The 57,671-nt window shown below is 30.6% G+C and carries 53 protein-coding genes, 3 tRNA genes, 3 rRNA genes and 1 pseudogene (2 of these 60 running past the window's edge); 49 read left to right on the top strand and 11 right to left on the bottom strand.

All coding sequences use genetic code 11. From position 1 onward, the window contains the following. The 16 genes from FVE75_RS07890 to cbiB form a co-directional block, all read left to right on the top strand. Window positions 1-1,569 carry the 3' portion of a DUF2207 domain-containing protein gene (locus tag FVE75_RS07890; RefSeq protein WP_232052503.1) on the top strand. Its footprint begins 324 nt before the window's first position, so only the last 1,569 of its 1,893 coding nucleotides appear in the window; its start codon lies off the left edge, out of view; its stop codon occupies window positions 1,567-1,569. A 172-nt stretch (window positions 1,570-1,741) separates the two neighbouring features. After that, window positions 1,742-2,068, top strand: a complete 327-nt coding sequence (locus FVE75_RS11745; protein WP_269472153.1) for a DUF2207 domain-containing protein — start codon at window positions 1,742-1,744, stop codon at window positions 2,066-2,068. Continuing rightward, window positions 2,022-2,795, top strand: coding sequence for a DUF2207 family protein (locus FVE75_RS11740; protein ID WP_332069808.1), 774 nt, complete (start codon window positions 2,022-2,024; stop codon window positions 2,793-2,795). Before FVE75_RS11745 ends, FVE75_RS11740 begins: the two co-directional genes overlap by 47 nt. A 70-nt stretch (window positions 2,796-2,865) precedes the next feature. After that, entirely contained in the window at window positions 2,866-3,909 is a 1,044-nt protein-coding gene (locus tag FVE75_RS07880) for a DUF2207 family protein (protein ID WP_147005972.1), read from the top strand. A 103-nt stretch (window positions 3,910-4,012) separates the two neighbouring features. Beyond that, window positions 4,013-5,149 carry a cysteine desulfurase family protein gene (locus tag FVE75_RS07875; RefSeq protein WP_147005971.1) on the top strand — a complete coding sequence of 379 codons (1,137 nt, stop codon included), beginning with the start codon at window positions 4,013-4,015 and terminating at the stop codon, window positions 5,147-5,149. 87 nt (window positions 5,150-5,236) lie between these two features. Further along, window positions 5,237-6,028 (top strand): Cof-type HAD-IIB family hydrolase, encoded by a 792-nt coding sequence (locus FVE75_RS07870; RefSeq protein WP_147005970.1) that lies wholly within the window; start codon window positions 5,237-5,239, stop codon window positions 6,026-6,028. 143 nt (window positions 6,029-6,171) lie between these two features. Next, window positions 6,172-6,927, top strand: coding sequence for a hypothetical protein (locus tag FVE75_RS07865; protein WP_147005969.1), 756 nt, complete (start codon window positions 6,172-6,174; stop codon window positions 6,925-6,927). 45 nt (window positions 6,928-6,972) lie between these two features. Further along, entirely contained in the window at window positions 6,973-10,530 is a 3,558-nt protein-coding gene (dnaE, locus tag FVE75_RS07860; RefSeq protein WP_147005968.1) for a DNA polymerase III subunit alpha, read from the top strand. 24 nt (window positions 10,531-10,554) lie between these two features. Further along, on the top strand, window positions 10,555-11,325 hold the full coding sequence (locus tag FVE75_RS07855) for a hypothetical protein (protein WP_147005967.1): 771 nt from the start codon (window positions 10,555-10,557) through the stop codon (window positions 11,323-11,325). A gap of 93 nt (window positions 11,326-11,418) precedes the next feature. Next, the gene (gene rsmD, locus FVE75_RS07850) at window positions 11,419-11,973 is read left to right on the top strand and encodes a 16S rRNA (guanine(966)-N(2))-methyltransferase RsmD (RefSeq protein WP_147005966.1); all 555 of its coding nucleotides are present in this window, start codon (window positions 11,419-11,421) and stop codon (window positions 11,971-11,973) included. 31 nt (window positions 11,974-12,004) lie between these two features. Further along, the gene (gene xseB, locus FVE75_RS07845; protein ID WP_018451160.1) at window positions 12,005-12,226 is read left to right on the top strand and encodes an exodeoxyribonuclease VII small subunit; all 222 of its coding nucleotides are present in this window, start codon (window positions 12,005-12,007) and stop codon (window positions 12,224-12,226) included. 407 nt (window positions 12,227-12,633) lie between these two features. After that, window positions 12,634-13,524: a polyprenyl synthetase family protein gene (locus FVE75_RS07840; protein ID WP_147005965.1), complete on the top strand. Its 891-nt coding sequence runs from the start codon at window positions 12,634-12,636 to the stop codon at window positions 13,522-13,524. A 40-nt stretch (window positions 13,525-13,564) separates the two neighbouring features. After that, window positions 13,565-14,497, top strand: a complete 933-nt coding sequence (locus FVE75_RS07835) for a YeiH family protein (RefSeq protein WP_147005964.1) — start codon at window positions 13,565-13,567, stop codon at window positions 14,495-14,497. A gap of 35 nt (window positions 14,498-14,532) precedes the next feature. Beyond that, a complete protein-coding gene (locus FVE75_RS07830; RefSeq protein ID WP_147005963.1) occupies window positions 14,533-15,240 on the top strand; it encodes a hypothetical protein in 708 nt (235 codons plus the stop codon). Between the two features lie 22 nt (window positions 15,241-15,262). After that, window positions 15,263-16,042, top strand: a complete 780-nt coding sequence (locus tag FVE75_RS07825; protein WP_147005962.1) for a polyphenol oxidase family protein — start codon at window positions 15,263-15,265, stop codon at window positions 16,040-16,042. Between the two features lie 28 nt (window positions 16,043-16,070). After that, window positions 16,071-17,075 carry an adenosylcobinamide-phosphate synthase CbiB gene (gene cbiB / locus FVE75_RS07820; protein WP_147005961.1) on the top strand — a complete coding sequence of 335 codons (1,005 nt, stop codon included), beginning with the start codon at window positions 16,071-16,073 and terminating at the stop codon, window positions 17,073-17,075. A 5-nt stretch (window positions 17,076-17,080) separates the two neighbouring features. Here the strand turns inward: cbiB and FVE75_RS07815 are convergent, their stop codons facing one another. The 4 genes from FVE75_RS07815 to FVE75_RS11735 all read right to left on the bottom strand — a co-directional run bounded on the left by FVE75_RS07815 (window position 17,081) and on the right by FVE75_RS11735 (window position 19,253). Further along, on the bottom strand, window positions 17,081-17,476 hold the full coding sequence (locus FVE75_RS07815; protein WP_147006462.1) for a hypothetical protein: 396 nt from the start codon (window positions 17,474-17,476) through the stop codon (window positions 17,081-17,083). 24 nt (window positions 17,477-17,500) lie between these two features. Then, entirely contained in the window at window positions 17,501-17,866 is a 366-nt protein-coding gene (locus FVE75_RS07810; RefSeq protein ID WP_147005960.1) for an AtpZ/AtpI family protein, read from the bottom strand. Between the two features lie 57 nt (window positions 17,867-17,923). Then, window positions 17,924-18,664 (bottom strand): class I SAM-dependent DNA methyltransferase, encoded by a 741-nt coding sequence (locus FVE75_RS07805; RefSeq protein ID WP_147006461.1) that lies wholly within the window; start codon window positions 18,662-18,664, stop codon window positions 17,924-17,926. 454 nt (window positions 18,665-19,118) lie between these two features. After that, the gene (locus FVE75_RS11735) at window positions 19,119-19,253 is read right to left on the bottom strand and encodes a hypothetical protein (RefSeq protein WP_269472152.1); all 135 of its coding nucleotides are present in this window, start codon (window positions 19,251-19,253) and stop codon (window positions 19,119-19,121) included. A gap of 173 nt (window positions 19,254-19,426) precedes the next feature. On the opposite strand from FVE75_RS11735, the gene dnaX reads away from it, so the two are divergent. The 7 genes from dnaX (at window position 19,427) to glmM (ending at window position 28,369) form a co-directional block, all read left to right on the top strand. Further along, a complete protein-coding gene (dnaX, locus tag FVE75_RS07795; protein WP_147005959.1) occupies window positions 19,427-20,992 on the top strand; it encodes a DNA polymerase III subunit gamma/tau in 1,566 nt (521 codons plus the stop codon). A gap of 178 nt (window positions 20,993-21,170) precedes the next feature. After that, the gene (rplI, locus tag FVE75_RS07790; RefSeq protein WP_039901469.1) at window positions 21,171-21,623 is read left to right on the top strand and encodes a 50S ribosomal protein L9; all 453 of its coding nucleotides are present in this window, start codon (window positions 21,171-21,173) and stop codon (window positions 21,621-21,623) included. 106 nt (window positions 21,624-21,729) lie between these two features. Next, window positions 21,730-23,166 carry a replicative DNA helicase gene (dnaB, locus tag FVE75_RS07785; protein ID WP_147005958.1) on the top strand — a complete coding sequence of 479 codons (1,437 nt, stop codon included), beginning with the start codon at window positions 21,730-21,732 and terminating at the stop codon, window positions 23,164-23,166. Window positions 23,167-23,208: 42 nt separating this feature from the next. Further along, window positions 23,209-24,477 carry a peptidase U32 family protein gene (locus FVE75_RS07780; RefSeq protein WP_147005957.1) on the top strand — a complete coding sequence of 423 codons (1,269 nt, stop codon included), beginning with the start codon at window positions 23,209-23,211 and terminating at the stop codon, window positions 24,475-24,477. Window positions 24,478-24,715: 238 nt separating this feature from the next. Next, on the top strand, window positions 24,716-25,396 hold the full coding sequence (locus FVE75_RS07775) for a response regulator transcription factor (protein ID WP_021744742.1): 681 nt from the start codon (window positions 24,716-24,718) through the stop codon (window positions 25,394-25,396). A 10-nt stretch (window positions 25,397-25,406) separates the two neighbouring features. Then, window positions 25,407-27,008, top strand: a complete 1,602-nt coding sequence (locus FVE75_RS07770; RefSeq protein WP_147005956.1) for a sensor histidine kinase — start codon at window positions 25,407-25,409, stop codon at window positions 27,006-27,008. Further along, window positions 27,008-28,369 carry a phosphoglucosamine mutase gene (gene glmM / locus FVE75_RS07765; RefSeq protein WP_147005955.1) on the top strand — a complete coding sequence of 454 codons (1,362 nt, stop codon included), beginning with the start codon at window positions 27,008-27,010 and terminating at the stop codon, window positions 28,367-28,369. Before FVE75_RS07770 ends, glmM begins: the two co-directional genes overlap by 1 nt. Before the next feature lie 64 nt (window positions 28,370-28,433). Here the strand turns inward: glmM and FVE75_RS07760 are convergent, their stop codons facing one another. Together FVE75_RS07760 and FVE75_RS07755 are read right to left on the bottom strand one after the other, a co-directional pair. Continuing rightward, window positions 28,434-29,177, bottom strand: coding sequence for a gamma-glutamyl-gamma-aminobutyrate hydrolase family protein (locus FVE75_RS07760; RefSeq protein ID WP_147005954.1), 744 nt, complete (start codon window positions 29,175-29,177; stop codon window positions 28,434-28,436). A gap of 54 nt (window positions 29,178-29,231) precedes the next feature. Then, window positions 29,232-30,029 carry a nucleotidyltransferase domain-containing protein gene (locus FVE75_RS07755; RefSeq protein ID WP_147005953.1) on the bottom strand — a complete coding sequence of 266 codons (798 nt, stop codon included), beginning with the start codon at window positions 30,027-30,029 and terminating at the stop codon, window positions 29,232-29,234. 442 nt (window positions 30,030-30,471) lie between these two features. Between FVE75_RS07755 and FVE75_RS07750 the strand changes: the two genes are divergently transcribed. The 23 genes and pseudogenes from FVE75_RS07750 (at window position 30,472) to FVE75_RS07650 (ending at window position 51,075) form a co-directional block, all read left to right on the top strand. Beyond that, window positions 30,472-31,362: a LysR family transcriptional regulator gene (locus FVE75_RS07750; RefSeq protein WP_147005952.1), complete on the top strand. Its 891-nt coding sequence runs from the start codon at window positions 30,472-30,474 to the stop codon at window positions 31,360-31,362. A 52-nt stretch (window positions 31,363-31,414) separates the two neighbouring features. Next, window positions 31,415-31,999, top strand: a complete 585-nt coding sequence (gmhA, locus tag FVE75_RS07745; RefSeq protein WP_147005951.1) for a D-sedoheptulose 7-phosphate isomerase — start codon at window positions 31,415-31,417, stop codon at window positions 31,997-31,999. 35 nt (window positions 32,000-32,034) lie between these two features. Next, complete coding sequence (locus FVE75_RS07740; protein WP_147005950.1) at window positions 32,035-33,378, top strand: MATE family efflux transporter; 1,344 nt, start codon at window positions 32,035-32,037, stop codon at window positions 33,376-33,378. A gap of 143 nt (window positions 33,379-33,521) precedes the next feature. Continuing rightward, entirely contained in the window at window positions 33,522-33,857 is a 336-nt protein-coding gene (locus tag FVE75_RS07735) for an MliC family protein (protein WP_147005949.1), read from the top strand. Between the two features lie 169 nt (window positions 33,858-34,026). After that, window positions 34,027-34,437, top strand: coding sequence for a MarR family transcriptional regulator (locus FVE75_RS07730; RefSeq protein WP_147005948.1), 411 nt, complete (start codon window positions 34,027-34,029; stop codon window positions 34,435-34,437). A 344-nt stretch (window positions 34,438-34,781) separates the two neighbouring features. Continuing rightward, complete coding sequence (locus tag FVE75_RS07725; protein ID WP_147005947.1) at window positions 34,782-35,177, top strand: YbgA family protein; 396 nt, start codon at window positions 34,782-34,784, stop codon at window positions 35,175-35,177. Then, window positions 35,161-35,529, top strand: coding sequence for a TIGR02328 family protein (locus FVE75_RS07720; RefSeq protein WP_147005946.1), 369 nt, complete (start codon window positions 35,161-35,163; stop codon window positions 35,527-35,529). The genes FVE75_RS07725 and FVE75_RS07720 overlap by 17 nt, the downstream gene beginning before the upstream one ends. Before the next feature lie 276 nt (window positions 35,530-35,805). Beyond that, window positions 35,806-36,360, top strand: coding sequence for a peptidylprolyl isomerase (locus FVE75_RS07715; RefSeq protein WP_269472177.1), 555 nt, complete (start codon window positions 35,806-35,808; stop codon window positions 36,358-36,360). 17 nt (window positions 36,361-36,377) lie between these two features. Further along, a complete protein-coding gene (locus tag FVE75_RS07710) occupies window positions 36,378-37,580 on the top strand; it encodes an argininosuccinate synthase (protein ID WP_147005944.1) in 1,203 nt (400 codons plus the stop codon). Between the two features lie 435 nt (window positions 37,581-38,015). Next, a pseudogene (gene metF / locus FVE75_RS07705) lies at window positions 38,016-38,890 on the top strand (methylenetetrahydrofolate reductase [NAD(P)H]). A 316-nt stretch (window positions 38,891-39,206) separates the two neighbouring features. Then, window positions 39,207-40,355: a cysteine desulfurase family protein gene (locus FVE75_RS07700; RefSeq protein ID WP_147005943.1), complete on the top strand. Its 1,149-nt coding sequence runs from the start codon at window positions 39,207-39,209 to the stop codon at window positions 40,353-40,355. A gap of 33 nt (window positions 40,356-40,388) precedes the next feature. Next, window positions 40,389-41,579: a tRNA uracil 4-sulfurtransferase ThiI gene (gene thiI / locus FVE75_RS07695; RefSeq protein WP_147005942.1), complete on the top strand. Its 1,191-nt coding sequence runs from the start codon at window positions 40,389-40,391 to the stop codon at window positions 41,577-41,579. Between the two features lie 35 nt (window positions 41,580-41,614). Further along, window positions 41,615-43,171, top strand: coding sequence for a YihY/virulence factor BrkB family protein (locus FVE75_RS07690; protein ID WP_147005941.1), 1,557 nt, complete (start codon window positions 41,615-41,617; stop codon window positions 43,169-43,171). Window positions 43,172-43,209: 38 nt separating this feature from the next. Next, window positions 43,210-43,392 carry a hypothetical protein gene (locus FVE75_RS11535; RefSeq protein WP_232052502.1) on the top strand — a complete coding sequence of 61 codons (183 nt, stop codon included), beginning with the start codon at window positions 43,210-43,212 and terminating at the stop codon, window positions 43,390-43,392. A 119-nt stretch (window positions 43,393-43,511) separates the two neighbouring features. Next, window positions 43,512-44,651: a DNA recombination protein RmuC gene (locus tag FVE75_RS07685; RefSeq protein WP_232052501.1), complete on the top strand. Its 1,140-nt coding sequence runs from the start codon at window positions 43,512-43,514 to the stop codon at window positions 44,649-44,651. Between the two features lie 120 nt (window positions 44,652-44,771). Then, complete coding sequence (locus FVE75_RS11530) at window positions 44,772-45,158, top strand: adenylyltransferase/cytidyltransferase family protein (protein WP_232052500.1); 387 nt, start codon at window positions 44,772-44,774, stop codon at window positions 45,156-45,158. Between the two features lie 35 nt (window positions 45,159-45,193). Then, window positions 45,194-45,826 (top strand): multifunctional transcriptional regulator/nicotinamide-nucleotide adenylyltransferase/ribosylnicotinamide kinase NadR, encoded by a 633-nt coding sequence (gene nadR / locus FVE75_RS11525; RefSeq protein WP_232052499.1) that lies wholly within the window; start codon window positions 45,194-45,196, stop codon window positions 45,824-45,826. Between the two features lie 303 nt (window positions 45,827-46,129). Continuing rightward, a 16S ribosomal RNA gene (locus tag FVE75_RS07675) occupies window positions 46,130-47,633 on the top strand. 38 nt (window positions 47,634-47,671) lie between these two features. Continuing rightward, window positions 47,672-47,748, top strand: a tRNA-Ile gene (locus FVE75_RS07670). 10 nt (window positions 47,749-47,758) lie between these two features. After that, a tRNA-Ala gene (locus FVE75_RS07665) sits at window positions 47,759-47,834 on the top strand. A 76-nt stretch (window positions 47,835-47,910) separates the two neighbouring features. After that, window positions 47,911-50,808: ribosomal RNA gene (locus tag FVE75_RS07660) — 23S ribosomal RNA — on the top strand. A 62-nt stretch (window positions 50,809-50,870) separates the two neighbouring features. Beyond that, window positions 50,871-50,983 (top strand): 5S ribosomal RNA (rrf, locus tag FVE75_RS07655). The 16S, 23S and 5S rRNA genes sit together here with 3 tRNA genes alongside, the layout of an rRNA operon. 15 nt (window positions 50,984-50,998) lie before the next feature. Then, window positions 50,999-51,075 (top strand) — tRNA-Asn (locus FVE75_RS07650). 208 nt (window positions 51,076-51,283) lie between these two features. On the opposite strand, the gene FVE75_RS07645 is transcribed toward FVE75_RS07650, so the two are convergent. From FVE75_RS07645 to hisS, 5 genes are all read right to left on the bottom strand, one after another. Next, the gene (locus FVE75_RS07645) at window positions 51,284-51,460 is read right to left on the bottom strand and encodes a histidine phosphatase family protein (RefSeq protein ID WP_269472176.1); all 177 of its coding nucleotides are present in this window, start codon (window positions 51,458-51,460) and stop codon (window positions 51,284-51,286) included. A gap of 190 nt (window positions 51,461-51,650) precedes the next feature. Beyond that, window positions 51,651-51,866: a zinc-ribbon domain-containing protein gene (locus FVE75_RS11730; RefSeq protein WP_147005940.1), complete on the bottom strand. Its 216-nt coding sequence runs from the start codon at window positions 51,864-51,866 to the stop codon at window positions 51,651-51,653. 24 nt (window positions 51,867-51,890) lie between these two features. Beyond that, entirely contained in the window at window positions 51,891-53,672 is a 1,782-nt protein-coding gene (gene aspS, locus FVE75_RS07635) for an aspartate--tRNA ligase (RefSeq protein WP_147005939.1), read from the bottom strand. A 40-nt stretch (window positions 53,673-53,712) separates the two neighbouring features. Continuing rightward, window positions 53,713-54,411, bottom strand: coding sequence for a DUF554 domain-containing protein (locus FVE75_RS07630; RefSeq protein ID WP_147005938.1), 699 nt, complete (start codon window positions 54,409-54,411; stop codon window positions 53,713-53,715). Between the two features lie 8 nt (window positions 54,412-54,419). Continuing rightward, window positions 54,420-55,673: a histidine--tRNA ligase gene (hisS, locus tag FVE75_RS07625; protein WP_147005937.1), complete on the bottom strand. Its 1,254-nt coding sequence runs from the start codon at window positions 55,671-55,673 to the stop codon at window positions 54,420-54,422. Window positions 55,674-56,032: 359 nt separating this feature from the next. Between hisS and FVE75_RS07620 the strand changes: the two genes are divergently transcribed. The 3 genes from FVE75_RS07620 to FVE75_RS07610 form a co-directional block, all read left to right on the top strand. After that, entirely contained in the window at window positions 56,033-56,722 is a 690-nt protein-coding gene (locus FVE75_RS07620; RefSeq protein ID WP_147005936.1) for a response regulator transcription factor, read from the top strand. Between the two features lie 85 nt (window positions 56,723-56,807). Continuing rightward, complete coding sequence (locus FVE75_RS07615) at window positions 56,808-57,497, top strand: YoaK family protein (protein WP_147005935.1); 690 nt, start codon at window positions 56,808-56,810, stop codon at window positions 57,495-57,497. A gap of 20 nt (window positions 57,498-57,517) precedes the next feature. Further along, window positions 57,518-57,671, top strand: partial view of a Fic family protein gene (locus FVE75_RS07610; RefSeq protein WP_232052498.1) — the 5' portion only. The gene runs 881 nt beyond the window's last position; 154 of the gene's 1,035 nt are visible here — the first part of the coding sequence; its start codon is at window positions 57,518-57,520; the stop codon falls past the right edge of the window.

Here is a 57,671-nt window from a genome sequence, read left to right as displayed (position 1 = left end):
GAAGGAATAAGGTACAGAATAGGTTCCGAAACAGAACTTGTAAATTTGTATAAGACTGAGAGCGTATACGAGCTAAATTACGATATTTATAATGCTGTGTTTGAAAAAGATGGAATTTATCAAGTGTATTACAATGCTATTGGACAGTTTTGGAATGTTCCTATTGAACAGGCAAGTGTTATTATAAGATTTCCTGATGGGCAAAAAATTAAAAAAAATGAAATTGAAAAGTTGGAAGTTTATACTGGAAGTTATGGAGAAAAAGGTGAAAATTATGACATTTTAGAAAATGATGAGGAAATATACATTTCAATAAAAGAGCTGGAGGCCAAAAATGGGCTTACATTTATGCTAAATTTGAAAACGGATAAAATAAGTCCAACTTTAGTAGATAAGCTAAAAATTGTATATCTTTCCAATCCAGCAATAATAATTTTGCCATTTTTATTGTTATTTTTAACAATATATTCTATTGTAACGTGGAAGTTTTTTGGAAAAGATCCGCAAGGAAAATCTGTAATTCCAGAATTTAATTTGCCAAAAGACATTTCTCCAATGTTTGCGGCATATATAAATGGTGAAAGAGACACAGTGGAGATATTAAATGCAGGAATATTTACATTACTTACAAAAGGGTTTATAGTAGCAAATAGAGTTAATGGTGAAATTAAATATAACAAGGAATCCAAAACTGCGTATACACAGGAAACTGAGCTGGCGGAAGAGGAAAGGATGCTGCTTGATGCTCTTTCTTCAGAAAAGAATGATATTTTTGGTAGTGAAAAAAGAATTTATAATAAGGCAAATAGTATTATTGAAATTCTGAAGGATAAGTATCATAAAATAATTTATAAAAATAATGGAAGTTTTTTAGTTCCATTTTATTGTACAGCTCCTGTTTTTATGATTTTTATATTTTCACAGACAAATTTTGAGATTTTCAACACTTTTATAATATTGTATATACTTATAACATTAGGCTCATTTTTTCATAGAATTTGGATAACAGTTAGTAAAAAATTGTTAATAGGATTATTAATTATAGTGATTTTAGGTGTATCTTTTTATCAGGGAATTGAGATTTTTGTTTTTACAACATATTTTGTAATATTGTTTATTGTGTATGCAAAGTTAATTGGTAAATATACAAATGAAGGCTTAAGAAAAAAAGAATACCTGAAAGGTATGAAAATGTATATAAAAACAGCGGAAGAGAATCAGATAAGAAAATTTGACAATGTAAAGGAATTAATCGAATATTTTAATGGAATTTTACCTTTCGCAGTAGCACTTGGAGTAAAAAACGAGGCAATAAAATTAATGAAAAAAACAATAAAAATATACAACTTTGACATAAATGAATCTTATATAAATAGCCATACTCATATATACGCTTATAGTAACCACAGTTTTACGAATGCATTTTCAAGAAGTTACAGTAGTGGAAAATCGAAAATTATGAGTGAAAAATTTAGTTCATCTAAAAGTGGCTCAGGCGGAGGCGGCTTCTTTAGTGGGGGAGGCTTCTCTGGCGGAGGTTCTGGCGGAGGAGGTGGAGGAAGCTGGTAGAAATACTGGCTTTTTTTCTTGTTGTAAAGTATTGTTTTTTAGTTTATAATATTGTTATAAAATATTAATTTTTCAAATTTGTGTAGGAATAAAGATAAATTGAACAGAATATACAGAAAATGAAAGAGATGGAATATGAAAAGATGCAATTTGAATTTTAAGGAGATTGTTAATGGATAAATTTGGTATGCTTATAATTGAAGCAGTTTTAGTTATATTTGTTTCGGTGTATTCTATCTTAACTTGGTATTTTTTTGGAAGAGATCCAAAGAGAAAGGCTGTTGTTCCTGAATTTAATGTGCCAGATAATATTTCTGCAATGTTCATCGCATATATTAATGGGGAAAGAGATTCAATAAGAATATTAAAGATTGGAATATTGTCATTATTATCCAAAAATTATATTTCCGTTATTAAAGACAAAAAAGGTAAAATTAAAAAATTTATTTTGAATAATAAAAATAAAAAATTTAGAATTAAGAAAGACAAATTTATTTGAAGAAGAAAATGAATTACTGGATATTTTATCTGAGGGGGACTTATTTTTCAATAAACAGTTAATTTTAAAATATAAAAACCGTATTGTACATTTTTTAGAGAAAAAATATAATAAAACGATATATAAAAATAATTATTTTTGTTTTATTCCATTTATTTTAGGAACTGTGATTTTATTATTTTTTTTATTATTGAAATTAACAAAGGGAAATGTTGAAAATTCAGTTCGTACCACAATAGCAGGAATTGTATGGTTAAAACTTGTGTATGATATGTCAAGGGGAGTTTTGAAATTCTTATATATTACAGTTGTTATAGGTGGAATTATTGGGGTTATAATGTATGTTGATATTTATTCAGGCATAAGTTTATTTACTTTAGGGATAATATTTTTGATTTATGAAAAAGCGATAGGAAAGTACACGACTGCAGGAAGAAGAAAAATGGAATATATCGAAGGGATGAAAATGTATTTTAATACAACGGAAAGATACAGGATAGATAAATTTGAAACGCAAGAGGAAAAGTTTAATTATTTTAATTATTTGCTTCCTTATGCTGTTGCACTTAAAATAGAAGATGAAAGTTTTAAATTATTTATGGATTCTTTAAATTTTTTAAATATGATGGGAAGTTACAAAGAGGCAAAATATTTTGTCGATGAATATACAGTTTCGATATTTCCTAATAAATTGTTTAAAAATGTATTTGATTTTTTTAAAGTTTGACTTATTAAGATTAGATAAGTTTAGAGCTTGAGAAGGTTAAAGTATAAAAATGTATTAAAGGAGCTTATTAATGAATAAATCTTATGTAGTTATAATTGAAATTATTGTAGTTATACTTGTCGCAATATATTCTGTCTTAACTTGGTATTTTTTTGGAAGAGATCCGAAAAGAAAGGCAGTTGTTCCTGAATTTACAGAGTCAGATTATATTTCTGCAATGTTTGTGGCTTATATTAATGGCGAGAGGGATTCAAAGGAAATATTGAAAATTGGAATGTTGTCGTTAATACTGAAGGGATATATTTCCAAAGTTGATGAAGATGGTACTGGAAAGAGAAAATATGTTTTGAATCAGAAAAATAGATATAATTTTAAATTGAGGAAGGAAACTTTATTTCAAGAGGAAAATAATTTGCTGGATGTTCTTTCGGAAAATGATTTGTTTGCGAATAAACTAGGGATTATTGGATTTAAAAATCGCATTGTGCATTTTTTGGAAAAAAAATATAAAAGAATAATTTATAAAAATAATTATTTGCTTTTTGTCCCTGTAATATTTGGAATAGCGGTTTCTATAGTTTTTATATTATTAAAATTATTACAGGGGAATCTTGAAAGTGCTATTATTGGTACAATGTTTATATTTATATTGCTTGAGTATGTACACGGGATGTCTGAAGGAATTTTAAAGTTTTTATATGTAGCAGTTATATTGGGAATAATTGTTGCTGTAATGATGTATATGGAGATTTATTTGGGATTAAGCCTGTTTATTTTGGGAATAATATTTTTGGTTTATGAAAAGGCAATAGGAAAATATACAGTTTCAGGACAGCGAAAAATGGAGTATATTGAAGGTTTAAAAATGTATTTTGAAACTGCGGAGAAAAATAAGATAGATAAATTTGAAACAGAAGAAGAAAAACTTAATTATTTTAATAGAATATTTCCTTATATTATCGCATTTAAAGTGGAAGATGAAAAAATAGGAATTTTTAAGGATTCTTTGGATTTTTTAAATATAATGGGAAGTTATGCTGAAGCTCAATGTTATGTTAATGAGTATGTAGATAGGAAATTTCCGATTTTTAGAAAAAAATATATTTTTTGGTAAGATAAGTAGATGATTAGAAAAGTAAAATGTATTTTAGGATTAAAATAACAGAATTTTATAAATTATAAAATAATGAAATGAAAAAAGGAGAAGAAAGTTAAAAATGAAAATAGTGTATTTAGATAATGCTGCAACTACAAAAATGTCTGACAAAGTGATAGAAGAGATGACAAAATCGTTTAGCGAAAATTATGGAAATCCGTCTTCTGTGCATTCATTGGGACAACGTGCAAAAGCAGCTGTGGAAAGGGCAAGACATATTGTAGCGCAGAATTTAAAGGTTGAAACAACTGAAATTGTGTTTACATCTGGCGGAGCCGAAGGGAATAATCTTGCGATAAGGGGATTTTTGAAAGCGAATAAGAATAAAGGAAAACATATTATAACATCTAAGATTGAGCATTCTACGATTTTAAAAACCTTTGAGCAGCTGGAAAATGAAGGATATGAAGTTTCGTACATTGGCGTTGATGAAAATGGAGTTGTGAATATTGAGGAGTTAAAACAGGAATTGAGGGAAGATACGGCACTTGTTTCGATAATGTTTGTGAATAATGAAACTGGAGTTATTCAGCCAATTAAGGAAATTGGGGAAATTTTGGCAGAGAGAAATATATTTTTTCATACAGATGCAGTTCAGGCAATAGGAAAATTGAAAATTTTGCCAAAAGATTTGAAAATAAATGCTTTGACAGTAACCGCTCATAAATTTTATGGGCCTAAGGGAGCAGGATTTGTATTTATTGATAAAAAATATTCACTTGAAAAGGAAATCTGGGGTGGCTCGCAGGAAAGGAACAGACGGGCTGGAACGGAAAATGTTCACGGAATTTTGGGACTTGGTGTGGCACTTGAGGAATTTTATGAAAATTTGGAAGAAATGTCGGAAAAAGAAGATAAACTGCAAAATTATCTAGAAAATAAACTGAAAACTGAAATTGTAAAACTTGGAAAAAAAATAAAAATAAATGGAGAAAAAGGCAATAGAATAAAAACAACAACGAATGTCTATATAGAAGGAGTGGATATTCAAATGTTGCTGGTAGCACTGGATTTAAGAGGAATCTGCATAAGTGGCGGTTCTGCATGTATGTCAGGCTCACTTGAAAATTCGCACGTTTTGAAGGCTATGGGACTTACTGATGAGGAATTGAAAGGTTCATTTAGAATTAGTATTGGTAAAGATACTACTATTGAAGAAATAGATTATTTTTTAAAAAATTTAATTGAAGTTATTTAAATATAGAATTATAAAAAAGATTATCAGATAGTTTTAAAAAAATAAGAAAGCAAAATTTAACAAATTGTTAGTAGAAAGGAAATTAAAATGAATAATATAAAAGCCATATTTATGGATTTGGATGGAACAGTGCTGACAAGTGAGCATAAAGTTTCGGAAAATTTGATAAAAAAATTGAGAGAATTGGAAGAAAAAGGAGTAAAAATATTTATTGCAACTGGGAGAACCTTTATTTCTTCAAAACCTTTTGTAGAAATGCTGGGTATAAAAAATCCAGTAATTAATTATAATGGAGGAAGAGTTACAAATCCGTTAAATAATGAAGTTATCTTTGAGAAACCTGTTGAGGCACAGGATGTTAAGGAACTTATCAAAGTTTCGAGAGAAAAAGGAATTCACTTAAATTTATATATGGATGACAAGTTATATATTGAAAATGAAACAGATGAAGGTAAAAAATATTCAGAAAGCGTGGAAATTCCATATTATGTGAAAAATTTTGACGAATTTATTGGAAAAACTTCTACAAAAGCGTTATTTATTGCAGAAAATTCGATTTTGCTGGAGTTAAAAAAGGAATTGGAGGAAAAATTGCCACATATTAATTTTGTATTTTCAAAACCACATTATTTAGAATGCTTGAATAAGGAAGTAAATAAAGGGCTGGCAATAAAGGAACTGTTGAAAAAATATAATATTTCTCCAGAAGAAACAATGGCGTTTGGAGATCAGTGGAATGATTTGGAAATGTTGAAGTTTGTGAAATATGGGTATCTTATGGGGAATGCAACAGAAGATCTGAAAGAGAAATTTTCAGATGACAAAATTACTTTGTCAAATGATGAAGATGGGATTTATGAAGTGATAAAGAGACTTTGAGATATTGGAGTTTTCTGATAAATTATTTTAATAAAAAAGGATTATAAAAATGACAAAAAAGTAACATTAAAAAAAATAATAGATGAGGAAGATTTAAGAAAAATTAGTAGAAGAAATGAAATAAAATTTGGGAAAGTATGAATATGGAGTTGCAAAATATATTAAATTTAGAATGGTGTGAAAGACGAAAAGAAAAAAGTAAATATTTTACGGAAGAATTTTTTGAAAAATATCCAACAAAATATAGAGACTTAATTGAAAAATACGAGGTTATATCTTTTCAAATAAATACATTGTTTAAAAGTAAAAATAAAGAAATTAAAGATTTTTGTATGATGAGTTTAGATTTTAGAAATGAAAAAATAAAGAGAATATATAATTATCTTTTAGATTATCAAGATTGGTTAGCAAAATCAAGTGAGGAAATAATAAATGAAATAAAACAAGAAATAAATGAATTAGAATTAAAAGAAAAATGGGATGAAAATTTTGAAAATATACAAGAAGAGATTGAAAAAATAGGAAACAAAATCATAGATGAATATGGAGAAACAGTAACTTGGGAGGAATTAAACAGTCCTATTTCAAAAGAATTAAAACTTTTATGTGAAATAAGGGATATTTATTTTTTAAATAAAAATCTTAAAATTTTAAAATTCATTCCTATTAATGCAAATGATAATACTTATGATGCAGAGTATGGATATAATTATATTTTGTTAGGAAAGAAAACAGGGAAAATATATAGATTGGATGGTGTTGAAAGTAATCATAGACCAACACTTGAAAAAATAGCAGAAAATTTTGACGAATTTATGGAAAGATTGTATTTAGGGAACCTACTTGATTTTGAAGATGATAATGATTATGAGGAAATATTAAGAAATAAAAAAGAATAAATAGAAGATTATTGAGAATAAAAAAATAGAAATTAGGTAGAAATTATGGGAAATAAATTTGTACATTTGAAATTGCATACGGAGTATTCACTGCTTGAAGGAGTAGGAAAAATAGATGAATATGTTGAAAAGGCTAAGGAAATTGGAATAAAAGCACTTGCAATTACCGATACTTCGATGTTTGGGGCAATTGAGTTTTTTAAAAAGTGCAAAAATGCTGGAATAAAGCCGATTATTGGACTTGAGGTTTTTCTTGACGGGCTGGAGAAAGTGGGGGAGTTTTCGCTTACTTTACTTGCTAAAAATCAGAATGGGTATAAAAATTTATCAAAATTGTCATCAATTTCATATAGCAGGTTTACACGGAATAGGAATAAAATTAAGTATGATGAATTGAAAAAATATTCAGATGACTTGTATATTTTGTCAGGTGGCATAAATAGTGAGGTTATAAAGGGTATTCTGGATTTGGAAAATACTCAGGTTAGAAGGGTTATTGAGAAACTTGGTAAGGATTTTGGGGATAATTTTTTTATTGAAGTTCCTGCTGTGGAAAGGCTGGAAAAGGCTAGGAAAATGCTTTTTGACATTGTGCGTAAAAATAAATTTGATAATTTTGTTATTACGAATGATGTTTATTATCCGAATAGAGAAGATACGGTTTTGCAGAAGATTGTAGAGTCGATAAAAGCGGGAAGTAAAATTGATGCCGAAAAATCAGACAGTAGTGAAATTTTGTATGATGATCTACATCTAAAATCTGAAAATGAAATAGAAAAAAGTTTTGAAAATAAGGAATATAGCGAGTTTTATGAAACTGGAATTAATAATGTGGAAAAAATTGTGGAAAACTGCAATGTTGATTTTGAGTTTCATCATTTTAAATTTCCGAAATATTCATTGCCGCAAAATATAAGTGAAAAGGAGTTTTTACGAAATCTAGTATTTAAGGGACTTTTTCACAAATATTTAAAAAAATCTGTTTCAGATTCTGAAAAATTGCAGCTGGATAAAAATTTTGAGATAATTGAAAAAGAGATTGCAAAAGATGAAATTGCTGGACAGAAATTGAAAGAAGTTAAAATTCGGGAAGAATTATTAAAGAATAATTTGGAAAATGTTTTGGAGCGTGCAGAGTATGAGCTGGAAATTATTGATAAAATGGGATACAACGGATATTTTATCATTGTATGGGATTTTATAAAATTTTCACGTGAAAATGGAGTTTATGTTGGACCTGGAAGGGGTTCTGCGGCTGGGAGTATTGTTTCGTATGCCTTGAATATTACGGAAATTGATCCGCTTGAGTATAATCTGATTTTTGAGCGTTTTTTGAACCCTGAACGTATTTCGATGCCTGATATTGACATAGATTTTGATCAGGAACAGCGGGAAATTGTCATAAATTATGTGGTAAATAAATACGGAGCGGAATACGTGGCACATATTATTACGTTTGGAACGCTAAAGGCAAGGCTTGCGATTCGTGATGTGGGGCGTGTGTTAAATGTTTCGCTTGTAAAAGTCGATAAAATCGCTAAAATGATACCATTTAATACTGAACTGAAAGATGCCTTGAACAATATTCCTGAAATTAGAAAAATGTACGAAACCGACAGAGAAATAAAAAGAGTGATTGATTATTCACTAAAATTGGAGGGGAAAGTTCGTCATGCCTCTGTTCATGCAGCTGGAGTCGTTATTTCCAAAGATGTGCTAAGCGATGAGATTCCGACTTATTCTGATGGAAAAACGAAGATTGTTTCGACACAGTATCAGATGAAGGAACTGGAAGAGCTGGGAATTTTAAAAATGGATTTCCTTGGATTGAAAAATCTCACAATTTTGCGGAAAACTGTGGAAAATATTGAGAAAAGAAGAAAAATAAAAATAGATTTAAATGATATTTCGCTAAATGATGAAAAAACTTATGAACTACTTACAAAGGCTGATACAATGGGAGTTTTCCAATGTGAGTCGGCTGGAATCAGAAGCCTTATGAAAAAAATGAAAATTGAAAAATTTGAGGACATAATCGCATTGCTTGCACTGTATCGTCCAGGACCTTTGCGAAGTGGAATGGTGGATGATTTTATAAATGTGAAAAATAACAGGACAGAAATAAAATATATTGATGATTCCCTGAAATACATACTTGAGGAAACTTACGGAATAATTTTGTATCAGGAGCAGGTTATGAAAATCGTGAGTGAAATGGCAAATTATTCACTTGGGGAAGCTGATGAGCTACGGCGTGCGATTGGAAAGAAAAATCCTGAACTAATGAAGAAAAATCGTGAAAAATTTGTAACGAATGCTCAAAAAAACGGAGTTTTATCGAAAAAAGCAAACGAAATTTATGATTTAGTGGAAAAATTTGGTGGATATGGATTTAACAAGTCACATTCGGCGGCTTACGCCTTGATTGTTTACTGGACAGCATATTTTAAAGCAAATTATCCGTTAGAATTTTTTGCTGCGATAATGACAACCGAAGTGCATAATCTGGATAGATTTGTTGTTTTTGTGAATGAAGCTAAGGAAAAAGGAATTAATATATTTTTGCCAGATGTGAATTTGTCTGATTATGATTTTGAAATTGAAGAAAATCAGGAGGATAAAGAAAATTTTGGAAAGGTTGGAATAAGATTTGGACTTTTTGCGATAAAAGGCGTGGGAGCAGCATTAATTAGTGAAATAAAAAAAGAACGAAAAAACGGAAAGTTTGTTTCCTACAAAGATTTTGGATATCGGATGAAGCAAAATGGAATTACAAAAAAACAGCTGGAATCATTAATTTTATCCGGAGCATTGGATGGACTTGATGGAAACAGATTTGAAAAATACAAGTCTATTGACAAAGTTCTAGAATACAGCCAGAAAAAATACGAATCTGAAGAAGATTTGCAAATGATTTTATTCGGCGGTAAAAAAGAAATGTCAGTTGACTTCCAGATGGAAAAAAATGATGAATTTCCTCAAAAAGTATTGCTTCAAAATGAAAAGGAATATTTGGGAATCTATGTTTCAAGCCATCCTTTAAATGAGAAAAAAAATCTGATAAATATAATTTTCCATAATAAAATATCAGAAATTTCTCAAAAAGAGCTAAAAAAAGTACGAATTATTGGAATAGTAAAAAATGTGAAAAAATTTGCAACACGGGCTGGAAAAGAGCCAATGGTAAAATTTGAAATGGAAGATTTTCAAAAAAGTATTGAAGTTGTCTGTTTTCCAAGAGAATATGTAACTTTTGGCTATAAAATAACGGAAGGGCAGATTATGGTGCTGGAAGGAATTGTAAATTCCGAGCAAAATAAAAATACACTTATTTTAAACAACATTTGCAATATTGAAAATCTGGAAGAAAATAAAAATCTAAAATTATACATTTTAATTGACGAAGAAGTGAAAGAAAAAAATCAGGAATTGAAGCAGATTGTTTTAAAAAATAAAGGCGATAATCAAGTATTTTTAGCGTTTAAAACGAATGAGAAAAAGGAAGTTGTAAAACTGTCTGAAAAATATAATGTGAACTTGTCACTCAAGTTTATTAGGAAAGTTGCGAAATTGGTGGGTATTGAGAGAATAAAGTTGAAATGATAAAAAAATTAAAGGAGTTGAGATATGTTTTTTTTGAATAATAAGAAATTAAAAAAATCTTTTAAAGTAACATTTATAATGATAATATTTTTTACAATAAACATTGTAACATTTTCTGAAAAATCAGAGTTTTTGGCAATTGGAAATTTGAAAATTGTAAGGCAGGAGCCGTTAGTTATAAAGAGAGAAGATTTGAATATTACGATTGAGAAAAATAAGACAATAAAGGTTGAAAGTGTTTATACATTTGAGAATGTCGGGAATTATAATGTGAAATCGACGTTTATGTTCTGGCTGGATACGAATATTGAGAAGAGCTTAAAAGAGGATTTTAGTAATAAAAATACGAATAACCGAGGAAAATTTGTAAAAAATATAAAGTTTTTGACAGATTATAAAAAGGCACAAAATTTGAGAGCAGTTATAAAATTTGATGAAAATATTTATGAAAGTCAAGTTACAGATAGTATCCAGCGTGAATGGTTTGCCATTTCAAAGGTTATTCCATCGATGGAAGAAGGGAAAATCGCTGTTTATTATGATTTAGTAAATACAAAATTTTCAAGAAATAAGGATTTTGTGTACAGTTTTGAGTTAGTTGACAATTTTTTTAACAAAAATAAGGCGGAAATATTGTATGTAAATGTTTATAACAAATCAGATTTAAAAATTGATAGTATAAATTTTAAAGATTATGAATTTAAGAATATTAGTAAAAATAGTACAAAAGAGCATTATGAACTGCTAGAGAGTGGAGTAAATCTGGATGGAAAAATTTCAATAAAATTTAAGTAGGGCAAATGTTGGTAATTTTGCCTGAAATGTAGTAAAATATACACAGATTAATTCAAATATAGAGAGAATCATAAAAATTGAAAAGAGGAAAAAATGAGAATTGTAGCAGGAACATTGAAAAATAGAAGAATAAAATCAAGGGAAGGAAGAGAAACCAGACCTACGCTTGAAAGAATAAAAGAGGCAATTTTCAGTATAATTGGAGAAAAAGTCGTAGATGCAAAATTTCTGGACTTGTATTCAGGAACAGGAAATGTCTCATTTGAAGCACTTAGCCGTGGTTCAAAAAGAGCGATTATGATTGAGGAAGATAAAGAGGCGCTAAGAGTAATTATTGAAAATGTGAATCATCTTGGAGTGGAAGAAAAATGTCGTGCCTATAAAAATGATGTTTTTCGAGCCATAGAAATTCTTTCAAGAAAAAATGAAACATTTGATATAATATTTTTGGATCCGCCTTACAAGGAAAATATTTCAACAACAACGATTGAAAAAATATCAGAAGAAAATCTTTTGGAACGAGATGGAATTATAATTTCAGAACACAGCACGTATGAGAAAATAGCTGATAAAATAGGTAATTTTGTGAAATACGATGAAAGGGATTATAATAAGAAGGTAGTTAGTTTTTATAGGTTTGAGGATTGAAAAAAATAAAAAATAAAGGAGAAAAATAAAAATGGCAGTAAAAAAACAAAGTTATGAAGAAAATATTGCACAAATTGATGAAATTTTGGAAAAATTGGAAAGTGAGGAATTGTCACTAGATGATTCAATTTCTGAATATGAGAAGGCAATTAAGCTTATCAAAGACTCTGAAAAATTGCTTGAAGCTGGGGAAGGGAAAGTTATGAAGGTGCTTGAAAAAAATGGAAAAGTGGAAATGGAAGAGTTTGAATAAAGATTAAAGATAGATTTTTTAAAATGTTTGAGTTTATACTAAACTCAATTTAAATAGCGAATTTATTACAAACTTTTATAATTAAAGGATATAGATTTAATACTTTCAAATAATTAAAATATAATTTTAATTTTTTAAATATAGTCTAATATAAGCTAAACCGTCGGAAAAATGTCGTAGACTAGCCATAGGTTATTGCGTAGCAATCTTGACACAATTTTAATTATCAGGATAACCTTTTACTGCAAGGTAAGGATTTGCGACAATGAGCAATCCTACGAAATAAAAAAACATAGTAATTAGTTGAATTATTGTGAAATAGTTAGTATAAAAATTTATTCCTATTTTCAAAAGGAGTTTAGTATCAGTTTTTAAGTAAAATAAAAATTTGAGTGACGGGGGATAAAATGTTACGGGAATATTTGGAAGAAAAAAAGAAGATTGTGGAAGACAGTATGATAGAATTGCTTGCAAATTACAGAAATAAATATCCTGAAAAATTGGCGGAAGCAATGGAATATGCGGTTATGAACGGAGGAAAGCGAATACGTCCTATTTTGATGTATATGATTTGTGATTTGTTTGAAAAAAATAATTGTAAAAGTTATGATAAAATTAAGGAAATTGCGGTTGCACTTGAGTTTATACATTGTTATTCACTTGTTCACGATGATTTGCCAGCGATGGACAATGATGATTATAGACGTGGTAAGCTTACAGTTCATAAAAAATACAATGAAGCAATAGGGGTTCTTGTGGGAGATGTTCTTTTGACAGAAACCTTTGGAATAATTACAAATTCTAAAAGTTTAGGAGATAAAAATAAGGTTGAAATTATTTCGAAATTGTCTGAATATGCAGGATTTTTTGGAATGGTCGGAGGTCAGTTTGTGGATATGGAGTCTGAAAATAAGAAAGTGGAAATTGACACATTAAAGTATATTCACGCTCATAAGACTGGGAAATTGCTGACTGCTGCAATAGAATTGTCGATGATTGCTTTGGATATTGAAGGTAAAAAGCGTGAAAAAATGGTAGAATATTCAAAATTATTAGGAATTGCCTTTCAGATTAAGGATGATATTTTGGATATTGAAGGCAATTTTGAGGAAATTGGTAAAAAATCCAATGATGTCCAAAATGAAAAGACGACTTATCCTAGTATTTTTGGACTTGAAAAAAGCAAAAAATTACTTCAGGAATACTTGGAAAAAGCAAAAAAGATTATTGAAGATGAGTTTGAGGGCAATCAATTATTTTTGGAATTAACTGATTATTTTGGGAATAGAAAAAAATAATAAAAGACTTTTGGCGATTTTTTAGAAATTAGGGGTGAAAATGAATAAAAAAATTATATTTTATGTGGGGTGCTTAATTGCGTTAATACTTCCATTAATTAAAAGTGTTCATGCGTTTGCTTCGGGAATATCTCTTCTTATGGGAATTATTCTAGCAAGTTTTAGTTTAATTCTGGTTCCGAAAAATTTAGGAAAAATACGAAAATTTACATTAAATTCAGCTGTTGTATTTTTTGGATTTGGACTTAGCATAAGCAAGGTTGTTGCTGTTGGTAGCAAAGGAATTTTTCAGACTGCAATAAGTTTAATTTTAGTGATAAGTATTGGTTTAATTTTGGCAAAAATTTTTAAAATGGAAAAAAAATTATCACAATTAATTGTGTTTGGAACTGCAATTTGTGGTGGAAGTGCCATTGCAGCAACTTCTCCAGTAATTGAGGCTTTTGATGAGGATATTGCCTTGTCTACGGGGATAGTATTTATTTTAAACACAGTTGCATTATTTCTTTTTGCATTTTTTATAAATTATTTTAAGTTAAATGCTGAACAAACTGGAATATGGACTGCATTAAGCATACACGATACAAGTTCGGTAGTATCAGCTGCAGCTTTTCACAGCACAGAAGCCTTGAAAATAGCCACAATTATGAAACTTACAAGAACACTTTGGATTATTCCGATAGTTATTGTTCTTAGCTTTTTAAATAAATCTGAAAATAAAAAGATTAAATTTCCGATTTTTATATTATTTTTCATTTTAGCTTCAATTGTTGCAACAATAATAAATTTGCCAGCAATTTACAGTTTGCTTACTCAAGTAGGGAAAATTATCCTGTCCCTTGCACTTTATATGATTGGAACTTCATTAAATATTCAGGCTATAAAAAAAATGACTGGGAAAAATCTTTTGTATGGTATTACGCTTTGGATTTTTTCGATAATTTCAGGGTATATGATAATGATGTTTTTGTAAAAAGATCAAAAATAATTACAAGGAAATGAGGTACTATGAAAATAAAAAAATTAGTGATGACATTATTAGTGACATTATCTTTACAAATGTTTGGGTTTGAGTCTAAATTGGACTACAATGTTACAAGAAGTGAAAACTATAAAATTTCTGAACAAAAAATGAAAAAAGAGTCTTTAGAAGTAAAAAAAGGTTTTGAAGCGGACAATAAAAAATACAAAAATAAAGTAAAAGCCATTATTAAAAACTTTATAGAAAATGCGATATCAAAGCAATCATTTAGTGGAGATGAAATATTCGGTGCTCAGGCAATGAAACAAATGATGGTTAGTATGTTAGAAAAAAGTATTGAGCATCAAAAAAATAAAATAGAAGAAATTAGATTTTTTAATGACACAGAAGCACAGGTTACTCAAAAAGTAAAAGTTTTTGGTAGTAAAGAGAGTGATTCAAAATTTGAAAATGAATATGAAGTTTTTAAACTTATTTTAAAAAAACTACAATATAAAGATGCAGACGATATGATGGCTCAAATGAAAAAAATGGAGAAAAAAGAAGCTTTTTCTAAAATTATGGATGCTATAAGTAGAGTTATAGAAGATGAATTAAAAAAAGAAGAAAATTATATGGAAATGACTATAACTGTTGGTATGCATAAAGTAAATAATACTTGGCATGTAAAAAATCTAGATGAACAAATAAAGATGGTGGAAGCGGTGTTGTCAAATTTAGAAAACAGTATGTAAAAAATAGGTAAGGATGATAACTATGTTTATAGAAAAGAAAAATTATTTTTATATTGAAGAGTTTGAAAAATATGGTATTACAGCGGTCTATACAAAAAAAATCGCTGGAAATATGTCTGATTACTGTCCAATTGAAAATCAGAAAGAAGGAATACAGAAAAATAATCGTGAAAAGTTGTTAAAAGAACTGAATTTATCTGATAAACAGGAAGTAATGGCTTTTCAGACACATTCTAACAATGTAAAAACCATTGGTGAAGATACAACGAAATATTATTATGAAAAAGAAGAAGATATTGATGGGTTTCTGACAAAAAGGAAAGACATTGCTATTTTTACATTTTATGCGGATTGCTTGCCGATTTTTGTATATGATAAGGAAAATCAGGTTATAGGAGTATGGCATTCAGGGTGGCCAGGAACGTTTAAGGAAATGATGAAGTCGGGGCTTTTGGAAATGCAAAAAAATTATGGGACACAAGTTGAGAATGTGATAATGGCGTTAGGAATTGGGATTGGTCAAAAAGACTACGAAGTTGGAAACGAATTTTATGATAAATTTTTAGAAAAATTTGGGAAATGTAACAGAGAAATTGTGGAAAAATCATTTTGGTTTAATGATAAAATAGGAAAATATCATTTTGACAATACAAAATTTAATGAGCTTATGGCACTCAAACTTGGGATAAAACAGGAAAATTTGATTGTAGCAGCTGAAAGTACATTTGATGAAAAATTTCATTCTTATAGAAGGGAAGGAAAAAACGCTGGAAGGGCTACGGCTATGATTAGTTTTAAATAAATTATACAAAAAATATGGGAGATAAATAATGAATTTTTTAATAAAAATATGGATTGCATTTATTTTGGACTTGATTTTTGGGGATCCGGAAAAAATTACACATCCAGTCCAGATTATTGGTAAAATGATTACATTTTTAGAAAAAAAATTATATGGGAAAAAAGGAAGCTTTGCTGGTGGAGCAGTTTTAGGTATTTTAGTAGTTGCAATTACATTTTTTGTAATGTATGGATTTGTGGAATTGACAAAAATTGTAAAAATTTTGGAAATTTTGGAAATTTATTTGATGTATACAGTATTTTCGGTAAAATCACTGGCTCGCGAAGGAAAAAGAGTTTATAAAATTTTAAAATTAGGAAATTTGAAAGTAGCAAGGGAAAAATTGTCTTATTTGGTTTCAAGAGATACGGAAAAGATGGATAAAGTTATGATTATTAGAAGTACGATGGAAACTATTTCGGAAAATATGGTGGATGGCGTGATTGCACCGATGTTTTATATGTTTGTGGGTGGACTTCCGCTTGCAATGGCCTATAAGGCAATAAATACACTTGATTCAATGGTTGGGTACAAAAATGAGAAATATGCAAAATTTGGTACATTTTCGGCAAAATTAGATGATGTGGTAAACTTCATTCCAGCTAGAATTTCAGGTATTTTTATAACAGCAGCAAGCTATATTTTGAGATACAATTACAAAAATGCATGGAAAATATTTAAAAGAGATAGAAAAAATCACGCAAGTCCAAATTCAGGACATTCAGAAAGTGCAGTAGCAGGAGCATTGGGAGTACAGTTTGGCGGAAAAGTTTCATACTTTGGAAAGGAAGTGGAAAAGCCCACAATAGGCGATAAGAAAAAGGAATTTAGATTAGAAGATATTAAAAAAAATATACTATTAATGTATGTTACAAGTTTTGTAGCGATATTTTGTTTTTCTGTAATTTATTTGATTGTAAATGGAATGTTCAATAGTATATTTAATTCAATTGTATATTTTATATTGTATTTTTTTGTTAATATGTTATTGTAATAAAATTATTTTTTAAATAATTTTTCAGTCCAGTAACATAGAAAATATGAAATTTTAAAATTTAATGTTCCAGTTCCAGTTGCCAGAAGATTTGTCAGCACGTGGCTTTCAAAATATTTCTGGCTTACTTTCCCAACTATAAACATTCCCGCACAAAATATTAACATTCTTTTCAAATATTCAACATTTCCACGTAATTTTCCCTTGTCTTGAAAGTATAAAATATTATGCACACCATTTACAAGTAAATTTATATTTATAGTAGAAATTATTGCTCCAACTAAATATCCAAAATAAAGTTCTACATAGTTAAAAATTATTCCTAGAAAAAGGAGAAGTATCGCAATAAAAATAGAAATAATGTATGCTTTTTTTATGTTTTGTGGCATTTTTTCCAACATTTTTATTCCTTTCACAATCTATAATTATTTTATGTTATTTACTTGCTTTATAAGTGACCAATAGCCAGAAATTGCTCCTATTATCAAGAAAACGATTAGGACAAGTGGCTGATCCGTTTTGAACAGATATTTTTTTAAAAGTAAATAAAAGCCTAGCATAATTAATATTGGTAACGCCAAAATATAAACCATATTTGTTGCAAGGGCAAAATATTTCATTAATTTACTGTTTTTTCTATTTTTTAATTCTTTTTCATTATTATGTCTGCCTAACTTTTTTTCTATTTCAAAAATCTTTTGTTTTCGTTTTTCTTCCTCTTGTGAAGTTTTCCCGTTGTCAACTATTTTATTTTCATTTTCTAAGATTTCTTTTTTGTTTTCTAATTCCATAATATAACTTCCTTTTACACTTTTATTCAAATTTTTAGTTCATAAAATCAGTAAAATCTATAATTTTTTTAGTACAAAAAATATTCTGCTTTCTCCAAATTCAGGATTAGAAGCAGTATCAAATACTTCAAAACCATTATTTTGAACAGTTTCCACAATCCATTCAGGTTCATAAATAAATTTATGCTGCACTTCGTTGTATTTTCTGAATAAGTTATCATTTTCATTTTCACGGATAAATAAGTCAATTTCTACTAGATGTTTTTTCTCACTTAACTGTTCATGCCGCCAAATACTCGTATATTCAGGTTCTTCATCCAAAAATATATTATTTTCAAATATTTCCTCGAAAATATCTTCTGTTACAGCATCAAAAATTAAATATCCGTCTTTTTTCAAATTTTGATTACATTTTTTGATAAATTTTAAAAATTCCTTTTCATTTTTTAGATAATTTACCGTGTCAAAATTACAGATAATATAATCAACTTGTTGAATTTCATTATTTTCATTTATATTTTCATAATTTATAATGTTCTCTTTTACTAATTTGTAATTATTTATAAAATTATTCTTTAATAATTTTTTTTCAGACATTTCTAGCATTTTTTCTGATAAATCCACTCCAATAACTGTAAATCCATCTTTTAAAAATCGTAATATAAATTCCCCTGTTCCACATCCTAAATCAAGAACAGTTCCCTTTTTCTTGATAAACATTTGTAAAAATTTATACCATTCGTCATAATTTACATATTTCATAAAAACATCATAAATTTCAGCAAATTCCTTGTGCATTATTTTCCTCATTTCATTATTTTAATAATATACTCAAACCTATTTTAAATTAAACTGCTAAAATTATATAAATTTATAGTTTGAGTAAAATAGTCATAGCTTTTGAGTTTGGTTTTAAATAAGTTTTACTATATTATAACATTTTTAATATAAGTTGTGAACTTCAAAAATAAAAAATACACCTAAGATAGCTATTTCTCTGGTGTATTTTTAAGACAGAATATTTAGTTAATCTACAAATAATAAATTTGTGATTTTTTCAATGTAAGGAATTTTAAATTCTTTTTCCAAGATTGATGAAGCAGTTGCAATAATTTGTAAAATAGTTAAAACGATAAAAATTAGAGCAAATAAAATATTCCCAACGACGATAACAAAGTTTAACAATGATGATACTAGTAATAAAACTGTTATTGCTAATGTTTGTTTTGAATATGTTCTAACAAAATTGTTTTCACTTTCTAAAATTAATGCAAAAATTGGAATGACTAATCCACCAATTAATGTAAAAACTTAAATTTACAAGAAAAGCTGCTGCGTTTGCTTTTAATCCAGCAATTGATTTTTGTTCACTTATTTTATTGTTCATAACTCCTCCTAATATATTTTTATATTTAAATTATTCCTTTTGCTTAAAAGAATTTTAACATAAAAAATTTAAAAAATCAAATTCAAAATTACTTATATGAAAATTTTCTAGTAGTTCACAAATCATATTAAAAATGTTATAATATCAAATAGCAATAAAAAAGGGTGAGAACATTGAATATTACTTTATATAGAAAATATCGGCCCCAAAATTTTGATGAAATTGCAGGACAGGAATTTGTGTTGCGGGCGATAAAAAATTCCCTAAGAGAAAATAAGCTGTCACATGCGTACTTATTTACAGGGCCACGTGGTGTGGGAAAAACGACTATTGCAAGGCTTATTGCGAAAGGTGTGAATTGCTTAAATAGTGAGGATGTGACAGATAATCCTTGTGGGGAATGTGAAAATTGCCGTGAGATTTCTCAAGGGATTTCTATGGATATGATTGAAATTGATGCGGCTTCTAATCGTGGGATTGATGAAATTAGGGAACTGAAGGAAAAAATAAATTATCAGCCTGTTAAAGGAAGAAAAAAAATATATATAATTGATGAGGTTCATATGCTTACAAAAGAGGCATTTAATGCACTTTTGAAGACATTAGAAGAACCACCGTCACATGTTATATTTATTCTTGCGACAACAGAGATTGATAAAATACCAGACACAGTTATTTCTAGATGTCAGCGGTATGATTTTTTGCCGATTGACAAGGAAGATATAAAAAAATTGCTAAAAAATGTGGCTGAAAAAGAAAATATTACAATTGATGATGCAAGTCTTGATTTAATTTATCGTAAGTCTGAAGGAAGTGCAAGAGATAGTTTTTCTATTTTTGAGCAAGTTGTATCAAATTTTAACAATGAAGAAATTGATATTACAAAGACACAAAATGCTTTGGGAGTTGTGCCTGATGTAATTTTGGAAGAATTTTTAAATCTGATACGAGAAAGTGATAAAGAAAAACTTGTAGATTTTATTGATAAAATTTGGGAAGATGGACTTATAATCGAAACTTTTTTGAAAGATTTTTCATATTATCTGAAAGAGCAGTTTAAGAAAAAGACTGACTTACCAGTAAATTTTCTGCTGGATGCAATAAGTGCGATTTTTTTTACTTTAAATGAGTTTAAATATGAAGAAGACAAAAGATTGCTTGGCTATGTTCTGATTCACGAACTTTATAAAAATCAGAAAAATAATTCACAAAGTATAAATTCTAGTGAAACTGTTTCTTCTTTTGACAAAAATTACATAAAAGAAGTGTCTAGCGATATTTATGAAAAAGTTATAAGCCAAATTTCAAAAAATCCAAAAATAGCAAGTTTGGCTTCTACAGCTGAAACCCAAGAAAAAGAAAATATGGAAAAAGCTCAAAAATCAGAAAGTACTACAAAAGATTATGATATTTCAATTTTTTCTAAAAATTGGGAAAAAGTGTTGCTGGGGATAAGAAAAGAAAGTGTGATGCTTGGAGCATTAGTAATTGAAAGTTTTCCAGATAGAGTGGAAAATGGTGTATTGCATATAAGATTTCCGAAGGAGCAGAAATTTCATAGTGAACAAATTTTACTGCCAGAGAAAAAGGCCAAAATTGAAAAAGTTATTAATCATATTTGTAATTCAGATATTACGATTCATACTTTTCTCGAAAGTGAAAATTCACAAAATGAAGAAGACAAGTTTATGCAAAATGCAATTAAATTTTTTGGTGGAGAAATTTTAGAAAAAAAATAATTTTAAATAAGTAAAACTGCTTTAAAACAAAACTCAAAAGTTATGACTATTTTACTCAAACCCTAAAATTATATAATTTTTAGTAATTTAATTTTAAGTAGGTTTGAGTATATTTTAAAACATAAGAAAAATTTTAACATATTCAATAAAGCTATTAGCAAGGAAAGGAATGATAAATATGAAAATTAAAGTTATTTTGAAAGAAAATATAAAAGGTGTTGGGAAAAAAGATGAGATAGTAGAAGTTAAGGATGGATATGCAAATAATTTTTTGTTAAATCAAAACAAAGCAATACTTGCAACGCCTGAAAATATTAATAAATTGAAGGCAAAAAATGAAAAAATTCAGAAAAATCATGATAAAGATGTAAAAAACGCAAATGAACTAAAAGAATTTTTGGCAGAAAAAGAAATTGTCTTAAAAGTGAAGGCTGGAGAAAATAACAAAGTATTTGGATCAATTGGGGCAAAGGAAATTGTAGAGGCTTTGAAAGAACAGCTGAATGTTGAAATTGATAAAAAGAAAGTATCTGCCAGCTCAAAAGTTAAAGAAATTGGATTACACAATGTAGAATTAAAACTTCATTCTGAAGTTAAGGCAAATTTAAAAGTTAGAGTTGAAGCAAAATAATTTTAAAAAAGATATGAGATTATCAAATATATTAAAGTGCTGTATGTTTTAATTTTGATTTTTAAAGTGTATTTTTATAGAAAATAGAAAGTGAGAAATTTTAAAAATGGGATTATATGATCTGGAAGATGAGGAAAATAGCAAACCTTACAGTATAGAAGCTGAAGAGGCACTTCTTGGCTCTGTCTTTATAAATCCCAATGTTATAGGTGACATTGTTGATATTGTAACGGTGGAAGATTTTTACAAAAATAACTATAAGCTGATTTTTTCTGAGATGATAAAAGCTTATAATACGGGTAAAATAATTGATGTGCTTCTAATAATAGAATCTCTAAAAAAACAGGAACTGATAGATGAAATTGGCGGAGAGGATATTATTTACGACTTGACAGAAGTTGTGCCTACTGCTGCGAATGCTGTTAATTATGCTCAGATTATAAAAGATAAGTCTGTACAGCGTCAGTTAATAGATATTGGTGAAAAAATTGTAAAAATGGCTATGCGAGGGTATGATGAAGTTGACACAATGCTTGATAAGTCAGAAAGTATGATTTTTAAAGTTGCAGAATCTAAGCAGAAAAAAGATATTGTACCTCTGTATGAATTAGTTCAAGGTAAGATAACCCAAATGGATAATTATACAGATAATAAAGGTAAAATAACTGGTATTTCTTCGGGATTTGAGAGATATGACAGTATAACAAGCGGCTTTCATGGCTCGGATCTTTTGATTCTTGCAGCACGTCCTGCAATGGGAAAAACTGCATTTGCATTAAATCTTGCAATAAATGTTGCAAGACAAGGTAAAAGTGTGCTTATATACAGTTTAGAAATGGGAAATGAGCAATTATTTGACAGGCTTGTAGCAAGTGAGGCAAAAGTAAGATTAAAAGCCTTAAAAGACAGTACTTTATCTTCAGAGGAAATGATAAATTTAGGAAATGGTCTTGGACGGCTTTCTGAAATGCCAATTTATATTTCGGATTCTTCAAGTGTAACAATGCTGGAAATAAAGGCAACTGCAAGAAGACTTAAGTCTGAAGGTAAACTGGACTTTATGTTAATTGACTATCTACAGTTAATTAGTCCTTCTGAAAATTCAAGAAAAAGCAGGGAACAGGAAATATCTGAAATTTCACGATCGTTAAAAATACTTGCAAAAGAACTGAATATACCGATTGTAACGTTATCGCAATTATCACGTGGAGTGGAGCAGAGAGTCGATAAAAGACCGATTTTGTCAGATTTAAGGGAATCAGGGGCAATTGAGCAGGATGCGGATATGGTAATGTTTTTATACCGTGAAGAATATTATCACAAGGACACTGCTCAGGAAGTAAATAATCTGAATATTCCACAACAGTATGTGGAAAAACCAAAACCGGAACCAAAAGATGATGACAATAAATTAGAAAAAGTCGAATTAATAATAGGAAAACATAGAAGTGGACCTACTGGAACGATAGAACTTGGATTTAGACCAAGCTATCAGCAATTTGTAAATGTGGTAGATGATGAATTTGCACCATTGCCGCAATAATAATTTTAAGTAAAAATAAATTTAAAGGAGATAAAATAGAAAATGGAAAACAGAAAAAGGGTAGAATTACTAGCACCAGCAGGAAATATGGAAAAATTAAAGACAGCATTTCACTTTGGGGCTGATGCATGTTTTGTTGGAGGAAGTTCATTTAATTTGAGAGGAATGTCTTCAAACTTTAAAAATAAGGAATTAAAGGAAGCTGTAGATTATGTTCATAGTTTAGGTAAAAAAATATATGTTACATTAAATATTTTTGCACACAATACAGAAATTGACTATTTACCAAGATTTATAAAAAAATTGGATGAATTTGGCGTAGATGCTGTAATCGTAGCTGATCTTGGAGTATTCCAGACAGTAAGAGAACACGCTCCAAATCTTAAAATTCATGTAAGTACACAGGCAAACAATACAAACTGGATGAGTGTGAAAACTTGGAAGGATTTAGGAGCAAAAAGAGTTATTCTAGCTAGAGAAATGTCTCTAAAAGAAATAAAAACAATTCGTGAAAAAGTACCAGATGTGGAAATAGAAGTATTTATTCACGGAGCAATGTGTATGGCTTACTCGGGAAGATGCTTACTAAGTAACTATTTTACAAACCGTGATGCAAATCGTGGAATTTGTGCACAGGACTGCCGTTGGAACTATAAAGTGATTGCAGAAGGTCATGAAGAAACTGGAGCTCATGACATTGTTGAAAATGAAGAAGGAACATATATGTTCAATGCTAAAGACTTGTGTTCTATTGAATTTATTGATAAAGTAATTGAAACAGGAGTAGATTCATTAAAAATTGAAGGAAGAATGAAAAGTATCTACTATAATTCAACTGTAGTAAAACAATATAAAAGAGCATTGGATAATTATTATTCAGGAAATTACAAATATGATCCAGACTGGCTGAAGGAACTTAAAACAATCAGCCATAGACAATATTCAAATGGATTTTATTTAGGGCCTACTTCTGAAAAAGATCAAAATTATGAAACAGGACTTTCTTATAGCCAAACATATAGACTTGTTGCAAATGTACTTGAAAAAGTTGATACAAATAAATATAAAATTCAGATAAGAAATAAAGTTTATGCAACTGAAACTTTGGAATTGGTACGTCCAATCGGAGATGCTGTTAAATTCAAAGTAGAAAACTTTTTAAACACAAAAAATAACGAATTTCAAGAATATGTAAATCCAAATACAATCGCTATTATTGAGACTGATGTGGAAATGGGACCGATGGATTTAATTAGAATTAAACTGCCTGAAGGACAATCGGATAGCGATATGGATACTGAAGATTTTTAATTTAAATAAATTATAATTTAATTTAAATTTTAACAAATAAAAAGCATTGAAAATAAAAGATAGTATTTTTTAATCTTTAATAAACTATTTATTCATTGAAAATTATTTAAAAAAAGATAAAAACTATACAAATCAAAAAATGAGTTATAATTATCTATATCCAAATAACTTTTTATTTTTAGGAATAAAAATTTTGGAGAAATAAAAATTTTAAAGAAAAATAGAAGTGGAGATAATTATGAGAGAAAAAATATTAGTAATTGAAGATGATCCTAAAATTTCAAGATTATTAGAAATAGAATTAAAATTTGAAGGATTTGATGTGTTTTTTGCATACGATGGTAAAGAAGGGCTAAATATGGCAAAATATGGTTCGTATGACATCATCTTACTAGACGTTATGCTTCCTAAGATGAGTGGAATGGAAGTGTGTAAAAGAATAAGGGAAACTTCACAAGTACCTATCATTATGCTTACTGCAAAAGATGAAATTAGTGACAAAGTAGTTGGATTTGACTACGGAGCAGATGACTATATGACAAAACCGTTTTCAAATGAAGAATTGCTTGCAAGAATAAAAGCTCTTCTTAGAAGAACTAAAAAATCTGTCGTTCACAAAGGTGTATTTGAATTTGAAGATTTGACAATTAACTATTCAACTTACGAAGTGTTCAGAGATTATGGGAAAAATTTGATTCAATTATCAAAAAGAGAATTTGAACTTCTTGACTTTTTAGTATTAAATAAAGGAATTGTTTTATCAAGAGATAAAATCTTGGAAGAAGTTTGGGGATTTGATTATATTGGAAATGATAATATTCTTGATTTGTATATTAAATATTTAAGAGATAAAATTGACAGACCTTATGAGAGAAAATTTATTCAGACTGTAAGAGGAATTGGATTTATTTTTAAATAAGGAGTAAAGAATGAAAAATTTAAAATTAGAAGATCGTATTTCAGCAAATTACGCTCTTCTATTTTTGGTATTAATATTAGTTTCTAATATTATTCTTGTTTATTCACTGCAAAGGCAGTCAAATAAAGTGCTTGAAATTTCTGCAAGTAGTAAAATGGAAGAAATAAACAGTTTTTTGGATAAAGTTGGAATTTTTTCTGATAAGACAAATGTGCTTACACTTGACTTTAATCCTGAAGTTGTTGAGGGGAAAAAGGTTATTCACGTAAAACCATTTAACCCTGGAGAAGACAACTATTTGTATGTACTGGAAATAAAACAAAATAAAGATTCTGTAATTCCAATTAATACACTTGGAGACACTGATACCGAAGAAGCCTCAATGACTAACGAAAAAATGATTAACTTGCTCGAAGGCTTTAATCTGGAAGATAATAATTCAGAAGGTAAAATAATAAATATTGAAAAAAATAAATATTTTGTCTTTAAAGTGAGCAGAGAAATAAAAAATTATAAATTTAATATTTATACTTTAAAAAATGTAACGCAGGAAAATCAAATTTATAAAAGATTAGAATACCTTGTTATTTTATTTACGATAATTGGTGTTGTTATAACGATTATTGTATCTAAAATAATGAGCAGAAGAATTTTAAAGCCAATTAATAACGTAATAAAAACGGCAAAAAGTATTTCAACAGATGATTTGAGTAAAAGAATAGAAATACCAAAAGAGGAAGATGAACTGCAAAATTTGACACTTATTATAAATGAAATGCTGGATAGGCTGGAGACTTCATTTGAAAATCAGACAAAATTTGTATCCGATGCTTCACATGAATTGCGTACTCCGCTTGCGATTATAAAGGGATATGCAGAGATTATACGAAAACGTGGGATGTCAGATATTGATATATTTGTGGAGTCGATAGATTCAATAATTAGTGAAACAGATAATATGCGTAATTTAATACAAAAGCTCCTATTCTTAGCAAAAGGTGAAATCACAAAAATTAATACAAAATTTGTAGACATTGACGCAAATGAAATGATTCATCAAATTCATTCTGACACTGTAGTTTCTAATAAAACGCATAATTTTCATCTTGAGATGGGAGAAAATTATAAGATTAAAGGAGATGAAACCTTGCTTCAGCAAGCAATCAGAGCCTTAATTGAAAATGCTACAAAATATTCAGAACCACATACAAATATTTATATTAAATCAGTTATTAAAGATGGATTTGGACGGATTTCAATAAGAGATGAAGGAGTCGGAATTTCCGACGAGGATGCAAAAAGAATTTTTGATAGATTTTATAGAGTTGACTTATCGAGAACAAAGGCAACTGGTGGAACTGGGCTTGGACTTGCGATAGTAAAACGGATTGTAGAAATTCACAATGGAAAAATTGAGATAGAATCTAAAATGAATGAGGGAACGGAAATTTCAATTGTACTTCCAATTGGAGAAAATATAGTAAAAGCAGCAGAAGAAAATGATAAGAATGTAAAAAAGGAAAGAACAGAAAAGAAAAGAGCGGTATTTAGCTTTTTGAAAAAAGAAAAAGAACATAAACATAAAAAAAGAAAAAATAGAAAGGGAAAATAATGACTAGAAAATATTTTGGAACTGATGGAATGAGAGGAGAAGCCAATAAAGACTTAACAATCGACTTAGTAACACGTCTAGGACTGGCTCTTGGATATTATTTGAAAAAGCATAGAAAAAAAGCTGGAAAGCCAAAAATTATTCTTGGAACTGATACAAGAATTTCAGGTTATATGATTCGTTCAGCTCTGACAGCAGGACTAAATTCTATGGGAGTAAATATTGATTTTGTAGGAGTATTGCCTACTCCAGGAGTTTGCTATCTGACTAGAAAATTAAAGGCTGATGCGGGAATTATGATTTCTGCTTCACATAATCCTGTAAAGGATAACGGAATAAAAATATTTAGTCAAAATGGTTATAAATTACCTGATTCAGTTGAAGAGGAATTAGAAAAATTAATGGAAAAAAAGGAAGAACTTTTAAAACATCAAGTGCCAGGAGATGATTTAGGAACATTTAAATACGTGGAAGATGACATGAGAATTTATTTAGATTATCTAACTTCTACTGTAAAAACTAATTTTTCAAAATTGCGAATTGTAATTGATACAGGAAATGGTGCAGCATATAGAATTGCTCCAAAAGTTTTTCAAGCCTTGGGAGCAGATGTTGTTGTAATTAATAATATTCCAAATGGGAAAAATATTAATGTTAATTGCGGATCTACTCATCCAGAACTTCTTCAAGATGTAGTAAAAGTTTATAAGGCTGATTTAGGACTTGCTTATGATGGTGATGCTGACAGATTGATTGCTGTTGACAATACAGGTGCAATTATAAATGGAGACCTGATTATTGCGATTATTGCAGAATATATGCAAAAGAGAGGACTTTTGAACGATAATAAGGTCGTGACAACTGTTCTTAGCAATATGGGATTTGAAAAATATCTGGATGAAAAAGGAATTGGATTAATTCGTGCAAATGTTGGAGATAGATATGTTCTTGAGAAAATGAAAGAATATGGACTAAATATTGGCGGAGAGCAGTCTGGGCATATTTTAATGCTTGACTACAACACGACTGGAGATGGAGTGCTATCGTCAATTCAACTTGTTGCAGCTATTTTAGAAAGCGGAAAAACGTTGCATGAACTTGTAAAAGGAATAAAATTATGGCCTCAAGATTCTAAAAATATCTTTGTTGCAAAAGAGAAGAAAGCAACTTGGGAAACAAATAAGGAATTAATCGATTTCATAAAGGCAAAGGAAAAAGAAATTGCTGGAAAAGGTAGAATTTTAGTAAGAGCTTCTGGAACAGAATCACTTATAAGAGTAATGGTTGAAGCAGAAAGTCAAAAAATTGTTGATAAATACGTAGCAGAATTAAGTAAAAAAGTGGAAGAAACACTTTGCTAATTAGAAAAAATGTTTATAAAAAAAGAAAATCATAGTTAACTAGGCTATGATTTTTTTCTTTAAATTAATTCTTTTTCCTTGAATTTACTTCATTTACAAATTTTTTAAATAATTTTTGTGCAGTTTCATCATTAATTGCCATCATTTCTGGGTGCCATTGAACCCCAACGATAAAAATTTCATCTGAAATATTTTCAATAGCCTCAATTACACCGTCTGCACTTTTTGCAGTTACAGTGAACCCCTGTGCCAGTTCATTTATTATTTGATGATGGTAACTGTTTATAAATCCAATTCCTTCAGGATAAATATCGCTTAAAAAACAGTTGCTCGCTACAGAGATAGAGTGAGTTGGAGTGTGGGCTCTAGCTTTTTGAAAATGCTTTATTGATACATTTTCATTGTAGGAAAGATCTTGATAAAGAGAACCGCCACATTCGACATTTGCTATCTGCATTCCACGACAAATTCCCAAAATTGGCTTTTTATAATTTATTGCATAACGGATAAGAAGCGAGTCAAATTTATCACGTTCTGGAAATATTTCTCCCAGCTTCTCCTTTGGCTCTTCCCCATAAAGAAGTGGAAAAACATCATTTCCTCCAGTTAAAATTATTCCATCCACATTTTTTACAAATTCCTCAATAATATCTTCATGTTCATTTAAAGGCAGAAGGTGTGGTACACCACCAGCATTTATAACAGCATTGATATAGGAAACATCAACATAAGCACGCTTATATCCAGCAAAAAGCCCTTTTTCCAGTCCAAGTATATTACTTGAGATTCCAATGATAGGTTTTTTCATATTGTCCTCCAATTTATAAATTTTAACATATAGATTTAACCATATTTTTTTTTATTAGTCAAATGTTTTGATTTTTGCTATATTTTTTATATTGTTAACAATTCTGTCAAGAACTTCTATGAAGGAATCCTGTTTTTTATCTGAAAACATATATAAGAAAAGCAGATTTAAATCTTCTTCAAAATTTTCTGGTAATATTTTACATTTCTTTTTGCAAAGTTGAATTAAACGTTTTTCACCAGGATGTGTTACTTCGTTTATCGCAAACAATAAATCAAAATACGAAGCCAGAAATTCTGCTATTCTATGATTTATACTAACAAAATCCTTTCTTTTAAGGGCTTTTTTAATTTGCTTAGGGTACGCCGGCATTGAAGAGTCAATTAATTCCAGTTGTCTTTTTATTATATTTTCTTTTAGCTGTTTTGGGTAATTTATAGAATATTTATTTTTGTATTTTTCAAGAGTTCCGTTTTTGTCGTATATTATTTTGCAAGTAACTAAATTATGCCACATGCAAGTTGTGTAGGAGTTGCTAGGCTGGCATTTGATAACGACTTTTTCGATGCCTTTTATAAAATCTTCCATATCTCGATAAAGAATATCAATTTCAATTCCATTGTTTAAAACACAGTTGTCTTCATATTCCCAAAAACTGTTGCCAATTTCCATATAACTGCAAAATTTTTGTAGAATATTTTTTCTTTTTTCTTCACTAATTGGTGAATTGACATAAAGGTACACATCATAATCTGATTTTTCATCATAATTTTCTCCTGCTCTTGAACCTCCTAATGCTATTGCATCCACTTCTTCAAATAAAGAAATTTCTTTAAATAGTTGCTGTATCATTTTACCTCCTCAGTTTTTATTTTTGATTGAATTAAAAATGTCCTTAAAAATAAGGAATATTTAATTTAGGTGTTTCATTAAAAAGAATTTTCATATATTTTAGCATTTATATTTAAATTTTCCAATTAATGTTTATTTTAAAAATCTTCAAAAAATAATTTGAATAGCAAAATAAGTAGTAATATTCTAATATTTTTGAGATAAAAAACTTTTAGGATGAGAAATAAAGTTACAAAGGGAAAGTATATTCTGCAGAAAATTCAAAAAATAAAAAATATTTAAGGAAGCTGTTTGATCCAGTAATATAATTTTAATGTTTACATTAACAGAATAAAAATGTTATAATGTAACAAAATTATTTTAAAACGAACTGAAAAATTAAAGTTATTTAATTTTAATTAGTTTGAGCATAATATAAAAAAATATGATTGGAGAAATAACTGTGGATGTACATCATTTAAAAATTTTCTTTGAGGCATGCAAGGAGAAGAGTTTTACTAAAGCTGCAAAAAATTTATTTATCAGCCAATCAGCAGTGTCAATACAAATAAAAAAATTGGAAACGAAACTTGGAATTCAACTTATTGAGAGGAATTCTAAAAATTTTAGACTAACTTTTGCTGGAAAAGAACTATATAGGATGTCAAAAGATGTTTTTGACAAGATTCTACGTGTAGAAAAAGAGATGGAGAAAATATCGCAATTTGGGAAGGGAAAAATCTGCATTGGAGCGACTCATAACATTGGAGAGCCAGTATTGCCGAGAATTATGGTAGAATTTAAAAAACACAATCCTGAAATTGAGTTTGACTTGTATATTAAAAATCGTGAATCGCTCGTAAGGCATTTGAAGGAAGGAACAGTCGACATTGCCTTAATGGAGGAGTATTTTATTGAAGATAAGGAAATAAAGGTTATTGAAACAGAAGAATATCCGTTTGTAGTTGTAGCTGGAAAGGAAATATCTGATTATAAGGAATTAGAGCAGATGCAGCTGTTAAAGCGGGATACAGTTTTGACAAGCAAATATCTTGACTTGTTTGAGAAAATAATCGGATTTAATTTAGAAAATAGAATTGTAATAAATGGAAGCATTGAAACAATGAAAAATCTTATAAAAAGTGGGCTTGGTTTTGCAGTTCTTCCATATTACAGCGTTTATGAGGAAATAGAAAAAGGTACATTAAAAATCATTCATAACTTTGAAAAGTCGGAAGATAAATTTCAGATTGCATATATTCGTGAAAATGGAGAAAAATCAGGAATTGCCAAATTTGTAAAATTTGTAAGAAATTATAAGATTACACCTGCGTTATTTTCAGTAAAAAAATAGTAGTAAATCTAAAAAAAATGAAATAATTTATAATTAAATTCTGGGAGGAAATATGTTAAAGGAAAATATTAGAAATTCGTATTTGACTGCCTTTGAAACTGTAAAGGCATTTGTAGAAAATGAGGAAAATATTGAAAAAACAGAAAAAATTGCACAGGAATTAGCATTAGCCTATAAAAATGGGAAAAAATCGCTAATTGCAGGAAATGGTGGAAGTAACTGTGATGCAATGCACTTTGCAGAAGAATTTACAGGAAGATTTAGAAAAGACAGAAGGGCCTTGCCGTCTATAAGTATCAGCGATTCTTCCCATATTACATGTGTTGGAAATGACTATGGATTTGATTTTGTGTTTGCAAAAGGTGTGGAAGCATTTGGGCAGGAAGGTGACTTTTTCTTTGGAATTTCAACTTCGGGAAATTCTAAAAATATAATTGAAGCTGTAAAATCGGCAAAAGAGAGAAATTTAAAAACTGTAGCACTGCTTGGAAAAGATGGCGGGAAATTAAAAGGAGTATGTGATTATGAATTTATAATTCCTGGAGAAACATCAGACAGGATTCAGGAAGTTCATATGATGATTTTACATATTATAATTGAAGGTGTGGAAAGAATTTTATTTCCTGAAAATTATTAAAATTAATAAGGCTTTTTTTAAATTCGAGGAGGAAAATGAAAAAAAGTGTAAATATAGAAAAAATTAGAAATACAGAATATCTGAAATTAGCACTTGGATTTACTTTGTCAACTCTGACAACGCCCTTGTTAAATTCTGTTGATACAGCTGTTGTAGGAAATCTCTCAAATCCAGTATTTATAGGTGGAGTTACACTTGGAGGAACAATTTTTAACACAATATATTGGCTTTTTGGCTTTTTACGTGTCAGCACATCTGGATATTCTGCAAAGGCTTTTGGAGAAAATAACGAAAAGGAAGAAATTACAGTATTAATCCGTCCCGTATTAATTTCACTTATTTTAGGATTTCTGTTTGTTATTTTTCAGAAACCTATTTTATGGGGATTTATTCATTTTTTTGATGCTGGAAAGGAGATTACGAAATATATAGAAATTTATTTTAATATTCTAATATGGGGAGCCCCTTTTGTATTTCTGAACTACACATTTTTAGGATGGATAATGGGACGAAAAGAAATAAAAAAATGTTTAATCTTGCAACTTATGACAAATATTGTGAATATTTTTCTTGATTTATATTTTGTAGAAGTTTTAGGAATGGATGTTGCTGGAGTAGCACTTGCTACACTAATTTCCCAAATTATGACAACTCTTTTATCAATTTTTATTATTTTAAGAACTTTTTCACTAAAAAAAATCTTGCACAATATAAATTTGAAAGAAATATTTGATAGAAGCGAAATGAAAAAAGTTGGAGCAGTGAATTCAGATTTAGTGCTTCGTACAGTCTGTTTACTGGTAGCAACAAATTTATTTTTGGAAAAAGCTGCGCATAACGGTAAAATAATATTAGCTGCAAACTCTATATTATTTCAAGTTCAATATTTAATGTCATATATTTTTGATGGCTTTGCTAATGCATCAAGTGTATTTTCAGGCATAGCGGCAGGAGAGAAAAATTTTAGAAAACTAAAATGGGTAATGAGAAAATCAATACAGTTTTGTGTTATAATTTCAATATTTTTGAGTACAGCATTTGTTTTTGGAGGTAAAAAGCTGCTGCTGTTTTATACAAAAAATGCAGAAGTCATAAATACTGCAAATCAGTATAAAATTTGGATAATCATATTTCCATTAGTTGTAAGTTTTGGGCTAGTAATTTACGGAAATTTTACAGGCACAACAGAAACAGAATATATAAGAAATTCAATGATACAGGCATTAATAGTATTTTTAATCTTTTATTTTGCGGGAACAGCGATTAACCAAAATCATGGACTATGGTTGTCGTTTATAGTATTTTCGCTAGCAAGATCAGTATTTTTGATAAGGTATATTGGTAAATTTTTGAACAAATATAAACTGAATTTAAGTTAAAATAACTAATTATCATGCTGTTTATTGCATAAAGCAAATTTACTATAATTTCATCTTCATTAAATAGTTTTTTATAAGAGAATTAACAGTTTTATGTGGTATATTTCTATTGAAACAAATTTTGAAGAAAAGAGATGGTAATTATGAAATTAATGAAAAAATCTATGTTAGTATTGTCTGTAATGACATTAATTGGAGGAATGAGTTTTGCAGCGGCAGGTAAAAAAAGACCTACTGTAAGAAGGGTAGCTTCAGAATCATATACTTGCGGTTCTGAAAGAATAACAGTTTCTTATCCAGCAACAAATACTGCCAGAGTAGTTACTAAAGCAGGAAATGTTTACAACCTTAAGGTAGCAACTTCAGGTAGTGGATCAAGATATGTTTCTAAAAATGGAAATGTAGAATTCTTTAAAGGTGGAAAAGACGCTATTTATAGAGGACCTAATGGAATTGAAAAATCTTGCACAAGAAGATAACAGAATTCATTCTTAAATTAAAGAACATAACCGATAGATTAAATGATAAAATCATAAAGTCTTGAGGTTATGTTTTTTTAGTTATAAAAAAATTAGAAAAATCAAAGAAAATATGCTATACTATTATAAACAAATTATAATGGAAATAAAATTAAGGAGGAAACTTATTATGAAAAAAAGTATCTTAGCAATTTTTGCGATTTCAATGACATTATTTGCAGCTGGTGAGGGGGAAGTGAAAAAAGTTCACGATAATAAGACAGCTAAATTGGTAAAAGACTCATATTGTAATAAACCTAAATCTCATGGAGAATTTAAAAAGATAAACGATAAAGACTACAGAGTTGATGTAGATTTTGAAAAATGTGTATTTGATGGCGAAACTTATGAAAATGTAAAAGTTGGCGTGTTAATTCAAAATGTTGAAAAAACTGAAAAATATTTGAAAAAATATAAATATATGCATTTAAAAGCAGGTAAAAATTTAGTTTTCAATTCAAATGACAATAGTTACTATTACAATGGTTCATGGGCATTTAATAATGATAAGGCATATCCTACAGTATTTGACGGAAAATAATTTATAAATAAATTTAGGACGGTAGTTTTATTAAATTGCCGTTTTTATAATTTTTGAGGTTAGATTTTGTAGTATAACTTCTTTAAAATCAAACTCAAAAGCTATAACTATTTTACTCAAAGCCTAAATTTACCATAATTTTTAGTAGTTCAATTTTAAATGGGTTGGAATATACTTAATAAATTATTTTCACAACAAATTCATGAAGATTAGATCAAATTTTTAATACTCGCAAACATAGAAAAAATAAAAATTTACTAACGAAAAATTCAAAGGATAGCATAGATGAAGTTAATTTTCATACATGGTTTGAATATCTTTAAAGAAGGGCTGATGTGAACCACATGAATAAAAAAAAAGAATGTGAAGAGCTATGGGCAAAAAATAAATATTATGTGTTAAGCAAATCGCATAAAGTGTACTTGGAAATAAGAAAGTATTTGAAAGAAAAAGAAATTGATACTGTATTTATTAATGAAAGAATACAAAAAGTAAGGGATATAAAAGAAAGTAAAAAAGATTTTAGTAATGCAATTCTTCATTTATGGGGATATTTCAAAAAAAAGGCAACGAAGATCGAAAAACAAGGGTTATTTAACATACTGGAAGAATACATGGGAGGAAGAAGTAATCAGAAATCGCTAATTGAATATATCAATACTTTACTAAAGAAATATCCAAATAAATATTTACAAGAATCCACTTTACTAACAGGAGAAAACGATGAGACTATGGCATGAACAAATTATTCATCTATTGCCTAAAAATCAGCTTCTTGGTCAACATAGAGAATGTTGTGCGCTTAGGGGAAATGGATGGAAAAAGAAACATAAAACAGTAGACTATGTATTTTTATATTCTCCATATTATTTATTTGTTTATCATTCATTGGTTATGGATGAAATGGAAAAAAGAGGGTATAAAGTTTCTAAAGAATGGAGAGAAAAGAATTATAGAGGAAAGAAAGCAGAAAATTATAATAATCTTGAAGAAAAAATTATAGATAGCCCAATTTACAAAGAACACGATAATGAATATTTAGTTGAGTGTATCGAAAATTTGAAAAAAAAAGGGATTGAATTAGAACTATAAAAGTTTTGATTGTTTTAATTACTACAACTCATTGTCCTGCAGGGGAGACACAAGCTAGTGATTCATGTAATAATTTTTTTATGAAAAAAACAGCTGTGAAAAGAGAATTATTTTAAAATCTTATTCAAAAATCCTCTACAATATGATAAAATGTATTTAGATCTTTAAAGCTAGATTTAAAGCTAATCTTTCTTTAAAACATAAAAAATATATTGAAATGAAAGGAGATGTATGATTAAAAGAGTATCATTACTAATGTTATCAATTTTAATGATGATGACTGTTGCTGTGCAATCATACAGTAAAGAGTATAAAATGAAAGTAAAGATTATTACTGCAAAAGGTGATGTTAATATTAATTTGTTACCTGATAAATCGCCTGTAACTGTTGCTAATTTTGTAAACTTAGCAAAAAAAGGATATTATGATGGATTAAAATTCCATAGGGTTATTGACAACTTTATGGCACAAGGAGGAGATCCGACTGGAACAGGAATGGGAGGACCAGGATACCAATTTGAAGACGAAGTTAATAATGGACTGAATTTTTCTAAAGCTGGTAAACTAGCTATGGCAAATGCTGGACCAGGAACAAATGGAAGTCAGTTTTTCATTACAACTGTACCAACAGAATGGTTAAATGGTAATCATACAATTTTTGGAGAAGTTGTGTCAGAAGCTGATTTGGATGTTGTAAAAAAATTATCTAATGGAGATGTAATGACAAAAGTTGTAGTTGAGGGAGATGTTGATGCTTTCTTAAAAACTCAAAAAAACAGAGTTGACAGCTGGAATAAAACTTTAAAGCAAAATTTTCCAAATAAATTTTAATTAAAGGGGAAATAAATATGGCAAAAGAAAAAGTAGTTTTAGCATATTCAGGTGGACTTGATACATCGATTATCATACCTTGGCTAAAAGAAAATTATGATTTAGAAGTGATTGCATGCTGTGTTGATGTTGGACAGGATGAAGATATGGAAGCTGTAAAAGTTAAAGCTATTGAATCAGGTGCTTCTAAAGTTTATGTAGAAGATAAAAAAGAAGAATTTGTAAAAGATTATGCTTTCCGTGCTTTAAGAGCGGGAGCAGTTTATGAAAATAAATATCTGTTGGGTACTTCATTTGCAAGACCTTTAATTTCAAAAGTATTGGTAGATGTGGCTCATAAGGAAGGAGCCTCGTATATTTGCCACGGATGTACTGGTAAAGGAAATGATCAGGTTAGATTTGAAACTGGAGTATTTTCATTAGATCCAACATTGAAAATAATAGCTCCTTGGAGACTTTGGGACATTTCTTCAAGAGAAGATGCGATTGATTATGCACAAAAAAATAATATAAAAATAACTGTAACGAAAGAAAAAATTTACTCAAGAGATCAGAATTTATGGCATATCTCACATGAAGGCGGAGATATTGAAGGTCTTGAAAATGAACATAAGGAAGATATTGTCTATATGATGACAACTCCACCTGAAAAAGCACCAGATAAGCCAACTTATGTGGATATTACATTTGAACAAGGATGGCCAGTAAAAGTAGATGGGGAAAATTTAGAGCCTGTCGCATTACTTGAAAAGTTAAATAAAATTGCTGGAGAAAATGGTGTTGGAGTAATTGACATTGTAGAAAATAGACTTGTTGGAATGAAGTCGAGAGGAATTTATGAAACTCCAGGTGGAACATTGCTGATGGAAGCACTAAAAGAATTGGAAACATTAATTTTTGACAAGGATACATTTGAATTTAAAAAGCTGGTATCACAAAAATATGCAGGATTGGCTTATTCAGGACAATGGTTTACACCACTTCGTGAAGGACTTGATGCTTTTGTTGATGAAACTTCTAAAAATGTAAATGGTACAATAAAACTGAAATTATACAAAGGAAGTATAAAAATAGCTGGTAGATTTACTGATTTTGCATTATACGATGAAGAAATTTCATCATTTGGGGCAAGTGAGCTGTATAGTCATAAGGATGCGGAAGGATTTATAAAATTATTCTCACTTCCAAACAGGATTAGAGCTTATAAAAAACATAAATAAATTTTAAATAAAGGATTCCTAAAATAACAAATTTGGGAGTTCTTTTTTTATATTTTTTGTTTCCATAAGATAATTAATTTTTATAAATTCATATTTTGCAATAAAAGTTTATCGCAATAATTTCAGATTAATACGTAATTCCTATGGCTAGGCATAATTTTATTTGCCTAATTTCAAGACATCTTTTTCCAGTAGTCAAGCAGTCATAGTTGAATAAATAAAAGATTTGTCTGGTTGTTTAGATATAATTTACAGTATTGATTATAGTATTTTTTAAATTTTTAAATGGATTGGGTATAATTAAAATTTATTGCAAATAAGAACTAAAAAATATAGTTAAAAAATTTACAAAATAGTTTTTTTATAGTACAATAATAAAGAAAATAATCAAAAATAAAATAATAAATAAAAATATTTTTAAACTAGGAGGATTTGATGAAAATAAAAGATATGTTTGAACAGAAGAAACATCTTGTTTCCTTTGAGATTTTTCCACCAAACAAAAACTTTTCGCATGATAAATTAAAAGAGGTAACAGCAGAACTGGTTGAATATAAACCTGATTTTATTAGCGTTACATATGGTGCAGGCGGGCAGACTAAAGGTGGGACTATTGAAATGGCTTCTCACATTAAAAATAATTTGAAAACAGAAGTTTTGGCTCATTTAACTTGTGTTGGAAGTAAAAAAAATGAAATTCACGATTATTTACAGGAAGCAAAAAGTAAGAATGTAAAAAATATTTTGGCACTTCGTGGAGACGTTCCGCAAGGCGAAACAGAAGATATTTATAACAAAGGCGATTATAAGTATGCTTCTGAACTTATTAGTGATTTAAGAAAAAATAGTGAATTTGATGATTTTTCAATTGGTGGTGCATTTTATCCAGAAACTCACTATGAAAATAATGATTTGATTGACCTTTTCATTTGAAGAATAAAGTTGAAGCTGGGACAGATTTTTTAACTTCTCAAATGTTTTTTGATAATGATATTTTTATAAAATTTAAGGAAAAAGCAGAAAAACTAGATATAAAAGTACCTTTAGTTGCTGGAATTATGCCAGTTACAAATGCAAAACAAATAAAAAGAATTATAGAACTTTCAAAATGTTCTGTTCCTCAGAAATTAGATAAATTATTGGAGAAATATGGAGATAATCCAGAATCTATGAAAAAGGCTGGAATAATGTATGCAAGTGAACAAATTATAGAATTATTAGCTTATGGAATTAAAGGAATCCATATTTATACAATGAATAAGCCTGAAATCGCAAAAGAAATTATGAAAAATATTGAATTTGCAAGATAAGTTCAAAAAATCGATTAATAAAAAAGAGCTTGTTATTTAAAAATTGATAAAGACAATTTTGATTTGAAGACATTTTATTAGATAAAATAATATAAAATCATGGGAAGATTATATTGCAGTAGGATTTGATAACAATATTGTGATTAGTCTTCTCTTTTTTTATAATTCAAGATTATGTTTAAATTTTTTAATTCAAAAAACAACTTTATTTTTGATAAATTTTATAAAATATAGTATAATAAAGATAATTTAATTATAGATTATTAGTAAAATGATAAAATTTTTGTGAAATAATAAAAATAGAAAAGGAGAAAAAATGATTTATTTGGATAATTCAGCTAGTACAAAACCACGTAAAGAAGTTATAGACACACTTCTTCAGACAATGGAAGAAAATTATGCAAACGCTGATGCAATTCACAGTTTTTCCCATAATATTCTTTTGAAAATAAAAAATGCGAGAAAAATCATAGCTGACTATCTGAAAGTAGAAGCCGAAAGGATTTACTTTACAGCAGGAGGAGGAGATGGAAATAATCTTTTATTGCAGGGAATTATTAATGCAAACTTTCGTACAAAAAAGCATCTTATAACAACAAAAATTGATCATCCATCAGTTTATGAGGTGTTTAGACATTATGAAAATACTGGTTTTGAAGTTGATTATCTAGATGTTGATAGAGATGGATTTGTGAATTTGCAACAGCTTCAAGATGCAATTCGTGAAGATACATTGATTGTATCTGTGGGAGCAGTAAATAGCGAAACTGGAGCAATTCAGGATTTAGAAAAAATTTCGAAAATTATCCAGGCAAAAAATAAAGACACTTATTTTCACACTGATTTTGTGCAAGGTCTTGGATGTACAAATATAAAATTTGATAAATTTCCTGTAGATGCAATAACAATAAGTGGACATAAAATTCATGCACCAAAGGGAATTGGAGCCATCTATATAAATAAACGTGTCAAAATTGCAAATATAATTTACGGTTCAAATGCTGAAAATGGAATTGTAAAAAGAACAATGCCTACGGAACTTATTCTTGCATTTACAAAAGCTGTGGAAATTTTATCGAGGGAAGATAAGCTAGAAATGGAGCATTCTCAAAAAATAAAGAAATTACTTGCAGACAGGATTTGTGAAGAGATTAATGATATCAAGCTTAATTCATCACTTAATCCTGAAAAATCAAGTCCAAAAGTTCTGAACATATCTTTTAAGGGAACAAAAGCTGAAGTATTGACACATTTTCTGGGAATGTATCAAATTTATGTTTCTACAGGCTCGGCTTGTTCATCAAAGAAAGGAAATAGCAGAATACTTGAAGTTATGGGGCTTAATCAATCTGAACTGGATGGAGCGATAAGATTTAGTTTTTCAAAAGATAATACTGAAGAACAGATTGCTGAAGTTGCCAAAAGGCTAAAGGAAAGTGTGGAAAGAATTAGAAAAATGAGATAAAATTTTTTTTAATAATATTTAGAAAGGGAAAAAATGAAAAATTATACTAATAAAAATTTATTAGACGCGATAGGTCTTTCTTATGGAGAATTGTCACTGAAAGGGAAAAACAGAGGACAATTCGAAAAAAAATTACGAAATAAAATCAATAAAGTGTTAAAGGGATTTGATTATCGGCTTTTTGATGATTTGTCAAAATTATATGTTTTAATAAATCCTCAAAATCTAGATGAAGTAACAGACAAATTAAAAAAAGTTTTTGGAATAGTTGGGCTTAATCAGTCAGCGAAAGTTGAAAGAAATGATGAATTTATAAAGGAAAAAGTGCTAGAATTTGCAAACTATGCTTATGAAAATGGAGCTAGAACTTTTAAAATAACAGTCAATCGAAGTAATAAAGGATTTGAAAAAAAATCTATGGATTATGCACGTGAACTCGGAGGACATGTGCTTGTAAACAGTCCGTTTGAAAAAGTTAAAATGAAAGATCCAGATGTTATGATAAATATAGATATTAGAAAAAATGTTTATATTTACACAGATAGAATAAAAACTTATGGAGGACTTCCTCTTGGATCGACAGGAAAGGGGCTTGTTCTTTTATCGGGTGGAATAGACAGCCCAGTTGCTTCGTTTATGATGGCAAAAAGAGGGATGCGTCTGAATTTTATTACATTCCATAGTTTCCCATTTACAAGTCAGCAGGCTCTTGAAAAAGTAAAGGAATTAACTGATATTTTATCACTTTATGTTGGAAAAACAAGACTTTATTCGTTAAATATATTAAAAATTCAGGAAGCAATAAATACTCAGACAAAAAAAGATTTAGCAACAATTTTGACAAGACGTGCTATGATGCGTCTAGCTGAAAGATTGTCAAATACTATGCAATACCAAGCTTTAATTACAGGAGAAAGCCTTGGACAAGTGGCGTCTCAAACAATGGGAGGACTTACATGTACAAATGCTTCTGTAGAAAAATTGCCAGTATTTAGGCCTCTTATCGGAATGGATAAGACAGAAATAATTGAAATTGCAAAGGAAATAGAAACTTATGAAAAATCTATTGAACCGTATGAAGATTCATGTGTAATTTTTGCACCAAAGCATCCAGTTACAAATCCAAAGCTGGAAGATGTACTGGAAGAAGAGGCAAAAATTGAAAACTATGATGAAATTATGAATGAAATTTTTGAAGAACGTGAGTATTTTAATTTTGGGTAAAAATAAATTTTAAAAAATAATAATGGAGAAATTTTATGGATGAAAAAAAAGATTTGAAAAAACAAAAAAAAGAAGCAGTGGAAAGTGGATTTAAGAAAAGAATTGAGGAAATAAAAAGGATAGTTTATTTAATTTATAGAAATTATCGAGATGGAGAAACACAAATACTTGCAATTTCACTTACTTACTACTCACTTTTAGCAATTTTTCCTGTAGTTGCCCTAGTTTTAGGAATTACAAAAGGATTTGGGCTAGATAAGATATTTATACAGAAATTTTTTGAATTATGGCCAGGAAACAACAGTTTTCTAAAAATAATTGTAGATATAGCACAAAGACTTTTGTTATCGACAGAAAGCAGTATATTAACAGGTGTAGGAATTGTAATTCTGATTTATTCCGCAGTAAAAGTTTTGATAATGTTGGAAAATTCATTTAATAAGATATGGAAAATTAACAAAAAAAGATCTATAACAAGAAGAGTTATTGACTATATTGCGATTATATTTTTAGGTCCAATATTTTTTGTGCTATTGTCGGCATTAAATTCGTTTGTAGTCGAGGAAATGGTAAAACATTTTCCAAGTAATGGTGTATTACTTAATTTGTTTATTGGACTTTTCGGGCCTGTGACATATATTATTCTGTTTAGTTATCTATTTTATATAATTCCAAATACAAATGTAAAAATAAAGCCAGCGGTTTTTGCTGGAGTTGTAACAACAGCGCTTACTTTTGGATGGAAACTGCTGTTTTTATTATTACAATCTTCAATTACAAAGTATAATATAATTTATGGAAGCCTTGCATTGATTCCAATTTTTCTAATTTGGGTACAATATGTCTGGGTAACAATTTTATTAGGAGCACAAATAGCATTTTCAATTCAGACTTCTGATGAGTTTTTGTATAATGAAAAAATTGAAATGCCGATTAAGGTAAAAAGAGAAGCGGGAATTCTAATTCTATCATTAATAATTAAGAATTTTGTAGAAAAAAAGGAAGCATTTACATATCAGAAATTAACAGATAGACTAGGCATGGAAGTATTTTTTGTGAAAGAAGTATTGTCTGATCTTGAAAAAATGGGATTTATAAATGAAGTGTTTTATGATAAAAATTCAGATAGCCAATATCAAGTTGCGTATAGTCCTGAGACTATTACAATCAGGGAATTTATGAGAAAATTTGATACAAAAAATATTGAATATTATGAAAATATTTTTAGTAATTTGAATGAGGAGGATCAAAAACTTTTAGAAAAGATAAGAGAAAAACTGGCAATGAAAAAAATTGAGAGTTCTGAAGATGAAATTTCAAACGAACAAGAGGAGTCAGAAGAAAAATATTTTGATGACTCAGAAACTCCTATGAATTCAAGAAAATCACAAGAATTGACAATAGATTTTCAAATTTCAAAACAATCAAAGCAAAAAAATGAAAATTCACAAGTAAAAGATTCTCCAAAAATAATAAGAAAAGAAAAAGTTAATCGTGAATCTGAAGTACAGCCAACTTCAACAGATGTAGAAAATTCTGCAAATACACAGAAAAAAGCCAGATATGAAGATGGAACTTGGAAATTCTTTTAGCAAATAAAAAATTACGCAACTGAAAAGGAGACTTAGAAATGATAATAATAGTACTAGCAATGACGATTATAAATATTATTTCAGTAGCCACAATAATTATTTATCTTAATAGAAAAAATAATAAAAATACGGAAAAAATGATAATAAATCAAATTAATGAAAATAATAAGGAAAATTTTGAGGAAAATAAGAAAAATTTGATGAAATTGAAAAATCAATAAATCTTAATACAAAAAATAATTTACTCCAAGGAATAAGCAATTTAGGAAATGTACTATCTGAAAATAATGAAAAACTTCTTTTAAGATTTAATGAGCTTGGACAGAATATAAATACCACGATGAATACCAATAATCAGCTTTTATCTAAGAATCATACCGAAAATACACAGCTTTTGACTACAAGTATGAATAACAATATTCAAAAATTATCTGTCAGATTAAATGAAAATAATACAGCCTTGACGGGTGTTATGACTGAAAATAATCAGCATTTGACTAAAAATATAAATGAATTTAAGGATGGACTTAATAAAAATATAAATGAAAATTTTGAAAAATTAAGTCATAAAGTTGAAAGCAGACTTGATTTAATGAATACAAAGGTAGAAGAGCGCCTGTCGAAAGGGTTTGAAGAAACTACAAAAACTTTTGGAAATGTGCTGGAAAGACTAAGTAAAATTGATGAAGCACAAAAAAAGATAGAGGCATTATCAAGTAATGTTGTTTCGCTTCAGGATATTTTAACAGATAAAAAAAGCCGTGGAATTTTTGGAGAAATTCAGCTTTATCAAATATTATCTTCAGTTTTTGGAGAAAAAAACGATAAACTTTACCAAAAACAATATAAACTTTCAAATGGAACAATTGTTGATTCTATTATTTTTACTCCAGAACCCCTTGGCAACATCGCAGTTGACTCAAAATTCCCATTAGAAAATTATAGAAAAATGTATAATAATGAATTATCTCAGATTGAAAGAGAAAATGCTAGAAAAGATTTTGTAAGTGACTTGAAAAAACATATAGATGCGATTTCTTCAAAATATATAATAAAAAATGAAACGAGTGAACAAGCAATATTATTTCTTCCAGCCGAAGCAATTTTTGCTGAAATAAATGCTTATCATACAGACATAATTGAATATGCTTACAAGAAAAATGTGCGAATAGCTTCACCAACAACATTAATTTCAGTATTGACAGTAATTCAGGTTACGATGACTAATTTGGAACGTGACAAATATGCAAACATAATTCAGCAGGAATTGGAAAAATTGAACGTTGAATTTACAAGATATCGTACACGTTGGGATAATTTGCAAAAGGATATTGAAAAAGTTTCCAAAGATGTAAAAGAAATAAACACAACTTCAAATAAAATAAGCAAAAGATTTGTAGAAATTTCAAATGCAAAATTTGAAGAAAAAATAGGAAATAACAATGCAGAAAGTTTTAAAATTTTAGAAATCGAAGAATAAATGTATTTGATGAATTTAACAAAAAAATTATGCTAAATTCTATAAAAAACAGTTTTATACAATTTTTACCATAAATAAAATCAAAAAAAGTATTAGTATAAAAAGGAGAAAGAATAAACAATGCAAAAAAATGGAATAATATTTGGAAAATTTTATCCATTGCATACTGGACATGTTAATTTCATTCAAATAGCCAGTGGTTACGTAGAAAATTTATATGTTGTCGTATGTACAGATGATGATAGGGACAAAAAATTATATGAAGAATCAAAAATGAAGAAAATGCCGACCGTAAAAGATAGAATCAGATTTGTAGAGAAAACTTTTAAACATCAGAAAAACATAAAAATAATACATCTTGCAGAAGATGGAATTCCTTTTTATCCAAATGGCTGGAAATTATGGAGTGAAAGGGTACAGGAAGCACTTTTAAAAAATAAAATTAAAGTGGATGTAATTTTCACAAACGAAACTCAAGATGTAGAAAATTATAAAAACAATTTTTAACATTACCAAATTTCAGAAAAACTTTTAATAAAAATTTGAAAATTCAATTAATAGACATAAATAGAAATAATTTTCATATCAGTGCAACAGAAATAAGAAAAAATCCATATAAAAACTGGTTTTTTATTCCAAAATATGTAAGAGAGTTTTTTGTCTTAAAAGTAGCAATAATCGGTTCAGAACACTCTGGAAAAACTAATTTGGCTCATAAATTATCCAATTACTACAATACAACCGATAACACAATAGATCAAAGAGTATATAAAGCAGAATTACAAAATCATATAGAAAATATGCAATATTCTGATTATAGCAATATTGCTTATGAACATAACAGAAGAATATTGGAATCTGTTAAAAATGCTGACAAACTAACTTTTATAGATACTGAATTTTCCTCTTTGCAGACTTTTTCAATAATTCAAAATTATCAAAAAAACCTAGTAATAGAAGATTTAATTAAACACAGTAGCTTTGATATACTAATATATATTGAAAAAGAAATAAATTCGAAAAATGAAAAATCTGAATTTGATAATATATTACAACACTTACTAAAAAAAAATAATCAAAAATTCATAAAATTATTTTATAAAAACAATAAAAGTCTTACAGAAAATTATATAAAGAGTATTGAAATAATAAATAAATATCTCGAAATAAATTAAAAATAATTTATTAGAATAATATCATTAAAACTAAGAAACAATAAGTGCTTTCTAAGAACTAAAAAATGATTTACGAATAAAAAAATGAAAAAAACTTTGAAAAAATGGAAAAAAGTAGTTGACAAAGGGGAGGGGATATGATAATATATATCTTGTCGATACGAAAAAGTATCGCAGGACAATAGAAGATAAGAATAGAAGAAGCAACAATGTGTAAGATATAAATAAAAGTCAAGAGCACTTGCCTTGAAGGCAAGAAACTCGTCAAGACTAAGGTGGAAATAAAATATATGAGAAATATATTGAATGAAGAGTTTGATCCTGGCTCAGGATGAACGCTGACAGAATGCTTAACACATGCAAGTCATTGGCGAAGCTGCGCTTGCGCAGCCTAGCCAAGGCGGACGGGTGAGTAACGCGTAAGGAACTTGCCCTGCAGACAGGGATAACAGACGGAAACGACTGATAACACCTGGTACTGTCAGGCTGGCGCATGCCGGCCTGATGAAAGGAGACGCTGCAGGAGAGCCTTGCGTCCTATTAGCTAGTTGGTGGGGTAACGGCCCACCAAGGCGATGATAGGTAGCCGGCCTGAGAGGGTGAACGGCCACAAGGGGACTGAGATACGGCCCTTACTCCTACGGGAGGCAGCAGTGGGGAATATTGGACAATGGGGGCAACCCTGATCCAGCAATTCTGTGTGCACGAAGAAGGTTTTCGGATTGTAAAGTGCTTTCAGCAGGGAAGAAGAAAGTGACGGTACCTGCAGAAGAAGCGACGGCTAAATACGTGCCAGCAGCCGCGGTAATACGTATGTCGCAAGCGTTATCCGGAATTATTGGGCATAAAGGGCATCTAGGCAGCCTGTAAGTCTAGGGTGAAAACCTGCGGCTCAACCGCAGGCCTGCCCAAACTACAGGGCTAGAGTATCGGAGAGGTGGACGGAACTGCACGAGTAGAGGTGAAATTCGTAGATATGTGCAGGAATGCCGATGATGAAGATAGTTCACTGGACGGTAACTGACGCTGAAGTGCGAAAGCTAGGGGAGCAAACAGGATTAGATACCTGGTAGTCCTAGCTGTAAACGATGATTACTGGGTGTGGGCATGAAGAGTGTCCGTGCCGAAGCAAATGCGATAAGTAATCCGCCTGGGGAGTACGCGCAAGGTTGAAACTCAAAGGAATTGACGGGGACCCGCACAAGCGGTGGAGCATGTGGTTTAATTCGACGCAACGCGAGGAACCTTACCAGATCTTGACATCCTGCGAATGCCCGTGAGAGCGGGCAGTGCCTTCGGGAACGCAGAGACAGGTGGTGCATGGCTGTCGACAGCTCGTGTCGTGAGATGTTGGGTTAAGTCCCGCAACGAGCGCAACCCCTATCGTTAGTTGCCATCATTAAGTTGGGGACTCTAGCGAGACTGCCTGCGAAGAGCAGGAGGAAGGTGGGGATGACGTCAAGTCATCATGCCCCTTATGATCTGGGCTACACACGTGCTACAATGGACAATACAAAGGGCAGCGAAACCGCGAGGTCAAGCAAATCCCATAAAGTTGTTCTCAGTTCGGATTGTAGTCTGCAACTCGACTACATGAAGCTGGAATCGCTAGTAATCGTAGATCAGCATGCTACGGTGAATACGTTCTCGGGTCTTGTACACACCGCCCGTCACACCACGAGAGTTGTCTGCACCTGAAGCTGCTGGTCCAACCGCAAGGAGGAAGGCATCTAAGGTGTGGATAGTGATTGGGGTGAAGTCGTAACAAGGTATCCGTACCGGAAGGTGCGGATGGATCGCCTCCTTTCTAAGGAGCAACATGCACAGCTTCTTCTTATGTCTTATGGGCGTGTAGCTCAGGTGGTTAGAGCACTGTGCTGATAACGCAGGGGTCGCTGGTTCGAGTCCAGCCATGCCCACCATATGTGTCTTGGGGATATAGCTCAGTTGGGAGAGCGCTGCCCTTGCAAGGCAGAGGTCAGCGGTTCGAACCCGCTTATCTCCACCAATCAATGACTAGGACAATGGGAAATGAATAGTAGGTAAAAGATTACAATTAAACTGGAGTAAAAAGTTATTCTGGAGAAAAAGCTAACAAGGGCACACGGAGGATGCCTAGGCAACAGCAGCCGATGAAGGACGTGATAAGCTGCGATAAGCCGGGAGGAGATGCACATGATCAGTGATTCCCGGATTTCCGAATGGGTAAACCTGCATGTCTGGAGGACATGCGTGAAAACGGTAAGCCCGCGAACTGAAACATCTAAGTAGCGGGAGGAAAAGAAAGTAAAAACGATTCCCTGAGTAGCGGCGAGCGAACGGGGAGGAGCCTAAACCGTGCCAGTGCCAAGCGGACAGCGTTGCTGGCACGGGGTTGTGGACTTCCATCAGCGGATTGTCATAATGCTTAAGCCGCATATGTGTAAGTGGAACCAGCTGGGAAGCTGGACCGAAGAAGGTGATAGTCCTGTAGAACATAAAGCATATGCTGCGACTGGAAGCACCCGAGTAGCGTCAGGCACGAGGAATCTGGCGTGAATCAGCGTGGACCATATCACGCAAGGCTAAATACTGCTGTTGACCGATAGTGAAGAGTACCGTGAGGGAAAGGTGAAAAGAACCCTGAGCAAGGGAGTGAAACAGAATTTGAAACCGTGTGCTTACAAACGGTAGGAGCACTTTATGTGTGACTGCGTGGATTTTGGTTAATCATCCTGCGAGTTATGGCTGGTGGCAAGGTTAATAGAACGGAGCCGAAGGGAAACCGAGTCTTAACAGGGCGACAAGTCGCCAGCCATAGACGCGAAACCTAGTGATCTAGGCCTGTCCAGGCTGAAGCTGAGGTAAGACTCAGTGGAGTAGAACTCACCGCCGTTGAAAAGTTGGGAGATGAGATAGGTCTAGGGGTGAAAAGCCAATCGAACTAGGAGATAGCTCGTTCTCTCCGAAATGCATTTAGGTGCAGCCTTGGCATGAAGATATGCGGGGGTAGAGCTCTGTATGGTCTAGGGGGCGTACTGCTTACCGAAATCAAGCAAACTGCGAATACCGCATATTAATAGCCAGGAGTGAGTCCGTGGATGACAAGGTCCTCGGACGAGAGGGGAACAGCCCAGACCGCCAGCTAAGGTCCCTAATTATGTCTAAGTGGGAAAGGAGGTGGATATTCACAGACAATAAGGAGGTTGGCTTAGAAGCAGCCATGCCTTGAAAGAGTGCGTAATAGCTCACTGGTCGAGAGTATCTGCGCCGAAGATGTAACGGGGCTAAGACATAAACCGAAGCTGCGGAGGCGTGCTTGCACGCCTGGTAGGAGAGCGTTCTGGTAGTTGAAGGAATGCCGCAAGGCCATTCTGGAGGTATCAGAAGTGAGAATGCAGGAATGAGTAGCGAGAAGGCGGGCGAGAATCCCGCCTAGGAAGTCCAAGGTTTGGGGAAGGTTTGTCCGCCCGGGAGTCGGGACCTAAGCATAAGCAAAAATGTGATGGCGAATGGAAAACAGGTTAATATTCCTGTACCGCTGTTATCGCCTGAGAGACGGAGTGACGCAGGAAGGTATGCGGGAAGGCTGACGGAATAGCCTTTCTAAGGGCGTAGCATGGGCATGCAGGAAAATCCGCATGCCTAAATGTGAGACCTGACGGGTAAGTGCATCTTGCATAAGCCACAGATCCTACACTGCCGAGAAAAACTTCTATCGATGAGAACCAGCGCCCGTACTGTAAACCGACACAGGTGGACAGAGTGAGAAACTTAAGGCCGACAGGATAACTCTAGCTAAGGAACTCTGCAAAATGGCCCCGTAACTTCGGGAGAAGGGGTGCCTGACATACCTGAAGGGAGAGACGCCCTGAGGGGAAACAGGCCGCAGTGAAGAGTCCCAAGCAACTGTTTACCAAAAACACAGGTCTATGCTAAGCTGAAAGGCGACGTATATGGGCTGACACCTGCCCAGTGCCGGAAGGTTAAGAGGAGGGTTAGAGCGAAGCTACGAATCGAAGCCCCAGTAAACGGCGGCCGTAACTATAACGGTCCTAAGGTAGCGAAATTCCTTGTCGGGTAAGTTCCGACCTGCACGAATGGTGAAATGATTTGGGAGCTGTCTTGGCTGGAGACCTGGTGAAGTTGTAATGCCGGTGAAGATACCGGCTACCTGCAGTAGGACGGAAAGACCCCGTGGAGCTTTACTGTAGTCTGATATTGAAATTCGGCACAGCTGTGTATAGGATAGTTGGGAGACTGTGAAGCCAAGGCGTCAGTCTTGGCAGAGTCGTCGTTGGAATACCAACCATATGCCGTCGGAATTCTAATCTGGAAACGGAGACAGTGCTAGATGGGCAGTTTGACTGGGGCGGTCGCCTCCCAAAGAGTAACGGAGGCGTTCAAAGGTTCCCTCAGGCTGGATGGAAATCAGCCTAAGAGTGCAAACGCATAAGGGAGCTTGACTGCAAGACTGACGGGTCGAGCAGGCACGAAAGTGGGAGTTAGTGATCCGGCGGTTCCGAATGGAAGGACCGTCGCTCAACGGATAAAAGCTACCCCGGGGATAACAGGCTGATACTTCCCAAGAGTCCATATCGACGGAAGTGTTTGGCACCTCGATGTCGGCTCGTCTCATCCTGGGGCTGGAGAAGGTCCCAAGGGTTGGGCTGTTCGCCCATTAAAGAGGCACGCGAGCTGGGTTCAGAACGTCGTGAGACAGTTCGGTCCCTATCCACTGCAGGCGCTTGAGCACTGAAAAGATCTGACCTTAGTACGAGAGGACCGGGTTGGACAGACCTCTGATGTATCAGTTGTCACGCCAGTGGCACGGCTGAGTAGTCACGTCTGGAACGGATAACCGCTGAAAGCATCTAAGCGGGAAGCCGGCTTTGAGATGAGTGATCGCAGTATCCATGGAGAACACATGGTCGATAGGCCAGGGGTGCAAGCGCAGCAATGCGTTCAGCTGACTGGTACTAATATTACGTATGCTTTTTATGTAGTCTTTTGCTTCTGCTATTTATTTCCCATTGCCTTAGGCAATGCAATCTATATTCAAAAGTTTGGTGATCATAGCGGCAGGGATACACCCGGTCACATTTCGAACCCGGCAGTTAAGTCTGCCTGCGCCTACGATACTTGGATTCGTCCCGGGAAAATAGGAAGCCGCCAAACTTTTTTTTCTTTTGCGTCTCCGTAGCTCAGCCGGTTAGAGCATCTGACTGTTAATCAGAGGGCCGTTGGTTCGAGTCCAACCGGGGACGCCATTCTTTTTATACCCCTTATCATCTAATTTCCTCCCTCGGAAGTTTTTTTTTGCTTTTTTTTCATTATACAGCTCTTCCATAAAAAGTAAACTATAGTGAATTTATAGTAAAACTAGTTTAAAATAGAACTCAAAAATTATGACTATTTTACTCAAACCATAAATTATATAATTTCTATCAGTTCAATTTTAAATAGGTTCGAGTACAATTAAAGGATTTTGTATTTTTCATTTTCTAAAGTAAAAATTTTATATTCTCCGTTACCTATTAGCTTGCGTTCGTCTAAGTCATGAGCTTTTTTGTTTTGAATATAATTAAAAAATAGTTCTAAGACTGTTCCGTGTGTTACAATTAAAATATTTCCGTATTCATGGTTAGAACTGATTTTTTCTAAATCTTAATTAAATAAAATTAAGAAAATATTTTTCTTGAAAATTTCAATAAATTTAATAGAATTTAAATGTTATGAAAGATATATTTTATTTTGTATAAAGTATTCGTTTGTTATAAATATATTATATAAGAAAATTAGCCGAATTTGAATTCGGCTTTTTTTAAAGATAAATTTTAATTTTTTATTGTTTAGGGACTTGATAGTTTTGATGGCAAATAGGACATTGCATGAATTCTTGCTTTTTACTTATTGGAAATATCGGTATCCAAAATAATGTAAACCATTGCTGTGAACTCATAAATTGCAAATCTGAGATATTGTTACATCGAGAACATTCATATTTTCCTACTATACCAAGATTTTTTATTTTATTTTTCGTTCCGTATACTATAATCATTTTATTGCTTCCCCTTTCAAATTATTAATCTTCTTTTTTTATTTCTAATAATTTTAGTCTTAAATCATCTGCAAGTACATTTTCTTCTATTTCAGCAGGAGCTCCAGTCATTAAATCCTGTCCTTTATTTGTTTTAGGGAATGGGATTACTTCTTTTATAGAATTTTCTTTTAGCATTGCCATAAGCCACCTGTCGATTCCGAAGGCAAGTCCTCCGTGTGGTGGTACACCATATTTTAGTACTTCCAGAAAGAATCCAAATTTTTCTTGTTGTTCTTCTTTACTAAGCCCTAATTTTTCAAATACTTTTTCCTGTAATTCCTCTTCGTGAATTCTGATACTTCCACCACCGATTTCATAACCGTTTAGAACCATATCGTAGGAATCTGTCTTTATTTTATCAAGTTCATTTGAATCAAGATATTTTCTATCTTCCTGTTTTATTGAAGTAAATGGATGATGTTGAGCCTTATATCTATTTTCCTCTTCGCTCCATTCGAACATTGGGAAGTCAATTACCCATAGGAATTTGAAAGAATCTTTGTTAATTAATTCCAGCTCTTCTCCAAGTTTTAGTCTTAATGCTCCCAGCCCATCATGAACAATTTTATATTTATCAGCTAATATTAAAGCAATTTCGTTATTTTTAATTCCTAATTTTTGAGTAATTTCAGTTAACTTTTCTTCAGTAAAAAATTTGGCAATTGGAGAATTAATTTCACCATTTTCATTGATTTTGATATAAGCCAGCCCTTTTGCTTTGAAATATGTTGTTACAAAGTCTTCTAAATCTTTGATGTATTTTCTTGAAAATTTTTCAGCATTTGGAGCAACGATAGCTTTTACATTTCCCCCATCTTTTATTGCATTTTCAAATACTCCAAATCCAGAATTTTGTGTTTCTTTGGATAAATCAATCAATTTCATGTCAAATCTTAAATCAGGCTTGTCTGAACCATAAAAATTCATTGCATCATCATAACTCATTCTTTCAAAATTTTCAGTAATTTCAATGCCTGTAACATCTTTAAATACTTGTTTTGCAAGTGCTTCTGTCACATTTAAAATATCTTCTTGCTCAACAAACGACATTTCCAAATCTAATTGTGTAAATTCAGGTTGTCTGTCAGCTCTTAAATCTTCATCTCTGAAACATTTTGCAAGCTGATAATATTTATCAACACCTGATACCATAAGTATTTGCTTAAATAGCTGTGGAGATTGTGGCAGGGCGTAAAAGTCACCTTTGTTTATTCGGCTTGGAACTACAAAATCTCTCGCTCCTTCGGGAGTGGCTTTCGCTAGAATAGGAGTATCAATGTCTAAAAATCCATTATCATTCATAAATTTTCTGATTGAAAATAGCATATCATTTCTTTTTATAATGTTATTTAGCATTTTTGGACGTCTTATATCGAGGTATCTGTAAGTTAGACGCATATTTTCATTAAGATTTCCTGTTTCATCAATTTCAAACGGTAATTGCTTAGAACGGCTCAAAATCTCAATATTTTTTGCTTCAACTTCAATATCTCCAGTAGGAATATTTTTATTTTTGCTGCTTCTTTCAGCAACTTTTCCAGTAACTTTTATAACCCACTCATTTTTTAATTTTCTAGCTTCCTCAAAAAGCTCTTTTCCTGAAACTTCTTCATTTACCAAAATTTGAGTAATTCCATATCTATCTCGCAAGTCAATGAATGTGAAATGCCCCAAATCCCTAACTTTTGAAACCCATCCAGATAAAATAACTTCTTCTCCGATGTTTTCCATTCTTAATTCATTTAATTTATAATTTCTGTACATTTTATTTCCTTTCTTTATATTCAAATTTCTTTTAATTTATTTATATAAAAATCTCTAAAATAATTGGTATAAATAATGCCGGCAACATATTTGCAATTTTTATCTCTTTTTTTAATAATAAATTTACTCCGATTGCCATAACCATTATTCCACCAAGAAAATTTATATCTGAAATTGTTTTTTCAGTTAAATATGGTTTTAGATAATTAGCAAAAAGATAGAAAAATCCTTGGTAAATAAAAACTGAAACAGCTGAAAACATAACGCCTATTCCATATAGAGATGTTATAACAATGGAAATTACTCCATCTAAAATTGCTTTTATCTTTAACGTTGTATCGTCACCTGTAAGTCCGCTGTTTATTGCTCCTACAATTGCCATTGCTCCTGTACAAAATAAAATTGTAGCAGTTGAAAAGCCTTTTGCAAAACTTTTTTCAGAATCATTATTTTCTGGATTTTTGATAGCAAAATTAACTTTTTTTTCCAAAAATAATCCCAAATTTTTTAATTTTAAATCAATATCTATGATTTGTCCAATTATCGAACCGATAATCAGATAAATTAAAACAATAATATCTCGATTTGAATTTATCGTGCTTTTCAAACCAGCAACTATTATAAATAGTCCAGCACACTCCATTATAAGATCTTTCATTTCATTTTTAAATTTATGGCCTACAAAAAATCCTATCAAACTACCCAAACTAATAGCTAAAAAATTTATAAAATTTCCCATAGCCCCCCCTATTTTTCAAGACTTTTTCTTTCAAAATGTTTCAAAACTTGCTGAAAACTGTATTTTTCCTGTTCTCCAGTACTAAATTTCTTTATTGTAACTACATTTTCTTTTTGTTCATCTTCACCTAAAATCAATACATAGTCTGCATTTTCACGGTTTGCCTTTTTCATTTGGGCTCCAAAACTTTTTGGATTGTAGTCAAAGTTAACTTTTATTCCATTTTTTCGTAGTTCTTCTACTATTTTTACAAAATATTCTTTTGTTTCATCAAAATAAATAACGTAAATTTTGTTTTCTTTTTTTGCAATCAAATTTTCATCCATAAGCATTGCAATTCTTTCCATTCCAGCGGCAAAGCCTATTCCTGGCACTTTTGCATTTCCAAGTATTTCAAGAAGTCTGTCGTAACGCCCTCCAGCCAGCACAGTTGCCTGCGAGCCTAATTTGTCAGATTTTATTTCAAAGACTGTATCTGAGTAATAGTCAAGTCCACGTACCAGCTTGTCATTTACCACATAATTAATATTCATTAATTCAAGATATTTTTTTGTATCTTCAAAATAATTTTTACTTTCTTCATCAAGATAGTCGTATAATTTTGGGGCGTTGACAAATTGTTCTTGGTCACCTTTATCCTTTGAATCCAATGCTCTTAAAGGGTTAGTTTTATATCTTCGTTTTGAATCGTCACTAAGTTTATCCAGTCTTTTTTTCATAAATGATTTTAAATCATCGATGTATTTTTTTCTTGAATCAATGTTTCCAAGACTGTTTATTTCGACAGTCAGTCCAGTAATTCCAAGTTTTTCAAGAAATTCACATCCCATTCGGATAATTTCAGCATCAAGGTAAGCAGAACGGACTCCGAACATTTCAATACCCATTTGATGAAATTCTCTAAATCTTCCTTTCTGAGGGGCTTCGTAACGATACATTGGACCGTTGTAGAACCATTTTACAATTGGGGAAGACTTGTGAAAACCTGCTTCCAAATAGGCACGTACTACTCCAGCAGTACCTTCTGGACGCATTGTAACATTTCTGTTACCTTTATCTACAAATTCGTACATTTCCTTTGAAACAACATCTGTTTCATCTCCAACACCACGTCTAAAAAGTTCAGTTTCTTCCAGAATAGGCGTTATAATTCGTTCAAATCCATATTTTTCAAATACACTTTTTGCTGTATCAACAATTAGGTCGTATTTTTTTACATCATCAGAATATCTATCTTTCATTCCCTTTAAAACACTAATCATTCTAAATTTATCCTTTCATTACATGCAATTTTAGCAATTAAAAATTTATCTTCTCATATTATATCAAAAAATGTGAGTTATTATCAATATTTATTTGAATTTATTTTTTAGATCAAAATGAATAAATTTAAAATTGATTTTTATAATGAAATTTTGTTTTTTGTGAAGTATAAGAATTTAAAAATTAATATTTGTATTTTAAAAGATTTATGATAAAATTTTATTATCTATTTAAATTTTTAAAATTAAAGTAATAAATTAAATAATTTTTTGGATATAATCTAAAATAGCATGACTTTTAGAATTATTTTAAACTAGTTTTGCTATGATATATAATTGCAGGAAGAAAAGAGGGTAATATGTATAAGGTGCTAATCGCAGATGATAACAAACAAATTGTTTCTATATTGTCAGAATACTGTAAAAAAAATAATTTTACTGTAAATACTGTTTTTGATGGGGAAGCTGCGTTAAAGGAAATTGAAGAAAATGAGTTTGATATAATACTTTTGGATGTAATGATGCCGAAAAAGGATGGTTTTGATATATGCAGAGAAGTGCGTACTTTTTCAAATGTTCCAATTATAATGATTACAGCACGTGGAGAAGATTATGAGAAAATAATGGGACTGGAAATAGGAGCAGATGATTATATAGTAAAACCTTTCTCGCCAGGAGAAATAATTGCAAGAATAAATGCAATTTTACGTAGAATAACACCTAAAAATGATGAAAGTGCAAAAATTTTCATATATGACAATCTTGAGATTGATTTGAATAATTTTACGGTAAAGATAAACGATGAAATAATTTCCTTGACTAAGAAAGAAATAGAGATTTTATGGACTTTGGCAACAAATCAGAATAAAGTTTTTACAAGAGAAAATTTGCTGGACTTGATATGGGGATTTGATTATTTTGGAGAAAGCCGTACTGTCGATACGCATATAAAAAGGCTTCGTGCAAAACTTGACAATTATAAGCATGAAAAATGGAATATTAAGACAATTTGGGGAGTTGGCTATAAATTTGATGTTTTAGAAAAATAACTTTGTTGATAAATATTATAAAATTAAATCATTGGATAAAAAATACGAAGTTCAAAAAAATAAAAAAGGAGTGAAGTTTTTTAAAATGGGTAAAAGAATAAAAAAGATTTTTTTTAATGGAGAGGAATATCCGCCAGAGACATTTAGATTAGGAATGATGCTGTGCATGGTTGGGGGATTTATGGATGCATACACGTTTGTAACGCGGGGAAAAGTCCTTGCTAATGCACAGACAGGAAATGTTGTTTATCTTGCTATAAATTTACAAAGGGGAGATTTTGGAAAAGCCTTTAATTATTTTATGCCGATTCTTGTTTTCACATTTGGAATATTATTTACTGAATTTATTAGAGTGAAATTTGAAAAACATAGAATTTTTAGATGGCAGCAGATTGTTATATTTTTTCAAGTTATAATAATGTTTTTTATTTCATTCATTCCAAGCGGAAATTGGAATATTGTTGTAAATATGATTATGTCGTTTATTGCCGCAATTCAATATCAAGGATTTAGAAAAATTAGGGGACTGGCAGGAGCGACAACAATGTGTACTGGGAATTTACGAAGTGGAATGGAGAATTTATTTAAATATATAAATACAGAAAACAAATCTTATTTACAAAATTTCTGGATATATTTGGGATTAGATGGATTTTTCTTTATTGGGGCAATGCTTTGTGTAGTTTTAGTAAAAATATACGGTATAGGAGCGTTGCTTGCTTGCTGTATTTTGCTAGTTGCGGTGTTTGTTATAATGTTTAAGGAAACTATTTAGGAAATAGGAGGTATTTAAAATTGAATAATTACAAGCCGCCTTTTCAAATAACTGAAAAAATGACAGTATTAATAGGTGAAATAAGTGAAGAAATAGGAAGAATGTCTATTTTTCAGGAAAAATTTTCAAATCCACATTTAAGGAGAGAAAACAGAATAAAAACAATACATTCTT

The sequence above is a fragment of the Leptotrichia hongkongensis genome, assembly GCF_007990635.1.
Taxonomy (GTDB): domain Bacteria; phylum Fusobacteriota; class Fusobacteriia; order Fusobacteriales; family Leptotrichiaceae; genus Leptotrichia; species Leptotrichia hongkongensis.
Note: the sequence above shows the minus strand (reverse complement) of the source record. Positions and strands in the feature narration are given on the sequence as shown.

Excerpts from the sequence above, each read along its gene's own strand:
- FVE75_RS07735 (WP_147005949.1), top strand. The coding sequence starts at position 33,522 with ATGAAATTAATGAAAAAATCTATGTTAGTATTGTCTGTAATGACATTA.
- FVE75_RS07880 (WP_147005972.1), top strand. The coding sequence starts at position 2,866 with ATGAATAAATCTTATGTAGTTATAATTGAAATTATTGTAGTTATACTT.
- FVE75_RS07630 (WP_147005938.1), bottom strand. The coding sequence starts at position 54,411 with ATGGGAAATTTTATAAATTTTTTAGCTATTAGTTTGGGTAGTTTGATA.
- FVE75_RS07775 (WP_021744742.1), top strand. The coding sequence starts at position 24,716 with ATGAGAGAAAAAATATTAGTAATTGAAGATGATCCTAAAATTTCAAGA.
- aspS (WP_147005939.1), bottom strand. The coding sequence starts at position 53,672 with ATGTACAGAAATTATAAATTAAATGAATTAAGAATGGAAAACATCGGA.
- xseB (WP_018451160.1), top strand. The coding sequence starts at position 12,005 with ATGGCAGTAAAAAAACAAAGTTATGAAGAAAATATTGCACAAATTGAT.
- FVE75_RS07700 (WP_147005943.1), top strand. The coding sequence starts at position 39,207 with ATGATTTATTTGGATAATTCAGCTAGTACAAAACCACGTAAAGAAGTT.
- FVE75_RS07780 (WP_147005957.1), top strand. The coding sequence starts at position 23,209 with ATGGAAAACAGAAAAAGGGTAGAATTACTAGCACCAGCAGGAAATATG.
- FVE75_RS07805 (WP_147006461.1), bottom strand. The coding sequence starts at position 18,664 with ATGCACAAGGAATTTGCTGAAATTTATGATGTTTTTATGAAATATGTA.
- FVE75_RS07810 (WP_147005960.1), bottom strand. The coding sequence starts at position 17,866 with ATGGAATTAGAAAACAAAAAAGAAATCTTAGAAAATGAAAATAAAATA.
- FVE75_RS07685 (WP_232052501.1), top strand. The coding sequence starts at position 43,512 with ATGAATACCAATAATCAGCTTTTATCTAAGAATCATACCGAAAATACA.
- FVE75_RS07830 (WP_147005963.1), top strand. The coding sequence starts at position 14,533 with ATGAAAATAAAAAAATTAGTGATGACATTATTAGTGACATTATCTTTA.
- FVE75_RS07715 (WP_269472177.1), top strand. The coding sequence starts at position 35,806 with ATGACTGTTGCTGTGCAATCATACAGTAAAGAGTATAAAATGAAAGTA.
- FVE75_RS07725 (WP_147005947.1), top strand. The coding sequence starts at position 34,782 with ATGAATAAAAAAAAAGAATGTGAAGAGCTATGGGCAAAAAATAAATAT.
- FVE75_RS11745 (WP_269472153.1), top strand. The coding sequence starts at position 1,742 with ATGGATAAATTTGGTATGCTTATAATTGAAGCAGTTTTAGTTATATTT.
- FVE75_RS07620 (WP_147005936.1), top strand. The coding sequence starts at position 56,033 with ATGTATAAGGTGCTAATCGCAGATGATAACAAACAAATTGTTTCTATA.
- FVE75_RS07690 (WP_147005941.1), top strand. The coding sequence starts at position 41,615 with ATGGATGAAAAAAAAGATTTGAAAAAACAAAAAAAAGAAGCAGTGGAA.
- FVE75_RS07730 (WP_147005948.1), top strand. The coding sequence starts at position 34,027 with ATGAAAAAAAGTATCTTAGCAATTTTTGCGATTTCAATGACATTATTT.
- FVE75_RS11530 (WP_232052500.1), top strand. The coding sequence starts at position 44,772 with ATGCAAAAAAATGGAATAATATTTGGAAAATTTTATCCATTGCATACT.
- FVE75_RS07760 (WP_147005954.1), bottom strand. The coding sequence starts at position 29,177 with ATGAAAAAACCTATCATTGGAATCTCAAGTAATATACTTGGACTGGAA.
- FVE75_RS11735 (WP_269472152.1), bottom strand. The coding sequence starts at position 19,253 with ATGAACAATAAAATAAGTGAACAAAAATCAATTGCTGGATTAAAAGCA.
- thiI (WP_147005942.1), top strand. The coding sequence starts at position 40,389 with ATGAAAAATTATACTAATAAAAATTTATTAGACGCGATAGGTCTTTCT.
- cbiB (WP_147005961.1), top strand. The coding sequence starts at position 16,071 with ATGAATTTTTTAATAAAAATATGGATTGCATTTATTTTGGACTTGATT.
- FVE75_RS07710 (WP_147005944.1), top strand. The coding sequence starts at position 36,378 with ATGGCAAAAGAAAAAGTAGTTTTAGCATATTCAGGTGGACTTGATACA.
- rplI (WP_039901469.1), top strand. The coding sequence starts at position 21,171 with ATGAAAATTAAAGTTATTTTGAAAGAAAATATAAAAGGTGTTGGGAAA.
- FVE75_RS07825 (WP_147005962.1), top strand. The coding sequence starts at position 15,263 with ATGTTTATAGAAAAGAAAAATTATTTTTATATTGAAGAGTTTGAAAAA.
- hisS (WP_147005937.1), bottom strand. The coding sequence starts at position 55,673 with ATGATTAGTGTTTTAAAGGGAATGAAAGATAGATATTCTGATGATGTA.
- FVE75_RS11730 (WP_147005940.1), bottom strand. The coding sequence starts at position 51,866 with ATGATTATAGTATACGGAACGAAAAATAAAATAAAAAATCTTGGTATA.
- FVE75_RS07865 (WP_147005969.1), top strand. The coding sequence starts at position 6,172 with ATGGAGTTGCAAAATATATTAAATTTAGAATGGTGTGAAAGACGAAAA.
- FVE75_RS07815 (WP_147006462.1), bottom strand. The coding sequence starts at position 17,476 with ATGTTGGAAAAAATGCCACAAAACATAAAAAAAGCATACATTATTTCT.
- dnaB (WP_147005958.1), top strand. The coding sequence starts at position 21,730 with ATGGGATTATATGATCTGGAAGATGAGGAAAATAGCAAACCTTACAGT.
- rsmD (WP_147005966.1), top strand. The coding sequence starts at position 11,419 with ATGAGAATTGTAGCAGGAACATTGAAAAATAGAAGAATAAAATCAAGG.
- FVE75_RS07755 (WP_147005953.1), bottom strand. The coding sequence starts at position 30,029 with ATGATACAGCAACTATTTAAAGAAATTTCTTTATTTGAAGAAGTGGAT.
- dnaE (WP_147005968.1), top strand. The coding sequence starts at position 6,973 with ATGGGAAATAAATTTGTACATTTGAAATTGCATACGGAGTATTCACTG.
- glmM (WP_147005955.1), top strand. The coding sequence starts at position 27,008 with ATGACTAGAAAATATTTTGGAACTGATGGAATGAGAGGAGAAGCCAAT.
- FVE75_RS11535 (WP_232052502.1), top strand. The coding sequence starts at position 43,210 with ATGATAATAATAGTACTAGCAATGACGATTATAAATATTATTTCAGTA.
- FVE75_RS07855 (WP_147005967.1), top strand. The coding sequence starts at position 10,555 with ATGTTTTTTTTGAATAATAAGAAATTAAAAAAATCTTTTAAAGTAACA.
- FVE75_RS07770 (WP_147005956.1), top strand. The coding sequence starts at position 25,407 with ATGAAAAATTTAAAATTAGAAGATCGTATTTCAGCAAATTACGCTCTT.
- FVE75_RS07870 (WP_147005970.1), top strand. The coding sequence starts at position 5,237 with ATGAATAATATAAAAGCCATATTTATGGATTTGGATGGAACAGTGCTG.
- FVE75_RS07835 (WP_147005964.1), top strand. The coding sequence starts at position 13,565 with ATGAATAAAAAAATTATATTTTATGTGGGGTGCTTAATTGCGTTAATA.
- FVE75_RS07615 (WP_147005935.1), top strand. The coding sequence starts at position 56,808 with ATGGGTAAAAGAATAAAAAAGATTTTTTTTAATGGAGAGGAATATCCG.
- FVE75_RS07840 (WP_147005965.1), top strand. The coding sequence starts at position 12,634 with ATGTTACGGGAATATTTGGAAGAAAAAAAGAAGATTGTGGAAGACAGT.
- FVE75_RS07875 (WP_147005971.1), top strand. The coding sequence starts at position 4,013 with ATGAAAATAGTGTATTTAGATAATGCTGCAACTACAAAAATGTCTGAC.
- gmhA (WP_147005951.1), top strand. The coding sequence starts at position 31,415 with ATGTTAAAGGAAAATATTAGAAATTCGTATTTGACTGCCTTTGAAACT.
- FVE75_RS07720 (WP_147005946.1), top strand. The coding sequence starts at position 35,161 with ATGAGACTATGGCATGAACAAATTATTCATCTATTGCCTAAAAATCAG.
- FVE75_RS07740 (WP_147005950.1), top strand. The coding sequence starts at position 32,035 with ATGAAAAAAAGTGTAAATATAGAAAAAATTAGAAATACAGAATATCTG.